The sequence below is a fragment of the Cellulosimicrobium sp. NPDC055967 genome (genome assembly GCF_042269845.1).
GTDB lineage: Bacteria > Actinomycetota > Actinomycetes > Actinomycetales > Cellulomonadaceae > Cellulosimicrobium.
In genome coordinates, this window is sequence record NZ_JBHJYJ010000006.1 from 1 (window position 1) to 57,671 (window position 57,671).

42 protein-coding genes (1 of these 42 running past the window's edge) are annotated in these 57,671 nt (G+C 74.9%); 17 read left to right on the top strand and 25 right to left on the bottom strand.

Going from position 1 to position 57,671, the window contains the following annotated elements; genetic code table 11:
- Positions 1–84 precede the first annotated feature (84 nt).
- Genes ACFC2L_RS09850 through ACFC2L_RS09865 form a run of 4 tightly spaced genes read right to left on the bottom strand, consistent with a single transcriptional unit; the run spans position 85 to position 5,491 of the window.
- A complete protein-coding gene (locus ACFC2L_RS09850) occupies positions 85–492 on the bottom strand; it encodes a RidA family protein (RefSeq protein WP_375824136.1) in 408 nt (135 codons plus the stop codon).
- Positions 493–544: 52 nt separating this feature from the next.
- Positions 545–1,912 carry an alanine racemase gene (locus tag ACFC2L_RS09855; protein ID WP_375824138.1) on the bottom strand — a complete coding sequence of 456 codons (1,368 nt, stop codon included), beginning with the start codon at positions 1,910–1,912 and terminating at the stop codon, positions 545–547.
- Between the two features lie 52 nt (positions 1,913–1,964).
- Entirely contained in the window at positions 1,965–3,641 is a 1,677-nt protein-coding gene (locus tag ACFC2L_RS09860) for an amidohydrolase family protein (RefSeq protein ID WP_375824140.1), read from the bottom strand.
- Entirely contained in the window at positions 3,638–5,491 is a 1,854-nt protein-coding gene (locus tag ACFC2L_RS09865; protein WP_375824141.1) for a beta-N-acetylhexosaminidase, read from the bottom strand. The genes ACFC2L_RS09860 and ACFC2L_RS09865 overlap by 4 nt, the downstream gene beginning before the upstream one ends.
- 278 nt (positions 5,492–5,769) lie before the next feature.
- On the opposite strand from ACFC2L_RS09865, the gene ACFC2L_RS09870 reads away from it, so the two are divergent.
- The 5 genes from ACFC2L_RS09870 (at position 5,770) to ACFC2L_RS09890 (ending at position 12,731) form a co-directional block, all read left to right on the top strand.
- Entirely contained in the window at positions 5,770–6,801 is a 1,032-nt protein-coding gene (locus tag ACFC2L_RS09870) for a LacI family DNA-binding transcriptional regulator (protein WP_375824142.1), read from the top strand.
- A gap of 514 nt (positions 6,802–7,315) precedes the next feature.
- The gene (locus tag ACFC2L_RS09875) at positions 7,316–9,013 is read left to right on the top strand and encodes a glycoside hydrolase family 13 protein (RefSeq protein WP_375824317.1); all 1,698 of its coding nucleotides are present in this window, start codon (positions 7,316–7,318) and stop codon (positions 9,011–9,013) included.
- A 123-nt stretch (positions 9,014–9,136) separates the two neighbouring features.
- Entirely contained in the window at positions 9,137–10,537 is a 1,401-nt protein-coding gene (locus ACFC2L_RS09880; protein ID WP_375824143.1) for an ABC transporter substrate-binding protein, read from the top strand.
- A gap of 158 nt (positions 10,538–10,695) precedes the next feature.
- Entirely contained in the window at positions 10,696–11,661 is a 966-nt protein-coding gene (locus ACFC2L_RS09885) for a carbohydrate ABC transporter permease (RefSeq protein ID WP_375824144.1), read from the top strand.
- Complete coding sequence (locus tag ACFC2L_RS09890) at positions 11,658–12,731, top strand: carbohydrate ABC transporter permease (RefSeq protein ID WP_375824146.1); 1,074 nt, start codon at positions 11,658–11,660, stop codon at positions 12,729–12,731. The genes ACFC2L_RS09885 and ACFC2L_RS09890 overlap by 4 nt, the downstream gene beginning before the upstream one ends.
- Before the next feature lie 130 nt (positions 12,732–12,861).
- On the opposite strand, the gene ACFC2L_RS09895 is transcribed toward ACFC2L_RS09890, so the two are convergent.
- Positions 12,862–13,893: a DUF2804 domain-containing protein gene (locus tag ACFC2L_RS09895; protein ID WP_375824147.1), complete on the bottom strand. Its 1,032-nt coding sequence runs from the start codon at positions 13,891–13,893 to the stop codon at positions 12,862–12,864.
- Between the two features lie 204 nt (positions 13,894–14,097).
- On the opposite strand from ACFC2L_RS09895, the gene ACFC2L_RS09900 reads away from it, so the two are divergent.
- From ACFC2L_RS09900 to ACFC2L_RS09910, 3 genes are all read left to right on the top strand, one after another.
- On the top strand, positions 14,098–15,327 hold the full coding sequence (locus tag ACFC2L_RS09900) for a ferrochelatase (RefSeq protein ID WP_375824148.1): 1,230 nt from the start codon (positions 14,098–14,100) through the stop codon (positions 15,325–15,327).
- 53 nt (positions 15,328–15,380) lie between these two features.
- Entirely contained in the window at positions 15,381–16,115 is a 735-nt protein-coding gene (gene hemQ, locus ACFC2L_RS09905; RefSeq protein ID WP_375824149.1) for a hydrogen peroxide-dependent heme synthase, read from the top strand.
- A 165-nt stretch (positions 16,116–16,280) separates the two neighbouring features.
- Positions 16,281–17,105 carry a tryptophan-rich sensory protein gene (locus tag ACFC2L_RS09910; protein WP_375824150.1) on the top strand — a complete coding sequence of 275 codons (825 nt, stop codon included), beginning with the start codon at positions 16,281–16,283 and terminating at the stop codon, positions 17,103–17,105.
- A gap of 84 nt (positions 17,106–17,189) precedes the next feature.
- Here the strand turns inward: ACFC2L_RS09910 and ACFC2L_RS09915 are convergent, their stop codons facing one another.
- The 3 genes from ACFC2L_RS09915 to ACFC2L_RS09925 form a co-directional block, all read right to left on the bottom strand.
- On the bottom strand, positions 17,190–18,515 hold the full coding sequence (locus ACFC2L_RS09915; protein ID WP_375824151.1) for a Glu/Leu/Phe/Val dehydrogenase: 1,326 nt from the start codon (positions 18,513–18,515) through the stop codon (positions 17,190–17,192).
- 86 nt (positions 18,516–18,601) lie between these two features.
- Positions 18,602–19,408: an aldo/keto reductase gene (locus ACFC2L_RS09920; RefSeq protein ID WP_375824152.1), complete on the bottom strand. Its 807-nt coding sequence runs from the start codon at positions 19,406–19,408 to the stop codon at positions 18,602–18,604.
- 136 nt (positions 19,409–19,544) lie between these two features.
- The gene (locus ACFC2L_RS09925; RefSeq protein WP_375824153.1) at positions 19,545–20,294 is read right to left on the bottom strand and encodes a helix-turn-helix domain-containing protein; all 750 of its coding nucleotides are present in this window, start codon (positions 20,292–20,294) and stop codon (positions 19,545–19,547) included.
- Between the two features lie 53 nt (positions 20,295–20,347).
- Between ACFC2L_RS09925 and ACFC2L_RS09930 the strand changes: the two genes are divergently transcribed.
- Positions 20,348–23,956, top strand: coding sequence for a proline dehydrogenase family protein (locus ACFC2L_RS09930; protein ID WP_375824154.1), 3,609 nt, complete (start codon positions 20,348–20,350; stop codon positions 23,954–23,956).
- Between the two features lie 132 nt (positions 23,957–24,088).
- Here the strand turns inward: ACFC2L_RS09930 and ACFC2L_RS09935 are convergent, their stop codons facing one another.
- From ACFC2L_RS09935 to ACFC2L_RS09965, 7 genes are all read right to left on the bottom strand, one after another.
- Entirely contained in the window at positions 24,089–25,279 is a 1,191-nt protein-coding gene (locus ACFC2L_RS09935) for a DNA glycosylase AlkZ-like family protein (RefSeq protein WP_375824155.1), read from the bottom strand.
- 80 nt (positions 25,280–25,359) lie between these two features.
- On the bottom strand, positions 25,360–26,376 hold the full coding sequence (locus tag ACFC2L_RS09940; RefSeq protein ID WP_375824156.1) for a LacI family DNA-binding transcriptional regulator: 1,017 nt from the start codon (positions 26,374–26,376) through the stop codon (positions 25,360–25,362).
- A gap of 55 nt (positions 26,377–26,431) precedes the next feature.
- A complete protein-coding gene (locus ACFC2L_RS09945) occupies positions 26,432–27,967 on the bottom strand; it encodes a glycoside hydrolase family 1 protein (RefSeq protein ID WP_375824157.1) in 1,536 nt (511 codons plus the stop codon).
- Between the two features lie 139 nt (positions 27,968–28,106).
- Positions 28,107–29,027 carry a carbohydrate ABC transporter permease gene (locus ACFC2L_RS09950; protein WP_375824158.1) on the bottom strand — a complete coding sequence of 307 codons (921 nt, stop codon included), beginning with the start codon at positions 29,025–29,027 and terminating at the stop codon, positions 28,107–28,109.
- The gene (locus ACFC2L_RS09955) at positions 29,024–30,148 is read right to left on the bottom strand and encodes a carbohydrate ABC transporter permease (protein WP_375824159.1); all 1,125 of its coding nucleotides are present in this window, start codon (positions 30,146–30,148) and stop codon (positions 29,024–29,026) included. The genes ACFC2L_RS09950 and ACFC2L_RS09955 overlap by 4 nt, the downstream gene beginning before the upstream one ends.
- A 122-nt stretch (positions 30,149–30,270) precedes the next feature.
- On the bottom strand, positions 30,271–31,605 hold the full coding sequence (locus ACFC2L_RS09960; protein WP_375824160.1) for an ABC transporter substrate-binding protein: 1,335 nt from the start codon (positions 31,603–31,605) through the stop codon (positions 30,271–30,273).
- A 262-nt stretch (positions 31,606–31,867) separates the two neighbouring features.
- On the bottom strand, positions 31,868–32,368 hold the full coding sequence (locus ACFC2L_RS09965; RefSeq protein ID WP_375824161.1) for a DUF2505 domain-containing protein: 501 nt from the start codon (positions 32,366–32,368) through the stop codon (positions 31,868–31,870).
- Positions 32,369–32,523: 155 nt separating this feature from the next.
- Between ACFC2L_RS09965 and ACFC2L_RS09970 the strand changes: the two genes are divergently transcribed.
- Positions 32,524–34,005: a sensor histidine kinase gene (locus tag ACFC2L_RS09970; RefSeq protein ID WP_375824318.1), complete on the top strand. Its 1,482-nt coding sequence runs from the start codon at positions 32,524–32,526 to the stop codon at positions 34,003–34,005.
- A gap of 192 nt (positions 34,006–34,197) precedes the next feature.
- Here the strand turns inward: ACFC2L_RS09970 and ACFC2L_RS09975 are convergent, their stop codons facing one another.
- A complete protein-coding gene (locus ACFC2L_RS09975; RefSeq protein ID WP_021481972.1) occupies positions 34,198–34,446 on the bottom strand; it encodes a WhiB family transcriptional regulator in 249 nt (82 codons plus the stop codon).
- 236 nt (positions 34,447–34,682) lie between these two features.
- On the opposite strand from ACFC2L_RS09975, the gene ACFC2L_RS09980 reads away from it, so the two are divergent.
- Positions 34,683–35,144 carry a hypothetical protein gene (locus ACFC2L_RS09980; RefSeq protein WP_375824162.1) on the top strand — a complete coding sequence of 154 codons (462 nt, stop codon included), beginning with the start codon at positions 34,683–34,685 and terminating at the stop codon, positions 35,142–35,144.
- Between the two features lie 19 nt (positions 35,145–35,163).
- Here the strand turns inward: ACFC2L_RS09980 and ACFC2L_RS09985 are convergent, their stop codons facing one another.
- From ACFC2L_RS09985 to ACFC2L_RS10005, 5 genes are all read right to left on the bottom strand, one after another.
- The gene (locus ACFC2L_RS09985; protein WP_375824163.1) at positions 35,164–39,519 is read right to left on the bottom strand and encodes an FtsK/SpoIIIE domain-containing protein; all 4,356 of its coding nucleotides are present in this window, start codon (positions 39,517–39,519) and stop codon (positions 35,164–35,166) included.
- 112 nt (positions 39,520–39,631) lie between these two features.
- Positions 39,632–42,166 (bottom strand): ABC transporter permease, encoded by a 2,535-nt coding sequence (locus tag ACFC2L_RS09990; protein ID WP_375824164.1) that lies wholly within the window; start codon positions 42,164–42,166, stop codon positions 39,632–39,634.
- Positions 42,167–42,189: 23 nt separating this feature from the next.
- Entirely contained in the window at positions 42,190–43,014 is an 825-nt protein-coding gene (locus ACFC2L_RS09995; RefSeq protein WP_375824165.1) for an ABC transporter ATP-binding protein, read from the bottom strand.
- 251 nt (positions 43,015–43,265) lie between these two features.
- The gene (locus ACFC2L_RS10000; RefSeq protein ID WP_375824166.1) at positions 43,266–44,009 is read right to left on the bottom strand and encodes a response regulator; all 744 of its coding nucleotides are present in this window, start codon (positions 44,007–44,009) and stop codon (positions 43,266–43,268) included.
- On the bottom strand, positions 44,006–45,571 hold the full coding sequence (locus ACFC2L_RS10005; RefSeq protein ID WP_375824167.1) for a sensor histidine kinase: 1,566 nt from the start codon (positions 45,569–45,571) through the stop codon (positions 44,006–44,008). Before ACFC2L_RS10005 ends, ACFC2L_RS10000 begins: the two co-directional genes overlap by 4 nt.
- Before the next feature lie 105 nt (positions 45,572–45,676).
- Between ACFC2L_RS10005 and ACFC2L_RS10010 the strand changes: the two genes are divergently transcribed.
- Both ACFC2L_RS10010 and ACFC2L_RS10015 read left to right on the top strand, forming a co-directional pair.
- Positions 45,677–46,360: a response regulator transcription factor gene (locus ACFC2L_RS10010; protein ID WP_031316534.1), complete on the top strand. Its 684-nt coding sequence runs from the start codon at positions 45,677–45,679 to the stop codon at positions 46,358–46,360.
- Between the two features lie 38 nt (positions 46,361–46,398).
- Positions 46,399–47,730 (top strand): ATP-binding protein, encoded by a 1,332-nt coding sequence (locus ACFC2L_RS10015; RefSeq protein WP_375824168.1) that lies wholly within the window; start codon positions 46,399–46,401, stop codon positions 47,728–47,730.
- Between the two features lie 30 nt (positions 47,731–47,760).
- Here ACFC2L_RS10015 and ACFC2L_RS10020 read toward each other — a convergent pair whose 3' ends face one another.
- Positions 47,761–48,285, bottom strand: a complete 525-nt coding sequence (locus ACFC2L_RS10020) for a GtrA family protein (protein ID WP_375824169.1) — start codon at positions 48,283–48,285, stop codon at positions 47,761–47,763.
- A gap of 158 nt (positions 48,286–48,443) precedes the next feature.
- Here ACFC2L_RS10020 and ACFC2L_RS10025 point away from each other — a divergent pair, with 158 nt between their 5' ends.
- The 4 genes from ACFC2L_RS10025 (at position 48,444) to ACFC2L_RS10040 (ending at position 54,603) form a co-directional block, all read left to right on the top strand.
- Positions 48,444–49,697, top strand: coding sequence for a 5-(carboxyamino)imidazole ribonucleotide synthase (locus ACFC2L_RS10025; RefSeq protein WP_375824170.1), 1,254 nt, complete (start codon positions 48,444–48,446; stop codon positions 49,695–49,697).
- On the top strand, positions 49,694–50,233 hold the full coding sequence (gene purE, locus ACFC2L_RS10030; protein WP_375824171.1) for a 5-(carboxyamino)imidazole ribonucleotide mutase: 540 nt from the start codon (positions 49,694–49,696) through the stop codon (positions 50,231–50,233). The genes ACFC2L_RS10025 and purE overlap by 4 nt, the downstream gene beginning before the upstream one ends.
- Before the next feature lie 129 nt (positions 50,234–50,362).
- Positions 50,363–52,465 (top strand): acyltransferase family protein, encoded by a 2,103-nt coding sequence (locus ACFC2L_RS10035; RefSeq protein ID WP_375824172.1) that lies wholly within the window; start codon positions 50,363–50,365, stop codon positions 52,463–52,465.
- The gene (locus ACFC2L_RS10040) at positions 52,462–54,603 is read left to right on the top strand and encodes an acyltransferase family protein (protein ID WP_375824173.1); all 2,142 of its coding nucleotides are present in this window, start codon (positions 52,462–52,464) and stop codon (positions 54,601–54,603) included. Before ACFC2L_RS10035 ends, ACFC2L_RS10040 begins: the two co-directional genes overlap by 4 nt.
- Positions 54,604–54,606: 3 nt before the next feature.
- Here the strand turns inward: ACFC2L_RS10040 and ACFC2L_RS10045 are convergent, their stop codons facing one another.
- The 3 genes from ACFC2L_RS10045 to ACFC2L_RS10055 form a co-directional block, all read right to left on the bottom strand.
- Positions 54,607–56,055 carry an LCP family protein gene (locus tag ACFC2L_RS10045; protein ID WP_375824174.1) on the bottom strand — a complete coding sequence of 483 codons (1,449 nt, stop codon included), beginning with the start codon at positions 56,053–56,055 and terminating at the stop codon, positions 54,607–54,609.
- Between the two features lie 4 nt (positions 56,056–56,059).
- A complete protein-coding gene (locus tag ACFC2L_RS10050; RefSeq protein WP_375824175.1) occupies positions 56,060–57,277 on the bottom strand; it encodes an LCP family protein in 1,218 nt (405 codons plus the stop codon).
- 179 nt (positions 57,278–57,456) lie between these two features.
- A protein-coding gene (locus ACFC2L_RS10055) for a DUF2304 domain-containing protein (RefSeq protein WP_253053131.1) crosses the window boundary here: on the bottom strand, positions 57,457–57,671 show its 3' portion. 190 nt of this gene lie beyond the right edge of the window; 215 of the gene's 405 nt are visible here — the last part of the coding sequence; its start codon lies off the right edge, out of view — the gene reads right to left on this strand; the stop codon is at positions 57,457–57,459.

Consider the following 57,671-nt stretch of genomic DNA (forward strand, 5'->3'; position numbering starts at 1 on the left):
CCACCGCCCCGCGGGGGGCGTGAACGGGGCCCGGTTCTCGGTCGAGAACCGGGCCCATTTCACGCCCACAGCGCGGGGTGGGGATCAGTCCGTGATCGCGAAGGCGTCGATCTCGACGAGCATCTCCTCGCGGGGCAGGCCGGTGAACACCGTCGTGCGGCTGGGGAGCACGCCCTTCGTGGTGTGCTGGGCGACGAACGCGCCGTAGGCATCGTTCATGATCGGGAAGTCCTCGCGCTTGGTGAGGTAGACGCGCAGCATGACGACGTCGTCGAAGGTCGCGCCGGACGCCTCGACGATCGCGCGCACGTTCTCGAGCGTGCGCGTGGTCTGCGCGGCGACGTCGCCGGGGTAGAGGTACTCGCTCGTCGCGGGGTCGACGGGGCCCTGGCCGGAGACCTGGACGAACGGGCCCTTGCGCACGCCCTGGTGGAACGTGTGCGCGGGCGCCGGGGCGTCGGGGGTCGAGATCGCGGTCTTCTCGCTGGTCATGGTGTCCTCTCGGTCGTTCGGGGTCGCGGGGTGAACGTGGCGGTGGCGGTGGTCAGAGGTCGACGGTCGCGAGGTCGACGACCTCGTCGCCGCGCACGACGGCGGCCACGCGCCAGCGGTCGAACGTCGTGCACGGGTGGGAGATGCCGAACCCGACGACGTCGCCCGGGCGGACCTGGGCGGTCGCGGGGCCGGTCACGTGGCTGGCCCCTGCCTCGTCGGCGTCGAGCGCGAGGTAGAGGTGCTGGTCGTTGAGCGCGGTGACGCGCGTCCCGGCGAGCTCGCGCGCGGGCAGCCAGCCGTCGTCGGACTGCGAGCGCAGCCAGAGCGCGACGGGCAGGTCGATGTCGAACGACACGTCGCGGCGCCCGATGCCGCAGATCGCGAGGCCCGGCTCCGGGACCGAGAGCACCTGCCCCCAGACGGTCGCGGCCCCGCGCAGCGGCTCGGCGCCGGGGAGCCGGCTCCACGGGTCGGTGCGCGAGTAGAAGCCGTGGTCGTGCGTGACGTACGCGCCCGAGCGCACGACGACGCGGACCTCCACCTCGCGCCCGTCGGCGCCCGCGACCGGCCCGGGCAGCTCGGCGAGCACGACGTCGAGGAACGAGCTGCCGCCCGCCGACAGCACGAGCGGCTCGTCGGCACCGGCGAGGCCCTCGCGGACGAACGTGGCGCCGAGGTCGCGCAGGCCGTCGCACCACGCGGCGACGGCGGCGAGCTCGTCGGCGCTCGTGCCGCCCGCGACCGAGCCCTCGTACCCGGTGACGCCCAGCAGCCTCAGGTCCGACGCCCGCACCGCGCGCGCGAGGTCGAGCGCGGCCGCGGTGCTGCGCACGCCCGTGCGCCCGCCCGGGACGCCGAGCTCGACGAGCACGCCGACGCGCGCCCGCACGGCGGCGGGCGCGTCCGCGAGGCCGCGCGCGAGCAGGTCGACGCCGTGCGGCGAGTCCACGCACAGCCACACCTCGTCGAGGGCGCCGTCGACGACGCCGGTCAGGTCGTCGCGCAGCCACGCGATCTCGCGCGGGTCGAGCAGCTCGTTCGCGAGCAGCACGCGCGGCACGCCCCAGTCGCGCACGGTGCGCAGCTGCGACGGCGTCGCGACCGTCGCCCCCCACGCGCCCGCCGCGGCCTGGCGCGCGTAGAGCGCGCGCGACATCGTCGTCTTCACGTGCGGCGCGTGCTCGACGCCGCGCTCTGCGCACACGCGCGCGACGACGCCGACGTTGTGGTCGAGCGTCGTGTCGTCGAGCGTGAGCAGCGGCCAGGAGAAGGCGTCGTCCGTGACGCGCGGGCTGCCCGCGAGCACGTCCGCGACGGTCGCCGGGGCGGCGAGCCGCAGGCCCTTGGTCCGGGGCCCGACGCCGTCGCACGCCCAGGGGCGATCGGGGTCCGTCGCGCGGTGCGTGGTGCCGGTCATGGGGTCCTCCTCGGGAGTAGGGCTCTCGTGCTGGACGGGGCGGTCGCGCGGGTCACACCGACCGCACGCCGGTGCCCGGGCGCAGCGGCCGGCCCGGCAGGGCGTCGGTGAGCCGGCCGTCGCGCAGGACGGGCACGCCCGCCACGAGCACGTCGTCCACGCCCGACGCCGGGCGGCGCGGGTCCTCGTACGTCGCCTCGTCGCGCACCCGGTCGGGGTCGACGAGCGCGAGGTCCGCGACCGCGCCGGGCTCCACCGCGCCGCGCCCGGCGAGCGCGAACCGCTCGGCGGGCCGCGTGGACAGGTGCGTGACGGCGTCGTGCCACGTCCAGTCCCCGAGCGTACGCACGTGCTCGGCGAGGAAGCGCGCGAAGGCGCCCCACCCGCGCGGGTGGGGTCGGCCGCCACCTCCGACGGGCGCGTAGATCGCGTCGGACCCGCCGACGTGCGCCCGGTGGCGCAGCAGTGCCCGCACTGACTCCGGCGAGTTGGTCGGGGGCTGGGCGAACACGCACGAGGCGCGCAGGCGCGTCGCGACGAGCAGGTGCACCGCGGCCTGGGCGGGCGTCAGGGTCAGGCGGGCGGCGACGTCGGGCAGGGTCATGCCCTCCGCCCAGGAGAGGTCGTCGGCGGGCTCGCCGGCCGGTGCGCCTGCCGATGCCCCGGTGGGGACCGCGGCCATCGTCACCCGGGGCCACAGGTCGGCCAGGGTGGGGAAGTGCTCGCGGTGCAGGCGGTCGAGGACGGCCGGGTCGGTCAGCGCGGCCACGGTCGCGTCGACGTCCGCGATGGGCAGCCAGGTCGGAAGGGACACCATCGACAGGATCGAGCAGCCGCGCAGGTACGGGTAGGAGTCGAACGTGACGTCCAGGCCCTGGGCGTGGGCGTCGTCGACGTAGCCCAGCAGCTCCGCGGCCGGGCCGTGGTAGTGCGAGACGTGGGTCGCGACGCCGGAGGTGCGCGCGACGCGCACGAGCTCGGCGAACGCCGGGCCGGCCTTGTCCTCGTACCCGCGCATGTGCGACACGTGCGGGAGCCCGCGCGCCGCGAGCACGCTCGTGAGGGCGACGAGCTCGGCCTCGTCGGCGTACGCCGCCGGGACGTACTCCAGGCCGGTCGACATCCCGAGGGCGCCGTCGTCGAGCGCCGCGGTGAGCAGGGCGCGCATGCGGTCGGTCTCGGCGGGCGTCGCGGGTCGGGCGGCGGCGCCCAGCACCGCGTACCGGAGGGTGCCGTGCGGGGCGAGGTAACCGACGTTCACGCGGGTCGTGCGGTCGTACGTCGCGAGGAGGTCGGCGACCGACCCGCCGCGGAACGTGGGGTGGGTGCCGTTGATCGCGGCGAAGTACCCGCTCGCCCAGGCCGCGGCGTCGTGCAGGCCCGACGCCGTCTCGTCGCCCGGCGCGCGCTGCTCGCCCGGGGCGGGCGACGGCGCGTAGGACACCCCGTCCTGCCCGACGACGACGTTCGTCACGCCCTGGCGCAGCATCGCGAGCTGCACGTCCTCGTCGAGCACCGCGGCCTCGCCGTGCACGTGCGCGTCCACGAACCCGGGCAGCAGCAGCCGACCGTCCGCCTCGACGACCGCGACGTCGTCGGGCAGCGCCCCGGCCCCTGCCGCGGGGTCGACGCTCTCGACCCGGCCCTCGCGGACCGTCACGTCCACGGGCGAGGAGGCACCGCCGTCGGGCCCGACCAGCCGAGCACCGCGGACCACGAGCGCGCTCACGCGGGGCCGCCCTCGTCCTCGTCGCGGCCCTCGACCCAGCCGCCGACGCCGCGCAGGCCGCCCGCGGCGAGCTCGGCCGCACGGTCGCGCGGCCAGCCCGCGACGCCGGGCCGCGTCTGCCAGGGGTGCGGGCCGTCGAGCGGGCGGTACTCCACGCCCGCCGCGTCCAGGCGCGGGAGGTGGTGCGCCACGAGGCGCTCGCGGAACGCGACCGACGCCGGCGACCCCGGGGCCCGGTCCTCCTCCGGCGACCACATGACCTCGGCGAACGCCGCGAGGCGCGGGAACGCGGCGTAGTCGACGCGGCGGGCGGAGTCGAGGTGCTCGGACCAGAGCTCGGCCTGGCCGCCGAGCAGGACGCCCGGCCGGTCGACGCTCGTGCCCGGCTCCGAGCCCGCCTGTGGGCCCGCGAGCCCCGCCGGCAGAGGCTCGAACGCGTAGACGTCGTCGAGCGTGGTGAGGAACCCGACGGGCACCGGCTCGTCGGGGGTGTCGCCGCCGCGATGGTCGAGGTAGACGACCTGCTCCGGGGCCATGACGACGTCGTGCCCGGCGGCGAGCGCGTCCGTCCCCACGGCCCAGCCGCGCCACGACGTCACGACGACGTCGCGGGGGAGCGCGGGGCCGAACGCCTCGTCCCACACGACCGCGCGGCGCCCGCGGGACGCGACGTGCTCCGCGAGCCGGGCGAGGAACCAGCCGTGCAGCCCGCCGACGTCGTCGAGCCCGAGCGCCTCCGCGCGCGCCACGATCTCCGGGTTCTCGCGCCACAGCGTCGTCGGGACCTCGTCGCCGCCGAGCGCCACGAACGGTGCGTCGAACACGTCCAGCACCTCGTCGAGCACGTGCCGGAAGAACGTCAGCGACTCCTCGGACGGGTCGAGCACCTCGGTGCTCACGCCCCACGTGGTGCGGACCTCGTGCGGCTGCTTGCGCGTGCCGAGCTCGGGGTAGGCGGCCACGGCGGCCTCCACGTGACCCGGCGCGTCGATCTCCGGCACGACCGTGACGCCGCGCTCGCGTGCGTACGCGACGATCTCGCGCAGGTCGTCCTGCGTGTAGTAGCCGCCGTGCGGGCGACCGTCGAAGACGCCGGCGCGCCACGTGCCGACGCCCGACTCGCGCCGCCACGCCCCGACCTGCGTGAGCCGCGGGTAGCGCGCGACCTCCATGCGCCAGCCCTGGTCGTCGGTGAGGTGGAGCTGCAGGACGTTGAGCCGGTGCGCGGCGGCGAGGTCGACGAACCGCAGCACGTCGGCCTTGGGCAGGAAGTGGCGCGCGACGTCGAGCAGCACGCCGCGCCACGCGAACCGGGGGTGGTCGACGATCGTGACGTGGGGGAGCGCGAGCCGCCCGTGGTGGTCGTCCGCTGCCACGCTCGTGGCGGCCAGGACCCGCGCCCGGCGGAACGTGGCGGGCCCGGCGAGCTGGCGGAGCGTCTGCGCGGCGGCGTGCGCGCCGTCGAGGTCGGCGGCGTCGACGCGGACACCCGTGGCATCGACGGTGAGGCGGTAGCCCGACGGCGGGAGGCCGCGGCCGAGCGCGAACGTCACCGTGGCCGGGCGGACGCCGGACCCCCGCGTGGGCATCTCCGGAGCGGCGTCACCGGGGTGAGGCGCCGGGGTGTCTGCAGCGGGGTCGACGGGCACGAGGTCGATGCCGAAGGCGTCCTCCGTCGCGCGGCGCCACCAGCGCGCGGCGGGGCGCAGCGCCGGGTCCGCGACGACCCGCGTCCCGTCGGCGACGACGGTCGTCCCGTCCCCGGGTGTCAGCGCCACCGGAGCGGGGAGGATCCCGGAGGGGTCCGTCGTGGACTCGGAGCGTGACGTGGGCACCTTTTGGAAGGACACCGAACGAGCCTAGCCGCAACCGCCGTCGACTCCCCACTCGCCCCGGACGAGACCGGCCCCGCCCCGCGCCGCGCGCCCCGGCCCGCGTCCGCCGGCGCCGAGAACGACACCACCCCGCGCCGAGAACGACCTGAGGGCCGGTATGAACGTCATATCGACCCTCATGTCGTGTTCGGCGGGGAGAGGGAGGGGGGAGAGGGAGAGGGGGCGACGCAAGTGTGCGTTCGGCGTTCCCCGAATTACGCAAGCGGCTTGCAGCGGCGCGTATAGTCGACGGCATGTCGAGACGTCTGGCGGAGGTCGCCACCAAGGTCGGTGTCAGCGAGGCCACGGTGAGCCGCGTGCTCAACGGGAAGCCCGGCGTGTCGCAGGCGACGCGCGACGCGGTGCTCACCGCGCTCGACGTGCTCGGCTACGAGCGGCCGACCAAGCTGCGCGGCGAGCGCGGGCGCCTCGTCGGGCTCGTGCTCCCCGAGCTCGTCAACCCGATCTTCCCGGCGTTCGCCGAGGTCATCGGCGGCGCGCTCGCGCAGCAGGGCTTCACCCCGGTGCTGTGCACGCGGACCGCGGGCGGCGTGACGGAGGCCGAGTACATCGACCTGCTCCTGGGCCAGCACGTCTCGGGCGTGATCTTCGCGGGCGGCTTCTACGCCGAGCGCCTGGCCGACCACGCGCACTTCCGCCGGCTCGAGAAGCTCGGGCTGCCGGTCGTGCTCATGAACGCCTCGATCGAGGACCTCGACTTCCCGCGCGTCTCGTGCGACGACCTCGTCGCGATGAACCAGGCGCTCGGCCACGTGCTCTCGCTCGGTCACGAGAAGGTCGGCCTGCTGCTCGGCCCGGCGGACCACGTGCCGTCCGAGCGCAAGCTCGCCGCGGCGCAGGCGTTCGCCGAGCGGCAGGGGCACGTGCTCGACCCGACCCTGGTCGTGCACAGCCAGTACTCGCTCGAGAGCGGCCAGGCCGCGGCGAACCGCCTGCTCGAGGCCGGCGCGACGGCGATCGTGTGCGCGAGCGACCCGCTCGCCCTCGGCGCGGTGCGCGCGGTCCGGCGTGCGGGCCTCGACGTCCCGACGGACGTGTCGGTCGTGGGCTACGACGACTCCAACCTCATGAACTCCACGGACCCGGCGCTGACGACGGTCCGCCAGCCCATCGAGCCGATGGGCCGGGCCGCCGTCGACCTGCTCGCGAGCATGATCGCGGGCGCCGACGTCTCGCGCGACGAGCTCCTGTTCGAGCCGGAGCTCGTCGTGCGCGGCTCGACCGCGGCGGCGCACGCCGCGGGCCGGGAGACGACGGCTTCCTAGCCGCCCGCTCCTCACCAGGGCCCCGGCCCGGCCGCCTCGAACGCGCCGGGCCGGGGCCCTCGTCGTCGTGCCCGTGGGCGCCCGAACCCGGGGTTCTCCGGCCACGCCCGCCGCCGAACCCGGGGTCTCGCGCGGCCCGGGGCTCCCCATCGCCCGCAACCCCGGGTTCGCGCCCGGGTCTCGGGGTCGTGCGCGACGCGCCGTGTCCGAGCGCCGGCCGCAATAGAACGTAGGTCTCTCGACGTCGAGAGATAGCGTTTCGATAACGACACTGTCGGGTTCTTGCGCGCTTCCTGTCGCCTAGTTACAGTCGTCCACGACGGCGCGGTCGGCACCCGGTGCACGACGGCCGTCCCGGGAGCCCCCGGTCGGAACGGACGCAGTGCGCAGCAGCAGGCGAGGCACGGCCCCGGCACGTGCAGCCCACGAACTCACGGAAGAGGACGCGGTGAGCAACGATCACCCCCGAGTCGCCGACGGCGAACCCACCCCCGACGCGACCCGCGCGCAGGCGGTGCGGGAGCCGGGGGCGTCGTCGCCCGACTGGTGGCGCAGCGCCGTGATCTACCAGGTGTACGTGCGCAGCTTCGCGGACGGGAACGGCGACGGCACGGGCGACCTCGCGGGCGTGCGCCAGCGCCTCACCTACCTGCGCGACCTCGGCGTCGACGCGATCTGGTTCACCCCCTGGTACGTGTCCCCGCTCGCGGACGGGGGCTACGACGTCGCGGACTACCGCGCGATCGATCCCCAGTTCGGCACGCTGGCCGAGGCGGAGCGGCTCATCGCGGAGGCCCGCGAGCTCGGGATCCGCACGATCATCGACGTCGTCCCCAACCACGTCTCGTCCGAGCACGAGTGGTTCCGGGCGGCCCTCGCCGCCGGCCCCGGGTCGCCCGAGCGCGAGCGCTTCTGGTTCCACCCGGGCAAGGGCGAGGACGGGTCCGAGATCCCGACGCGCTGGGTCTCGGAGTTCCAGGGCAGCACGTGGACGCGCACGACGAACCCCGACGGCACGCCCGGCGAGTGGTACCTGCACGTGTTCGCGCCCGAGCAGCCGGACCTCAACTGGAACCACCCGGACGTGCGCCGCGAGCACGAGGACATCCTGCGGTTCTGGTTCGACCGCGGCGCCGCGGGGATCCGCATCGACTCCGCGGCACAGCTCGTCAAGGACCCGGCGCTGCCCGAGGTCCCGGCCCACCCCGGCCCGGGGGAGCACCCGCACGTCGACCGCGACGAGCTGCACGACATCTACCGGGGCTGGCGCGCCGTCGCCGACTCGTACGAGGAGCCGCGCGTGCTCGTGGGCGAGGTGTGGCTCGCGGACCGCGCGCGGTTCGCCCAGTACCTGCGCCCCGACGAGATGCACACCGCGTTCAACTTCGACTTCATGGCCCGCCCGTGGGACGCGAAGGCGCTGCGCGAGTCGGTCCAGACGACGCTCGACGCGCACGCTCCCGTCGCCGCGCCCGCGACGTGGGTGCTGTCGAACCACGACGTGACGCGCCCCGTGACGCGCTACGGCCGCGAGGACAGCTCGTTCGCGTTCGCGACCAAGCGCTTCGGCACGCCGACGGACCTGGAGACCGGGCGTCGTCGGGCCCGAGCCGCGGCCCTGCTCTCCGCGGCGCTGCCGGGGTCGCTCTACCTCTACCAGGGCGACGAGCTCGGGCTGCCCGAGGTCGAGGACCTGCCGCTCGACGCGATCCAGGACCCCATGCACTTCCGCTCCGACGGAGTCGACCCCGGCCGCGACGGCTGCCGCGTCCCCCTGCCGTGGACGCGCGGCGGCACGAGCCACGGGTTCGGGCCCGACGGCGGTGCGCGGCCCTGGCTGCCCCAGCCCGCGGGCTGGGGGGAGATGTCCGTCGAGGCGCAGGCCGACGACGAGACGTCGATGCTCGCGCTCTACCGCCGCGTCCTCGCGACGCGACGGGCGGAGCCCGCGCTGCACGGCGAGGCGTTCCGCTGGCTCGACTCCCTGGGCGGGGTCGCGCTCGGCGACGACGTGCTCGCCTTCGTCCGCGAGGACACCCGCGGCGACGACCGTGACGGCGCGGTCACGTGCGTCGTCAACCTCGGGGCCGAGGACGTGCCGCTGCCCGCGGACGCCGAGGTCCTCCTCCACAGCGACACCCCGCACGGGGCGGACGTGTCGGAGCCACCGACGCGACTCGCCCCCGACACCGCGGTCTGGCTGCGCGCATGACGTCGCGCACGGGCCGGCACGAGGCCTGACCGCCCCCAGTCCCCGGGCCGCGAGCCGGTCGGCCCGGACACCCAGCACCCACCCAGCACACCCACCCAGCACCACCGGAACACAGGAGTGACGATGAAGTCCACACGTCAGGCGATCGCCTTCACCCTCGCGGGGGCGCTCGCGATCAGCACGCTCGCCGCGTGCTCGAGCGGCGGCTCGGGCAGCGACGACGAGAGCAGCGGCACCGACGGCGACGGGAAGGTCACCCTCAAGGTGGTCTCCCTCCTCCCGGGCTCCGAGCAGGAGGCGATCGACGCCTTCAACGCGCAGGTCGAGGAGTTCGAGGCCGCGAACCCGGACATCGACATCGTGCCGGAGGAGTACGAGTGGAAGGCGACGACGTTCGCCCCCCAGCTCGCCGGCGGCACGCTGCCCGACGTCTTCGAGATCCCGTTCACCGACGCGAAGACGCTCGTCGAGAACGGCCAGCTCGCCGACCTCGACGAGCAGTTCCGCACCCTGCCCTACGCCGACAAGTTCAACCCGGCGATCATCGAGGCCGGGACGGGCGCCGACGGCCACGTCTACGCGATCCCCGCGAAGAACGTGTACGGCGTGGGCCTGCACTACAACCGCGCGCTCTTCGAGTCCGCCGGGCTCGACCCCGACCAGCCGCCGACCACGTGGGACGAGGTCCGCGAGGACGCGAAGAAGATCGCCGACGCCAACCCCGGCGTCGCGGGCTACATGCAGATGTCGCAGAACAACACGGGCGGCTGGCAGCTCACCGTCAACACGTTCGCGCGCGGCGGCCGCACGCAGGAGGTCGCGGAGGACGGCACCGCCACCTCCACGCTCACCAACGACGGCACCAAGGAAGCGCTCGAGTGGCTCAAGGCCATGCGCTGGGAGGACAACTCCCTCGGGAGCAACTTCCTCCTCGACTGGGGCACCATGAACCAGGCGTTCGCCGCCGGCCAGGTCGCGATGTACACCTCGGGCTCGGACGTCTTCACCTCTCTCGTCCAGACGAACGCGATCGACCCCGCCACCTACGGTCTTGCGGCGCTCCCGCTCGAGGGCGACGACGCGGGCGTCCTCACCGGCGGCACGCTCGCCGCGATGCCCGCGAACGTCGACGAGTCGAAGAAGGAGGCCGCGATCAAGTGGATCGACTTCTTCTACCTCGGGAAGCTCGTCGACGAGAAGCGCGCCGTCGCCGACGCCGAGACGCTCGTCGCGAACGACCAGCCCGTGGGCACCCCGGTCCTGCCGATGTTCTCCCAGGAGCAGTACGAGCAGAACCAGGAGTGGATCAAGGACTTCATCAACGTCCCGCTCGACCAGATGACGAGCTACACGGACACGATGTTCGACCTGCCGCTCGTCGGTGAGCCGTCGCAGAAGACGCAGGAGATCTACGCCCTGCTCGACCCGGTCGTCCAGGCCGTCCTGACGGACGAGAACGCCGACGTGGACGCGCTGCTGGAGCAGGCGAACACCGAGGCGCAGGCCCTGCTCGACCAGGGCTGACGACCCGAGGGCGCGCGGTCCGTACGGGCCGCGCGACCCGCAGACCCGGGTCGGCCGGCAGCGCCCCCTGCCGGCCGACCCGTACCCCGCCGGTGCCCGACGGCGCGACGCACCTCGCGTCGTCGGGCACCTCCCACCGCACCGAAGGACGTTCGCCCGTGACCGCCACCACCGCCCCGCCGCGACGGGGACCCGCCTCGCACGCGCGGGCCGACCGCGACGGCCGACGCCGCAGCCCCGTGACGTGGTTCCGCGGCGGCGGCCTGAGCAACCTCGTCTTCCTGCTGCCGCTCATCCTGATCTTCGGCGTCTTCTCGTGGTTCCCCATCGTGCGCGCGGTGATCATGAGCTTCCAGGAGACGAACCTCGTCAGCGACCCGACGTTCGTCGGGCTCGACAACTTCCGTCAGGTGCTGGACGACCCGCTCCTGTGGAAGGCCGTGAAGAACACGCTGTACTTCGCGTTCCTCGCGCTGCTGTTCGGGTACCCGATCCCGCTGGTCGCCGCGGTGCTCATGCGCGAGGTCCGCCGGGCGCGCGGGCTGTACTCCGCGCTCGCGTACCTGCCGGTCGTCGTGCCGCCGGTCGTCGCCGTGCTGCTGTGGAAGTTCTTCTACAACGGCAGCCCGACGGGCGTGTTCAACACGATCCTCGGCTGGGTCGGCCTCGGCCCGTACCCGTGGCTGCAGGACGCGTCGACGGCGATGCCCTCGCTGGTCCTCGCCGCCACGTGGGCCGGTGCGGGCGGGACGATCATCATCTACCTCGCCGCCCTGACGAGCGTGCCGCCCGAGCTCTACGACGCGTCCGAGGTGGACGGCGCAGGGCTGTGGCGCAAGATCTGGCACGTGACGCTCCCGGCGCTGCGCGGCGTCCTGTTCATCACGCTCATCCTCCAGGTCATCGGGACCGCGCAGGTCTTCCTCGAGCCCTACCTGTTCACCGGCGGCGGGCCGAACAACGCGACCCTCACGATCCTGCTGCTCATCTACCGCTACGCCTTCCAGAACAGCCTCGGCGGCGACTACGGGGCCGCGACCGCGCTGTCGATCATGCTCGCGGCCGTCCTCGCCGTCTTCTCGATCCTCTACTTCCGGCTCACCCGGTCCTGGAGCACGTCATGACTCTCTCGCCCACCGACAACCCGAGCGAGATCGGCGTCGTCTCGCAGGACTCCGCGGCGACGGCCGACAGCACGCCGACGGGCCCGACAGACGGCACGGGCACGTCCCGCCGCGCCGCCGAGGCCAGCCGCAACCGGCGCGAGTCCGAGCGTCGCAAGGTGAGCTCGCGGCGTCGCAAGGCGCTCGACGGCGTCGAGGACCGCGGGGCGCTCTCCGAGGCGGACTGGCGCCGCCCGTCCATCCGATGGGGGATGGGGAGCACGCACGTGCTGCTGCTCGTGATCCTCGTCGTCGCGGGCCTCGGGCCGATGCTCCTGCTCGCCAAGTACGCCGTCACCCCGACGCAGGACATCCTGCGCACGCCGATGGCGATCTTCCCGAACGGCATCGCGTGGGACAACCTCGACAAGGCGTGGAACGACGTCCAGGTCAGCCGGTACTTCCTCAACACGATCTGGCTCGCGGTCGGGTCGTGGGCGTCGCAGATCCTCGTCGCGACGACGGGCGGCTACGCGCTGTCCGTCCTGCGGCCCCGGTACGGGAAGGTCGTGCAGGCGCTCGTCCTGTCCACGATGTTCGTCCCGTCGATCGTGCTGCTCGTCCCGCTGTACCTGACGATCCTCGACCCTCCGCTGCTGGGCCGGTCGCTCATCAACAGCTTCTGGGCCGTGTGGCTGCCGGCGGGCGCGAGCGCGTTCAACGTCCTGCTGGTCCAGCGGTTCTTCGACAGCCTCCCGCGCGAGGTGTTCGAGGCTGCGCGCATGGACGGCGCAGGGCCGTACCGGCTGTTCTGGTCGATCGTGCTGCCGATGTCCAAGCCGATCATCGGCGTCGTCTCGGTGTTCGCGGTCATCGCGGCCTGGAAGGACTTCCTCTGGCCGCTGCTGGTCCTCAAGGACCCGGCGATCCAGCCGTTGTCCGTGCGCCTGCCGTCCATCGAGGCGTCGACCGACCTCGGCGTGTTCCTCGCGGCGCTCGCGATCTCGACGCTCATCCCGGTGGGCCTGTTCCTCGTCTTCCAGCGCATGTTCCTCCAGGGCGCCGGCCTGGGCGGCGCGGTCAAGGGCTGACCTCCGGTCCGCCGCCGAACACGACGTCGGTGTCGTTATCCCGCGGACAACGACACCAACGTCGTTCTCGACCGCGAGCAGGGTCGGGTTCGATCGGGGGGAGGGGGGAGCGGGGGCCGGCGGCGGGTGGTCACCAGCGGTTGTGGACCTCCTCGGCCCAGCCGACGAGGCCGTCGAACCGCACCGGCTCCGGTGCGGCGTCGCCGACGGCCCCCGCGGCGGGTGGCGTGAACGTGCCGGACCAGTGACCGAAGCACTGGTCGGTCGACGACGAGACGACGCCGAGGTGCGTCCGCGTGACCTTGGTGTGGAAGGGCTCGAACGTCGCGTCGAGACCGCCGCCGGTGACGCGCCACGGCCGGTGCGGGTCGGCGAGGTCGTAGTCCCACACGAGCTCGTCGGGGAGGTGGTGGAGCCGCCCGTCGACGAGGACCGCGTTCTCGGTCGACCCCGTGCCGACGGTCCACCGTCCGCCCACCTGGATCCCGACGACCCGCCCGTGGCTCTCGCCCGAGCCCGCGCCCCAGTTCCACCGGACGTCGTACGGCCAGCGTCCCCGGCCGTGGTCGAGCACCGCCCACGACGACCCGGCCGGGACGTCGACGGTCCGGCCGTCGACCCACAGCGTGCCGTGCGCCGGGCGCGCGACGTCCTTGACCGTGTACTGGAAGCGCGAGTCGCTCCACGGCACGACGACGGCGAGCCGCTCGTGCCCGGGCGGCAGCTCGGCGACGACGTCGAACGAGACGTCGCGGGTCCGCGCGCGCAGGCGCGTCCCGCCGTCGACCTCGTCGAGGTCGATCGCGAGGTTCTTCGCCCGCGCCCGGGCGGGACCGTCACCGAGCGAGCCGGGCAGCTCGACACCGCGCGCGGGCACGACGGTCGCGTCCGCGCCCCACGTGCGACCCGACTCCCGGTCGAGCGCCCACACCTCGTGCACGGCCGCGTAGTCGAGCGACGAGACGGTCAGCGCGAGGACGTGCGTCGGGGTGACGACGCCCCAGTACTCCCAGCGCTTGTTCCGGCCCGCATGGCGGCGGCCGTCCCGCGCGACGCCGGACGTGTCGACGAGCGGCTGGCGCGCCCAGCCGATCGAGCGGCGGTCGAGCAGGCCGTCGGGCAGGGTGAGCGGCACGCGCTCGGTGATCTCCGGGAGCGGCACCGCTCCACCTCCACGTGGTACGGCTCGGGCGGTCCTGCGCGGCGGGCAACGGTGCCCGGTGCCCGGCCCGAGGAGCGAGCGAGGCCGATTCTAGGGCCCGCGGCGAGGGGCCCTGACGAGGTGACACTCTGTCCCGTCAATGTCACGTCCCTCCGGTCGACTTCCGGGCGGGCGGGGGTCGGAGCAGGTGCCATGATCGGGAGCATGCCCCCGTTCTCCCCCCAGGACGTCGCTGCCGACGCGGGCCGGGCCGCCCAGCCCGCTGAGCCTGCCGGTGCCCCCGCGAGCGCCGTCGACGCCGGTCCCACCCCTGACCTGAGCCCCTACGACGCGCTCCTGCTCTACTCGTTCGGCGGCCCGAACAAGCCCGAGGACGTCGTGCCGTTCCTGCGCAACGTCACCGCGGGCAAGGGCATCCCCGACGCGCGCCTCGAGGAGGTCGGCGAGCATTACTACGGCTTCGGCGGCAAGAGCCCCATCAACGAGCAGAACCTCGCGCTCAAGGCGGCCCTCGAGGCCGAGCTCGCGCGCCGCGGCGTCGAGCTGCCGGTCGTCTGGGGCAACCGCAACTGGGAGCCGTACACGACCGACGCGATCGACGAGCTCGAGGCGCTGGGCGCGAAGAACGCCGTCGCGCTCGTGACGTCGGCGTACTCGTCGTACTCTGGGTGCCGCCAGTACCGCGAGGACCTCGCCGTCGTGCTCGACGGGCGCGGCCAGCTCGGCCCCGACGGCTCGACCGGCGTGCAGTTCGACAAGGTGCGCTCCTACTTCAACCACCCGGGCTTCGCGCAGGCGAACGTCGACGCCGTGCTCGACGCGTACGCGGCGCTCGCGGAGAAGGGCGGCGACGGCGCGGCCGCGCGCCTCGTGTTCGTCACGCACTCCATCCCGGACACGATGGAGGCCGCGTCGCGCGTCTCGCACGCGACGTACTCGGAGCAGCACCTCGACCTCGCGCGCGTGATCGCCGCCGAGGTGTCGGCGCGCCTCGGGCACGACGTCGCGTGGGACCTCGCGTACTGCTCGCGCTCCGGCCCGCCGAGCCAGCCGTGGCTCGAGCCCGACGTCAACGACCACCTGGAGGCGCTCGCGCAGGACGGCGTCCGCGACGTCGTGCTCTCGCCGATCGGCTTCGTGTCGGACCACATGGAGGTCGCCTACGACCTCGACACCGAGGCGATGGAGACCGCGACGGGGCTCGGGATGACCGCGGTCCGCGCCGGGACCGTCGGCACGCGCGAGCCGTTCGTGCGCGGCCTGATCGACCTGCTCGTCGAGCGCGCGGCCCTCGCACGGGGGGAGGACGTCGAGGAGGCCACCGTCGGCGACCTCCCGGCGTTCCGGTCGGTGTGCGCGCCCGGCTGCTGCCTGCGCCGCGACGGCGAGCCGAGCGGCGTCCCCGCGCTGTGCAGCACGGACCTCCACAGCTGAGCCCCGCTGAGCTCGACGCCGAAGAACCCGCACCGACCAGGGAGGAACCCCCGATGAACGACGCCGCGCGCGTCCCTGCGGACCACGAGCAGATCAACACCACCCTCCGCTACGCGATGTGGTCCGTCTTCGCGACGGCGGCGCCGCTGCCCGCCGACGCGGACGAGCGCGCGGGCCTCGTGGCCGATGCGCTGACCGCCGTCGGGGGCGGTGACGACCCGGCCGCGACGGACGGCGACCTCGTCGTGCGCGGGTGGTACGACGTCGCCGGGCTGCGCTCGGACGCCGACCTCATGGTGTGGTGGCACGGCCCGACGGTCGAGTCGGTGCAGCGCGCCTACCAGCACCTGCGCGCGAGCGGCCTCGGGGCGCACCTCGAGCCCGTGTGGTCGAACGTGGCGCTGCACCGCCCCGCCGAGTTCAACCGCGGCCACGTGCCGGCCTTTCTCGCGGGCGAGGCGCCGCGCGACTACCTGAGCGTCTACCCGTTCGTGCGGTCGTACGACTGGTACCTGCTGCCCGACGCGGAGCGCCGCACCATGCTGCGCGACCACGGCCTCGCGGCGAAGGACTACCCGGATGTGCGGGCCAACACGGTCGCGTCGTTCGCGCTCGGCGACTACGAGTGGATCCTCGCGTTCGAGGCCGACGAGCTGCACCGCATCGTCGACCTCATGCGCGAGCTGCGCGCCACGGAGGCCCGCCGCCACGTGCGCGAGGAGGTCCCGTTCTTCACGGGCCCGCGCACCACGCTGACGGCCTGGGCGGACCGCCAGCCCTTGTCCTGACCCCACGGCGCCGAACACGACTCTGGTGTCGTTATCCCTCGGATAACGACACCAGAGTCGTGTTCGGCGGCGCGCAGGGTCGTTCTCGGCGGGGCGGGGCAGCGGGTTCGTCCGTTGCGGGGCTCCCCCAGATGCTCAGCATGCTGATCGATGCGACGGTGGAGCATGACCACCGCAGCCGTCCCGGCGGGCGCCGTCCCCGCGCCCTCCGACCGCGTCCGTCAGGTCGTCGTCCTCGTCGGCTCGCTCGTCGCCGCCGGTGCTGCGGCCTACGGCGCGGGCGCGTTCGGCGGCACGGCCGTCGAGCAGACCGCCGGAGGCGCGCTGTCCTCGACCGCGACGCCCGTGGCGCCCGACAACCCGGCGTTCCGCATCTGGTCCGTGATCTACCTCGGTCTCTTCGCGTTCGCGGTCTACCAGGTGCTGCCGCGGCACGCGACGAGCCCGCGGCTGCGCGCGACGGCGTGGTGGGTCCTCGTCTCCATGGTCCTCAACGCCGCGTGGATCGGCGTCGTGCAGGCCGGGTGGGTCCCGTTCAGCGTGGTCGTCATCGCGGCGCTGCTCGCGGTCGACGCCGTGGTCGTGGTGCGGCTCGTGCGCCGGCAACCCGAGTCGACGGCGCAGGCCGTCGTGCTCGACGGGACCATGGGCCTCTACACCGGCTGGGTCAGCGTCGCGACGCTCGCGAACGTCGCGGCGGCGCTCGCGGACGCGGGCGTCGGCGAGCTCGGCCTCGGCGCGAGGGGCTGGTCGCTCGTGCTCGTCGTGCTCGCGGCGGCGCTGTCCGTCGCGTGGGCGGCGTTCGCCGCCGGTCGCCGCGCGGTCGCCCTCGGCGTCGGCCTCGCCATGTCCTGGGGTCTCGCGTGGATCGCCGCCGGGCGCTTCCAGGGCGAGCTCGTGGACACCACCGTGGCCTGGGCGGCCGTCGGTGCGTCCGCGGTCGCGCTCGTCGCCGCGGTCGTCGCCGCGACCCGCCCGGCGCGCGCCTGATCACCCGCCGAGCACGGGAGTCACGACCGGATCGAGCCCAGGACGGTCGCGGAGCCCGTGCTCGGCGGGGCCGAGCCTCGCGGGTCAGGGGTAGAGACCGCGGATCTGGTGCGCCTCGGCGACGCGCTGCACGCCGATGACGAGCGCGGCGTCGCGCAGGCTCAGCTCCTCGCGGCGCGCGAGGGTCGCGACCTCCTCGTACGCGTGCAGCATGCGGTGCTCGAGCTTCTCGCCGATCTCCTCCGCGGTCCACCAGTACGCCTGGTTCGCCTGCACCCACTCGAAGTAGGACACGACGACGCCGCCCGCGTTCGCGAGCACGTCCGGCACGACGGTCACGCCGTTCTTGGTGAGGACGCGGTCGCCCTCGGCGGTCGTCGGACCGTTCGCGCCCTCGACGACCCAGCGGGCGCGCACGGTGCGCGCGGTGTCGCCGTCGAGCACGCCCTCCACCGCGGCCGGGACGAGCACGTCGACGTCGAGCGCGAGCAGCGCGTCGTTGTCGACCGGGTCGGCGCGGTCGAACCCCACCACGCTGCCGGTCGCGGCGACGTGCTCGAGCAGCGAACGGACGTCCAGCCCGTCCGGGTCGTGCACGCCCCCGTACTGGTCGGACACCGCGACGACGCGCGCCCCGCGCGCCGCGAAGATCGCGGCGGCGTGCGACCCGACCTTGCCGAAGCCCTGGATCGCGACGCTCACGTCGGACAGCGGCACGCCCGCCTCGTCGAGCGCCGCGGCGGTGACGTGCACGACGCCCGCGCTGGTCGCCGTCGTGCGGCCGAGCGACCCGCCCACGGTGATCGGCTTGCCCGTCACGACGGCCGGGATCGTGTAGCCCTGGTTCACCGAGTAGGTGTCCATGACCCACGCCATGGTCTGCTCGCTCGTGCCCATGTCGGGCGCCATGATGTCCCGCTCCGGGCCGATGACCGGCATGATCTCCGACGTGTAGCGGCGCGTGACGCGCTCGAGCTCGGCCTCGGAGTAGCAGCGCGGGTCGATCGCGACGCCGCCCTTCGCCCCGCCGTACGGCAGGTCGACGAGCGCGCACTTCCACGTCATCCACATGGCGAGCGCGCGGACCTCGTCGATGTCGACGCTCGGGGAGTAGCGCAGCCCGCCCTTGCCGGGACCGCGCGAGACGTTGTGCTGCACGCGGTAGCCGTGGAAGAGGACGGTGCGGCCGTCATCGCGCCGCAGCGGGACGGCGACGTTCACCTCGCGCCGCGGCGTCGCGAGCATCTCGTGCAGGCCGTCGTCGTAGCCGAGGAAGCCGACCGCGCCGGCGAGCTGCGCGTGCGCGGTGTCGAGGGCAGAGGCGGGGGTCGTCTGCGGGGTCGGGGCGGGGTGGTGCGGGGTGGTGGTATCGCCGCTCGTGAGGGTGGGCGGCACGGACGTCGTCGTCACGGTTCCTCCGGTTCGAGGTTCTCCTCGGTGCCGCGGGGGTGTGCGGCACCGAGGGTCACGCTACCCCCGGCGCGAGCGCTCGCCGCTCACACGCCCCGGCGGTGCCCCAGCGCGTCGATCGCCGCGAGCTCGTCCGCGGAGAGGGTGAACCCGGTCACCTGGAAGTTCGCCTCGATGCGCTCCGGCGTCACGGACTTGGGGATGACGACGAACCCGTGGTCGAGGTGCCAGCGCAGCACGACCTGCGTGGGCGTGACGCCGTGCGCGGCCGCGACCTCGGCGAGCACCGGCGCGTCGAGGTCGGTGCGCTTGAACGGGCTGTACCCCTCGAGCACGACGCCGCGCTGCGCGAGCTCGTGCGCGAGGTGGTGGTCGTAGTCCGCGGGGCTCCACGGGATCTGGTCGACGGCGGGCGTCTCGCCGACCTGGTCGGACAGGACGTCGACCTGCTCGACCGAGTAGTTGCTCACCCCGATCGACCGCACCTTGCCCTCGTTCCGCAGCTCGACGAACCGCTCCCAGACCCACGGCGACGCCTCGCCCGCCGGCGGCCAGTGGATGAGCCACAGGTCCACGTGGTCCGTGCCGAGGTCGCGCAGCGACGCCTCGAGCGTCTCGCGCTCGCGCCCCGCGGCGTCCGGCGGAAGCTTGGTCGTGACGAACACGTCGGCGCGGTCCACCGACGAGTCGGCGAGCGCGCGCCCGACCTGCGCCTCGTTGCCGTAGCCCGTCGCGGTGTCGACGTGCCGGTATCCCACGTCGAGCGCGTGGCGCACGGCGCGGTACGCGTCGTCGCCCTCGGACTGCCACGTGCCGAGCCCGAGCAGCGGCATCGCCCCGCCGGGCAGGTCGACGGTCGGGACAGGGCCGGGGGAGGAGCCGGAGGAGGTCATGCCGCCAGTCTCCGCGCCCGACGCCGCCTCTCGCCACCGCGCGGCCCCCACCAGGTCCTCGCCGAACCCTGGATCTCTCCCCAGAACCGGCAGACGGTGAGGAGCGAACCAGGGTTCGGCGGCAGGGCGCGGGCGGTCAGCGGCGCGTGCGGCGGCGGTACTGGGACGGGGTCTCGCCGGCGAGGCGGGCGAACGTGCGCGTGAACGACGGCTGGTCGTAGAAGCCGCTCTCCGCCGCGATCTCGCCGATCGAGACGGTGCTCCCGGCGAGCAGGCGCGTCGCGTGGTCGACCCGGGTGCGCAGCACGAGCTGGCGCGGCGTCACGCCGTACACGCGCCGCACGCGCCGGTCGAGCACCGCGGGCGTGGACCCGGCCGCCTCGGCGAGCCGCGCCGTCGTCCAGCGCGCCCCGAGGTCGGCCTCGACAGCGGCGACGAGCGCGGCGAGGGAGTCCATCGTCGCGTCGTCGGCCGCGCCCGCGCGCAGGTCGTGCGAGACCGAGACGATCCCCACGAGGTGTCCGACGTCGTCGTGCACGGGGAGCTTGGACGTGAGGAACCAGCCCGACGTGCCGCCGAGCCGACGGATGCGCTCGAGCTCGCCGCGCAGCGCGCGCCCGCGCAGCACCTCGGCGTCCTGCTGCTCGTAGCGCTCGGCGAGCTGCGGCACGAACAGGTCCCGGGCCCGCCGCCCCAGCACCGCGCGGCGCGACCGCTCGTTGGTCCGCGCGACGAACACCGGGTTGACCGCGACGTACCGGCCCGTGACGTCCTTGGCGCAGAACATCGTGTCCGGCAGCTCGTCCATGAGCGCGACCATGGCGGGGCTGAGCGCGGCGAGCAGCGCCGCGCCCTCGGGCCACAGGTTGTCGCGGACGGGTGCCATGTCGCCCCGGATCGTACAAGACGAGCCACCACGACCCGAGGCACCCTGGAGGGATGAGCAACGACGCGCCCGCCCGGCCGCTCCCCACCCCCGGAGCCGTCGGCGACACGACCCTCACCTCCCCGGAAGACCTCGTCGAGGAGGCCGTCGCCCTGGCCGATCGCTGGCTCGCCGCCAGCGAGGGCGCCGGTGACGCCCGCGCCCGGAAGACCGCCGAACGGCTCGGCGCGCTCGTCTCCGACCCCACGGGCCTCGAGCTCGCCGTCCGGTTCGTCGACGACGTCGCGCGCCCTCAGGACGTGCACGTCGCCGCGCGGGCGCTCGGCCGCCTCGGCGAGCTCGCCGGGAGCGCGGGATCGTTCCTCGGGCCGGTCGACCGGACGCTCCTGCGCGTCGGGGCGGGCGTCGCGCCGGTGCTGCCGCGCGTCGTCGTGCCGGCGGCGCGCGTCCGGCTGCGCCAGCTCGTGGGCCACCTCGTGGCCGACGCCGGGAGCGGCCTCGGCCCGCACCTCGCCCGGACCCGCGCGGAGGGCTACGCGCTCAACGTCAACCTCCTCGGCGAGGCGGTGCTCGGCGAGGCCGAAGCTGACGCGCGGCTCGAGCGCACGCTCGCGCTCGTGCGTCGCCCGGACGTGGACTACGTGTCGGTCAAGGTGTCGTCCGTCGCGTCGCAGCTCGTCACGTGGGACCTCGACGGGTCGTGCGCGCGCGTCGTCGCGCGGCTCCTGCCGCTGTACCGGGCGGCGCGCGACCACGGCGTCTTCCTCAACCTCGACATGGAGGAGTACAAGGACCTCGCGCTGACGACCGCGGTGTTCCGCGAGATCCTCGCGCACGACGACCTGCACGACCTCGAGGCCGGGATCGTGCTCCAGGCGTACCTGCCCGACGCGCTCGGCGCGCTCGACGGGCTCACCCGGTTCGCGACCGAGCGCGTCGCCGCCGGCGGCGCGCCGATCAAGGTCCGCCTCGTCAAGGGCGCGAACCTCGCGATGGAGGCCGTCGAGGCCGAGCTGCACGGCTGGCCGCAGGCGCCGTACCCGACCAAGCCCGACGTCGACGCGAACTACGTCCGCCTGCTCGACCACGCACTGCGCGCGCCCCGCACCGACGCCGTGCGCATCGGCGTCGCGAGCCACAACCTGTTCCACGTCGCGCTCGCCGTGCTGCTCGGCCGGGCCCGCGGCGTGAGCCACGCGCTCGACGTCGAGATGCTGCAGGGCATGGCCCCCGGCGAGGCGCGCGCCGTGCGCGACGAGGTCGCGGCCGACCGCGTCGAGACCGGTCCGCACGCGGGGCGCGGCGGGCGCGTCGTGCTGTACACGCCCGTCGTGCGCGACGAGGACTTCGACGTCGCGATCTCCTACCTCGTGCGCCGCCTGGAGGAGAACGCGGCCGAGCAGAACTTCCTGCACGCCATGTTCGCGGACGGCGGCGCCCCCGCGGGCAGCCCGATGGAGCGCCAGGAGGCCGCGTTCCGCGCATCCGTGCGCCACGGCGTGCACTACGAGGATGCCGACGTGACACCGCGCCGCCGCCCGCGCGCGGCCACCCCGACCGCCGCCGGACCGCACCCACCCGCCGAACCCGGGGTTGTCGGCCATCACGGCGACGAACCCACCCGTAACCCCGGGTTCGGCGGGTTCGTGAACGCGGCCGACACCGACCCCGCCGTCGTCGCCGCGCGTGAGTGGGCGCGGCACGTGACCGGGCCCGAGTCCGGGTACGTGCCCGTCCGCACGTCCCCGCTCACCTCCGTCGCGCAGGTGGACGACGCCGTCGCGACCGCCGTGCGCGCGACCGCGGCGTGGTCGAGGGTCGCCCCGACCGCCCGCGCGGCTGCGCTGCGCGCCGTCGCCCGGCGGCTCGAGGAGGCGCGCACCGACCTCGTCACCGCGATGGTGCACGAGCCGGGCAAGACCGTCGCCGAGGCCGACCCCGAGGTGAGCGAGGCCGTCGACTTCGCGAACTACTACGCGCGGTCGGCCGAGGACCTGGAGCACGTCCCGGGCGCGCGGTTCACGCCCGACGGCGTCACGCTCGTCACCCCACCCTGGAACTTCCCCGTCGCGATCCCCGTCGGCGGCGTCCTCGCGGCGCTCGCGGCCGGGTCCGCCGTGCTCGCCAAGCCCGCGCCGCCGACGCCGCGCTGCCTCGAGGTGGCGGCCGAGGCGATCCACGCGGGCCTGCGCGACGCCGTCGCGGCGGCGCCGGGGGACTTCGCGGGCCTGGACGCCGGCTCGGTGACCGACGTCGTGCAGTACGTCCGCGTCCCCGACGACGAGCTCGGCACGCGCCTCGTCACGCACGACGACGTCGCGCGCGTCGTGCTCACGGGCTCGATCGAGACCGCGCAGCTCTTCGCGCGGTGGAAGCCGTCGCGCCCCGTGCTCGCCGAGACGTCGGGCAAGAACGCGCTCGTCATCACACCGTCGGCGGACCTCGACCTCGCCGTCGCGGACCTCGTGCGCTCGGCGTTCGGGCACGCGGGGCAGAAGTGCTCGGCCGCGTCGCTCGCGATCCTCGTGGGGTCGGCCGGCGACCCGCGGACCGAGACCGGGCGCCGAGTGCGCCGCCAGCTCGTGGACGCGGTGCGTTCCCTCGCGGTCGGGCCTGCGACGGACGTCTCGACGACCATGGGGCCGCTCACCGAGCCCGCGTCCGGCAAGCTCCTGCACGCCCTGACGACGCTCGAGCCCGGAGAGTCGTGGCTCGTGCGGCCCCGACAGCTGGACGGCGGGCCGGACCTGGAGGGCCGCCTCTGGACGCCCGGCCTCAAGGAGGGCGTCGCGCCCGGGTCGCCGTTCCACCTCACCGAGTACTTCGGCCCCGTCCTCGGGATCATGACCGCCGCGACGCTCGACGAGGCGATCGCGCTGCAGAACGCCGTCCCGTTCGGTCTCACCGGCGGGATCCACAGCCTCGACGACGCCGAGGTCGCGCGGTGGCTCGACGCCGTCCAGGTCGGCAACGCCTACGTCAACCGGCACATCACCGGCGCGATCGTGCAGCGGCAGTCGTTCGGCGGCTGGAAGCAGTCGGCCGTCGGGCCGGGCGCCAAGGCGGGCGGGCCGAGCTACGTCGCACAGCTCGGGCGCTGGAGCGACGCGCCGGGCGAGGAGACCTCGGTCACGGACGGGGCGGCGTCGGGCCCGGTGGGGGAGACCGCGCCGCCCGCGCGCGACACCGCGCCCGAGGCGTGGCTCGCGTGGGCGCGGGACGACGACGCGCGCTGGTGGGAGCAGGAGTTCTCCGTCGAGCACGACCCGTCGGGCCTGCGCGCCGAGTCGAACGTCCTCCGCTACCGGCCGGTCGACGTGCTCACCGTGCGCGCCGGCGCGGACGCCCTGCCGGTCGAGGTCGAGCGCGTGCTGCACGCCGCGCGGACGGCGGGCGTGCCGGCGGTGGTCGTGCCGTCGTCCGGGGACGCCGCGGTGAGCCACGAGGAGTTCGCGCACCGCGTCGCGTCGGGCGCGGTCCGGGGTCGCGTCCGCGTCGTCGGGTCGGCGCCCGGGCTGCACGAGGCCGCCGCCGAGCGCGTCGGCGAGGTGACGGTCCTGGACCACCCCGTCGTCGCGAGCGGACGCCGCGAGCTGCTCACGGTCGTCCACGAGCAGGCCGTCAGCCGCACCACGCACCGGTACGGCCACGTCAAGGGCTGAGCCTGTGTCGACGCCGAGCGAGGGGGCCCGGTACGACGGGCCTCTCGCCCGACGGACCAGCCCTCTACCTGAGCGGGCCGGGCCTCACCCTCGGCGGACCGGGCCTCTCCGTCGCGTGACCAGGGTGCTCGGTCAGCCGGGCGGGGCGACGGTGACCGAGGCCGCGTCGCGGAAGGCGCGCAGGCGCTCGGCCTGCTCGCCGACGGCGTCCGCGAGCCCGGCGTCCCACGAGACCCACGGGTCCGTGAGCACCGTGAGCCGCCGCCCCGACGCGCGCGGCCGCCAGGTCCCGACGACCTCGCCGTCGGCGAGCACGGCTCCGGGCCGTCCGAGCACGCGCCACAGGTCCTTGGCGCGCGCCGCGTCGGGCACGAGCGTGGCGCGGTCGCGGAGCTGGAGGTAGAGGTCGTACGGGCCCACGAGCCGGACGACGGGGGTGCCGGCCCCCGCGCGGGCGTCCCGGAGCCGCGCCGCGGCCCCCGCGAGCTGCTCGACGTCGTCGGCCAGCGCCCAGCGGTCGACCGGGCGCGCGCCCGGGTCCGCGTCGGGGACGTCGACGCGCACCGCGTCGTCGGGCCAGCGGCCTCGCACGTCCTTGACCGGCGCGTCGAGGAACCCGGCGACGTCCTGGACGCTCGCGGCGGGGAAGAAGCGCAGGTAGCCGCGCACGACGTCGAGCCGCGGCTCGGCCTCGACCCCGAGCCGACCGTAGAGCGGCGGGTCGAGGCCCGGTACCCGCCGCAGCACCGGCGGCGACGTGCCGGGCTCGAGCTCGAGCCCCGCCTGGAGCGCCGCGAGGCGGAACGTCTGCTCGTAGCTGTGGGTCGCGCCGCACGACCGGCACCAGCGCAGGTGCGGCTCGGGGAGTCGCGGCGACAGCCGTGACGACAGGTCGCCCTTGACGGTCGGGTCGACGACGAGCTCGCGCTCGAGCCGCGCCTCGGTGCGCAGCGCGTCGAGCACCGCGACGCCCGCTGCGCGCAGGGGCTTGCTCGCGTCGAAGACGCGCTTCGCGGCGTCGGCCTCCGAGAGCGGGGCGGTCGCGACCGCGACGTCGCCGAGGTCCGCGCGCCGGTACACGTGCGGCGCGCCGCGCAGCGTCCACGCGAGGGCGAGGTCGGGCGGCAGGGTGCCCGGCCGCGCGGCTGGGGCGCCGCGCACGGCGAGCGCCCAGGCCGCGCCGTCGGGGCCGGTGTCCTGCACGCCCAGGTCGAGCACCGCGACGTCGGCGGGGGAGGCGGCCGTGCCGGGCGCCCGGTCGAGCTGCTGGGCGTGCCAGCGCGCGGCGAGGACGGCGGTCCGCGAGACCGTGGTCGGGTTCACGACCTCAGGCTACGGTCGCCCACCCACGCCGCCGCAGCCCGGGCACGGGCACGCCTCGCCGCGTCCCCGCCCAGCGGAGGTCAGACCGAGTCGCGCTCGACGAGCTCGGGGGAGAGGACCTGCGACGCGATCTCGTCCCCGCGCCCCCCCACGAGCTCGAGCAGGAGGTCGGTCGCACCGCGCACCATCTCGACCATCGGGTTCTGGACCGTGGTGAGGGGCGGGACCGTCGAGGCCGCGGTCGCGAGGTTGTCGAACCCGACGACGGACACGTCGCGCGGCACGTCGCGCCCGTGCGCCGCGAGGACGCGCAGCGCGCCCTCGGCCATGAGGTCCGAGGCGACGAACAGCCCGTCGACGTCCGGGTGCGCCGCGAGGATGCGCTCCATCGCGGCGGCCCCGCCCGCGACGGCGAAGTCGCCGATCTCGACCGCGTCGTCGGGCAGGCCGGCACCCTGCAGCACCTCGCGCCAGCCCGTGAGCCGGTCGACGCCGGCGGTCATGTCCTGCGGTCCGGCGATCGTCGCGATGCGACGCCGGCCCGCCTCGACGAGCCGGCGCGCCGCGAGACGGCCCCCCTCGACGTTGTCGACGTCGACGTAGAGGAGGTCGGGCGTCGGGCGGAACGGCCGCCCGACGAACACGGCGGGCAGCCGGGCCGCGAGCAGCGCCTCCTCGAGCTCGTCGTCGCGGTGGTGCGACGCGACGATCGCGCCGTCCACGTGCCCGCTGCTCAGGTACCGCACGATGCGGCCCGGCTGCTCATCGGGACGCGCGAACAGCAGGACGAGCTGCAGGTCCGTGCCACCGAGCGCCGCGCTGACGCCGCGCATCGTGCCCGCGAGGAACGGGTCGGTGAGGATGCGCTCGTCCGGCTCGGGGACCACGAGGGCGATCGAGTCGGTGCGGCGCGTCACGAGGGAGCGGGCGGCCCGGTTGGGCGTGTAGCCGAGCTGGGCGACGGCGGCGTCGACCGCCGCCTGGGCCTCGGGCGACACGCGCAGGCCGCCGTTGATCGCGCGCGACGCTGTCGAGCGCGAGACGCCCGCCGTCTGGGCCACCTCGTCCAGGGTCGGCGCGGAGCGCAGGCTGTTCATCAGGACAGTATCCCGCGCGCGCCCGGCCGACCGCACCGCCCCGCTCACCGTGTCGTCACTCCCCGGCGGTGGCGTCCGCGGCGGACGCCGCGCGCGCGGGCAGGGCGTTGTCGCGCGCGACCTGCGCGTACCAGGCGCCGCTCGCCTTCACCGTGCGCTCCTGCGTCTCGTAGTCGACGCGGACGATGCCGAACCGCTTGGTGTAGCCGAGCGCCCACTCGAAGTTGTCGAGGAGCGACCACGCGAAGTACCCGCGCACGTCCGCGCCGGCGTCGATCGCGTCGCGCGTCGCCCGCAGGTGCGCGTCGATGAACTCGAGCCGGTCCTGGTCGTCCACGGAGCCGTCCTCGCCCACCTGGTCGGGGTAGGCCGCGCCGTTCTCCGTGATGTACATCGCCACGCCGCGCGGGCCGGTGAAGTCCTGCTGCAGACGCGTGAGCAGGCGCGTCAGCCCCTCGGGCTGCACCTCCCAGCCCATGTCCGTGCGGGGCAGCCCGCGCGAGCGGTCGTGCGCGTCGTCGGCGGCCGGGAACGGGGACGACGTCGCGCGGACCGGCGCGTCGTCCGCGGGCTCGTCGCGCACGCCCTCGGGGCGCGTCCCGCCGCCGGACTCGGTCACGGGCAGCGGGTGCCCCGAGACCGCCCCGCCGTTGTAGTAGTTGACCCCGAGCGTGTCGATCGGGGTGGAGATGATCTCGAGGTCGCCGTCCTTGACGTGGTCGAGCAGCCCGTAGGGCGCGACGTCCTCCAGGACGTCCGCGGGGTACTCGCCGTGGAAGACGGGGTCGAGGAAGATCCGGTTGAACTGCCCGTCGATGCGGCGTGCCGCGTCGACGTCGGCCGGGTCCTGCGGGTCGACCGGGTCGGAGACCGTGAAGTTCAGGGTCAGGCCGAGGTTCGCCTCGGGCGCGCGCTCGCGCAGCGCCTGGACGGCGAGGCCGTGGCCCAGCAGGAGGTGGTGCGCCGCGGCGAGGCCGTCCTCGCGCGACTGGCGCCCGGGGGCGTGCACGCCGGCCGTGTACCCGAGGAAGGCGGAGCACCACGGCTCGTTGAGCGTCGTCCACACGCCGACGCGGTCGCCCAGCGCCTCGTGCATCGTCACCGCGTACTCCGCGAAGAGGTAGGCCGTGTCGCGCGACGTCCAGCCGCCCTTCTCCTCGAGCGCCTGCGGCAGGTCCCAGTGGTAGAGCGTGAGCCACGGGAGGATGTCCGCGCCGAGCAGCTCGTCGACGAGGCGGTCGTAGAACGCGAGCCCGGCCGGGTTCACGGCACCGCCGTCGGGACGCACGCGGGCCCACGACGTCGAGAACCGGTAGGTCCCGAGGTGGAGGTCGCGCATGAGCGCGACGTCCTCGCGGTAGCGGTGGTAGTGGTCGCACGCGACCATGCCGTCGTCACCGTTCACGACGGCGCCCGGGACGCGGGCGAACGCGTCCCACACCGAGTCCGTCCGACCGTCCGTGTGCCCGGCCCCCTCGATCTGGAACGCGGCGGTCGCGGCGCCCCAGAGGAAGCCCGGGGGCATCTCGACGCGCCCGGTCGCGGTCGCCGGGTTCGGGAGGAGGGGCACGGACGGGACGAAGCTGGTCATGGGTCGATTGTCCTTCGAGAGGTCGAGGAGTGGCACGCGGGCGGGCCGGTGGGCCGCCCGCGCGACGGTCGGCCGCACGGCCGGTCGCGCGCCACGTCGAGGTGGCACGCGACCGGGTGCCGCGCGGTGGCGCCGGGCGTCAGCCCTTGACGGCGCCCTGCATGATGCCCGCCACGAGCTGGCGGCCGGTGAAGATGAAGATGACGATCAGCGGCAGGGTCACGAGGAAGATCCCCGCCATGACGAGCGAGTAGTCGACGAAGAAGTTCGACTGGAGCGACCGCACCACGAGAGGCAGCGTCGGGTTGTTCTGGTTGAGCACGATCGACGGCCAGAAGAAGTTCGTCCACTGCTGCACGAACGTGAACAGACCGAGCATCGCGGCGGCGGGACGCGCCGCGGGGAGCGCGATCGACCAGAACGTGCGGAACATCGACGCGCCGTCGACGCGGGCCGCCTCGATGAGCTCGTAGGGCAGCGCCTCCCCGAGGTACTGCGTCATCCAGAAGACGCCGAACGCGGTGACGAGCGCCGGCACGATGACGGCCTGGAGCTTGCCGATCCACCCGAGGTCCGACATGAGGATGTACATCGGGATGACGCCGAGCTGCGTGGGGACCGCCATCGTCGCGATGACGAACACGAGCAGCGGCCCGCGCCCGCGGAACCGGAGCTTGGCGAACGAGAAGCCCGCGAGCGTCGAGAAGAGGACGACGGACAGCGACGTGAGCACCGCGACGACCACCGAGTTCCAGGCGGCCTTCCAGAAGTTGATCGCGTCCGAGCTGATGACCTCGGCGAACCGGTCGAACAGGCTCGCGTCCGGCAGGAGCTGCGGCAGCGCGCTGCGCGAGATCTCCTCCGGCGTGGAGGAGCCCAGGATCAGCGTGAAGTACAGCGGGAAGATCGACACCAGCAGGACGACCCCGAGGATCGTGTACGTGACCCACCGGGGGCGGCGCTGGGTGCCGCCGACGTTCTTCCCGGCGCCGCGGCGTCGGGCGGCGGCGCGGGCCGCGCCCGGCCCGGCGGTCTGGGCGATGACGGGGACGGAGCTCATCGCTTCCTCCGGTCGGTCGTGCGGGTGGCGGTCGGTGCGGGCGCCCGGTCCCCCGGGGCCGAGCGCTGGGCGGACATGGCACCCTCGGCGCGCAGGCGCTTCTGGGTCTCACGACGCCGTCGGACCCACCGCGGCGGGCGCGGCTGGGCGTTGGACGTGGCGATCCGCCGGGTGACGAGGAAGTTGACGATCCCGACGAGGATGATGAGGAGGAACAGCAGCCAGGCGACCGCGGCCGCGCGACCGAAGTTCTTCTGGTTGCCCCACGCGACGTCGTAGAGGTAGAGCACGGTCGTCATCCACTGGCGGTCGGCGCCGCCGAGGCCCTGCGCGTCGAACATGCGGGGCTCGTCGAAGATCTGGAGGCCGCCGATCGTCGAGGTGATGACGACGAAGATGATCGTCGCGCGGATCTGCGGGACGGTCACCGAGAAGAACTGGCGCACGCGGCCGGCGCCGTCGATGATCGCGGCCTCGTACAGCTCGCGCGGCACGGCCTGCATCGCGGCGAGGAAGATCAGCGCGTTGTACCCGGTCCAGCGGAAGTTCACCATCGACGCGATGGCGACGTGGCTCGCGAGCGCGTCCGCGTGCCAGCGGATCGGCTCGATGCCGACCAAGCCCAGGAGCTCGTTGATGAGGCCGTACTGGTCGGCGAAGAGGCGGCCGAAGATCATCGAGACCGCGACGGGCGCGACGACGTACGGGAGCAGGACGCCCATGCGCCAGAAGGTCGCGGCACGGAGGTTCTGGTCGAGCAGCGCGGCGATCGCGATGGCGGCGATCACCTGCGGCACGGACGACAGGACGAAGATCGAGACGGTGTTGCGCAGCGACTTCCAGAACGTCGGCTGCGCGAGGACGTCCGTGTAGTTCTGGAGGCCGACGAAGTCGCCCTGGCCGCCGAGCAGGTTCCAGTCGTAGACCGACACCACGGCCGTGTACACGAGCGGGAAGAGACCCGTGATCGCGAACAGGATGAAGAAGGGCGAGATGTAGAGGTAGGGCGAGACCTTGACGTCCCAGCGGCTCAGGCGCTGGGAGAAGCCGACGCGTCGCGGCGTGCGCGGCGTCGGCCCGCTGAGCCCCGGGGAGGGCTGGGTGGGCGAGAGGACGGCCATGTGGGATTCCTGGGCTGCTGGTGACTGCGGGTGGCGGTCGGGTGGCCGCCGGGCGGCGGCGCCCGGCGGTGGACGCGAGCGGGGCCGGGGCGGCACCGTGGTGCCGCCCCGGCCCCGTCAGGTCACAGGCCCAGGTCCTGGAAGGACTGGAGCGTCTTCTGCCACGAGGACGCGGCGTCGTCGGTCTTCTCGACGTCCACGCGCTTGATGCCGTCCTGGACGGTCGTGTGGATCGAGAAGTAGTTGGCGCCCTTGAACGGCGCGCTGTCGATCGCGAGCGCACGGTTCACGAAGATCGTGCCGACCGGGGCGTCGTTGAAGAAGTCGTTCGTGAACGACTGCACGGCGTCGGACTCCTGCGCCTCGATCTGCGACGGGAACGTGCCCGCGTTCTCGAAGGCCGTCGTCTGCTGCGCCGGGTCGGTCAGCCAGGCAGCGAGCTCCTTGGCAGCCTCGGCGTTCGGGCCGGAGGCCGGGACCGTGAGGAACGAGCCGCCCCAGTTGAGGCCGCCGCCGGGGAAGACGTCGGCGACGTTCCAGCCGGTGACGCCACCCGAGCGCTCCTCGACCGGGCCGGTCATCCACGCGGGGCAGATCATCGTCGCGAAGCCGTCGTTCTGGAACGCGGCGTCCCAGTCGCCCGACCACTGCTCGAGGCCCGCGGAGAGCTCGTTCGTCGTCGACTGCTCGAGCACCGTGTCGTAGATGTCGATGATCGGCTGGTTCGTGGCGAGGTCCTTGGGCGTGCCGTCGGACTCCTCGTACGCGTTGTCGATCTGGTTGACCATCGCCTGCGAGATGGACATCGCGGAGTCGTACCAGGCCGAGTCGCTCGCGGCGACGAAGGTCGCGCCCGCGGCGAAGTAGTCGTCCCACGTCGCGTCCTCGCCACCGAGGAGCTCCGCCACCTCGGCGGGGTCGGTCGGCAGGCCGGCGGCCTCGAAGAGGTCCTGGCGGTAGCAGATCGCGCTCGGGCCGATGTCGGTGCCGTAGCCGATGAGCTTGCCGTCCTGCGTCGTCGCCTGCTGGACCTTCCAGTCCACCCAGCGGCCGTCGAGCGACGAGTCGGTGAGGTCGGTGAAGAGGTCGGGGTACTGCATGAGCTCGGGGAGCCAGTCGACCTCGATGGCCTCGATGTCCGCCAGGCCCTCGCCGCCGGCGGCGAGCTTGGTGGTGAGGTTGGTGCGCGCGTCCTCGGACTTGGCGGCCTTGGTCTGCTTCACGGTGACGTTCGGGTGCGCCTCCGTGTACGCCGCGAGGAGCTCGTCGGTGTAGCCGAAGTCGTTGAACGTGGCGACGGTGAGGGTGATCTTCTCGCCGTCGCCGGAGCCCGTCTCGTCGTCGTTCGAGCCGGAGCCGCTCGAGCACGCGGTCAGGGTGAGGGTGATGGCCGCGAGGCCTGCGACGGCGGCGATCGCCTTGCGGGGCCGGCGGGTCGTACGGGTGCTGCTCAGCACGGTGACTCCCTTGTCGGTGGGGCGGGGTCGTGGCAGCGCTCCCACCTCCAAGTGGTAGCGCTTCCACACAACGGGGTGATCGTGCTTTCCCCGCCGAACCCGTGTCAAGCGCCGGAAGGTGGTGACTGGGTGTGGTCGCGCTCCCACACAAGCATCTGCGCAGGTCAGGACGTTTTCGTGACCTACCGGGTGGTCGGCTTTGCGGGAAATCGTTACCGGTTCGAGACCGGCTCCGCGGGCGGGGACGAGCCCCCGCGCGTGCTCAGCGGGCGAGCCACTCCCGGCCCGCGGCCTCCTCCGCCGCCAGGGCGGCGCGGACGGCCCCCGCGGCGGCCTGCTCGATCGCGCCCCCGAACAGGGGCACCGACGCCTTCACCTCGCCCGCGTAGCGCTCGACGGCGCCGTCGCCGTCCGGGGAGAGGGTGACCGTGCCGGTGAGCCGCACCGGGGCGCCGGTGATCTCGAGCGACACGGTCCCCGACCGCTCGCCGTCGCGCTCCGGCTCCCACGCCTCGGCCTGCCGGATCTCGAGCTGGCCGCCGACGAAGGACCGGACGTGGGCCGGGATCTGGTCGGTGGGCAGGGTGCGGCGGACCGTCACCGTGAACCCCTCGACGGCGTCGCCGGTGACGTCGACCTGCTCGACGCGGGCACCGTCGCCCCCCGAGCGCGCGGCGCGCCAGCGGACGAACTCCTCGTCGGCGAGCATGGCGCCGACCACGGGGACGGCGGCGGGGTAGCGGAGCTCGACGCTCAGGTGCACGGGACCTCCTCGGGCCCTGGGTCGACCTGCCGCCGGCCCGGGCGGGTCGGCCACAGGTCGGTCGCAGGTCGGTCGACGGGTTCGGGCGACCGCGCGCGCGGGCGCTGAGGGGACTCTACCCGTCCGACCCCTCTACGCTGGGGTCCGTGTCTGCCATGAGTGACCTCATCTCCCGCCACGCCGACCTCAGCCCGGCGGACAACGAGTGGTTGCACCTGCTCGTGGGCGACTGGCAGGTGATCTCCGACCTCGCGTTCGCCGACCTCGTGCTGTGGCTCCCCACGACCGACGGGAACTTCGTCGCGGTCTCGCAGTGCCGCCCGTCGACCGGGGCGACCGTCCACTACGACGACATCGTCGGCTCGTTCGCGCCGGAGGGGCAGCGCCCCCAGCTCGAGCGTGCCCTCACCGAGGCCCGCTCGCAGCGCTCGCGCGAGCCGCGCTGGTTCGGCGCGTACGCCGTGCGCGAGGAGGCCATCCCGGTCGTGCACTCCGGGAGCGCGATCGCGGTCGTGGCGCGGCAGACGAACCTCGGCAGCGGGCGCACGCCCAGCCGCCTCGAGCTCAACTACGTCGAGGCCGCGGACGACCTCGTCGCGATGATCTCGCGCGGCGAGTTCCCCTTCCCCAACGCCGCGACCGGCCCGCGCCGCGGTGCGCCGCGCGTCGGCGACGGCCTCATCCGGCTGAACTCCGAGGGCGAGGTCCTCTACGCGAGCCCCAACGCGCTGAGCTGCTTCCACCGCCTCGGCGTCATCGGCCCGCTCGTCGGGCGGTCGCTCGCCGAGGTGACGGCAGACCTCATCGAGCACCAGAACCCCGTCGACGAGTCGCTCCCGCTCGTGGTCATGGGCCGGGCGCCGTGGCGCACGGAGATCGAGGCGCAGCGCGTCGCCCTGTCGCTGCGCGCGCTGCCGCTCACCGAGTCGGGCCAGCGCATCGGCGCCGTCCTGCTGTGCCGCGACGTGTCCGAGCTGCGGCGGCGCGAGCGCGAGCTCATCACCAAGGACGCGACGATCCGCGAGATCCACCACCGCGTGAAGAACAACCTCCAGACCGTCGCCGCGCTCCTGCGCCTGCAGGCCCGGCGCATGGACGTGCCCGAGGCCCGCGCGGCGCTCGAGGAGGCCATGCGCCGCGTCGCGACGATCGCGCTCGTGCACGAGAGCCTGTCGCAGACCCTCGACGAGGAGGTCGAGTTCGACGACATGGTGGGCCGGGCCCTGCGCCTCGCCGCCGACGTCGCGTCGGCGGACACGAGCGTGCGCACCGTCCGGACCGGGAGCTTCGGCCTCGTGCCCGCGGAGGACGCGACCCCGCTCGCGCTCATCCTCACCGAGCTCGTCACCAACGCCGTCGAGCACGGCCTCGCGAAGCAGGACACGGGGACCGTCGAGGTCGCGGTCGAGCGCGAGGGCTCCGCCCTGCGCATCGTGGTCGCGGACGACGGCGTCGGCATGCCCGACGGCGACGTCGCCCGGGCGGGCAAGGCCGCGAAGAGCGGGCTGGGTACGCAGATCGTGCGCACGCTCGTGACGAACGAGCTCGGCGGCACCATCGAGTGGTCGCCGCGGCCGGGCGGGGGCACGCAGGTCGTGCTCGCCCTCGTCCTGCGCGACGGCAACCGGCAGGCCTGAGCCTGCGGGCCGGCGCGACCGCCAGGTTCGACCATCTGGCGCGGCCGTCTGGCGCGACCGCCCGGTTCGACCGCATGGCGCGACCGCACGGCTCGAACGCCTGAGACGACGACGGGCCGCCACCCCGGAGGGTGACGGCCTGTCGTCGACTGCTGCTCGACGCCCGTGGCGGGCGGAACGCGGTGGAGCGTGTCAGCCGGCGCGACGCGCGCGGGCGGTGCGGCGCTTGAGGGCGCGGCGCTCGTCCTCGGAGAGGCCGCCCCAGACGCCCGCGTCCTGCCCGGACTCGATGGCCCACTTGAGGCACGTGTCGACGACGTCGCAGCGGCGGCAGACGGCCTTCGCCTCCTCGATCTGGAGGAGCGCGGGGCCCGTGTTGCCGATCGGGAAGAAGAGCTCGGGGTCTTCGTCGAGGCAGGCTGCGCGGTGGCGCCAGTCCATGGTCGTCGTCTCCTTGGCAGAGGGGAGCCTGGTCGCGAGGTGATGACTCGTCGCGGTGATGCCCGGCAGGGGGCTGCCTGGACCAGGGCTCGAGGCGGGGGTGATTGATGCTTGAACCAGGTTCACACCTCGTGAAGCGCAGCACAAGGGGTTACGAGAGAGTTTCCGTCGCATGAATCGTGAGGTCTTCGTCACACGGGTGTGAAGCCGCAGGTCGGCGCGTACGCTGGGTGATCGTGCCTCCCCGCAAGCCCTCCGGACACCCGCCCGAGCAGCCCCCGACGACGCCTGGCGCGGTGCCCGACGGCGCGCCGCGACCCCTGGCGCTGACCGCGCTCCTCGTCGGGGTCGGGATCGAGGTCGCCGTCCTCGTGGTCGGTGCCGTCCTCCTCCTCGTCGAGCTCGTGCGCGGCGGGTCGCAGTCGTTCGGGGTGAGCGCGTTCCTCGTCGTCTTCGCGCTGGGCGTCGCCGCGGTGCTCGCCGCGAGCCTGCGCGGCCTGCTGCGCGGGCAGCGCTGGGCGCGGTCGCCCGTCGCGACGTGGCAGATCCTGCAGGGCGTCGTCGCGATCAGCTCGCTCCAGGTCGGCGTGACGCCGTGGGTCGTCGCGGCGCTCGTGCTCGCGGTCGTGGTCCTGGTCCTGCTCATGCTGCGCCCGGTCGTCGAGGCGACGACCCGCGACTCCCGGGCCGCCGCCTGACGTCTCGGCACCCGGCGCGTCACGGCCGACGCCCCGACGGCTCGTCCCCGGACGCCCCTGACGGCCAATCGCCTGCCAGCGGCAGCGCGAGCTGCACCGGGGTGAGCCGGGCGCCCTGGACGAGCACCCCGCGCCCGGGCCGCGGCCGCCCCGGCTCGGCGAGCCACTCCAGGCCGCGACCGAACACCTCGGCGCTGCCGCGCTCACCCGGCGCCAGGACGACGCCGGCGCGCACGCCGCGCAGGTCGGCGAGCGGACCGCGCAGCGCCGACGCCGCCCCGCCGGTCGTCGCGGACGCGACGAGCACGAGGCCGTCCCGGCACGCTGCCGCGAGACGCTCGCCCTCGACCACGCAGAGCTGGACGAGGACGTCCAGGTCGTCGACGACGACCACCCCGGGCGGTCCCGGCGTCCCGCCGTCGGGCGCGTCCTCCCGCGGCGTCCCGCGCGCGCTCTCGCGCGTGCCGGCGACGGCGTCGAGGAGGGCGCCGACGTCGGCCGGCGCGTAGCGCCGCACGACGGCCGTCGGAGGACCGGCCGCCGCGGCGAGCGTGTCGTCGCGGGCGACGACAGCGCGCAGGACGCCCGCGCGCGCGAGGTGCCGCGCGAGGAGGGCCAGCGCGCTCGTGCGTCCCGAGCCGGGCGGCCCGACCACGAGCGCTCCTCGCGACACGTCCAGCGTGACGGTCCCGACGGCGTCGCCGCCCCGGCCCACCGGGACCCGGAGCGCGTCGTCCCGAGCCGGGCGCGGCCCGGACACCGGCGGGCGTGGGACGGGGGAGGCGAGGTCGGCAGGCACGACCCGCTCGGGCAGCGGCAGGAGCCGGAACGCTCCCGGGCGCGCGTCTCCGCGTCGAGGACCCGTCCCGGTGTCGGCGGCCGGGGGCGTCGTCCCCCCGGGAACGGGCCCCGACAGCGGCTGCGCGGGCAGGGCGACCTGGCACAGGACCGGCTCGTCGGTCCCGAGCCACACGGCGCGCCCCGCCGGACCTCCCCGCCCCGCGAGCGCCGACGGCACGCCCAGCGAGACGTCGTCGTGGCGGTCGCGCGACACCATGACCGCACGCACCCCGACCAGCGACGACAGCCCCGCGACCGTCGGGCCGGCGCACGACACGGCGACGGCGGCGGGGCCGGCGAGCGCGTCCGCCAGCGCGTCCGCACCGGCCCCGCCGGCCACCCCCGCGAGCACCGACCGGACGGCGTCGACGTCGTCCACGAGCAGGAGCGCCCGGTCGGCGGCGTCGATCCCCGCGGGGCGCTCCTGCCCGTCGTCGTGACCGGCGAGCAGCCGCAGGAGGCGCACGAGGCGGCGCGGGTCGCCGCGGTCGACGACCGTCCCGGTGCCCGGGTGGGCCGCGAGGTCGGCGAGCCCCGGCCCGACCGCGTGGACCGTCCACCCGCGCTCCAGAGCGGCCCACCCCACGGCACGCAGGGCCGTCGTCCGGCCCGAGCGCGCGCGGCCCAGCACCGCGAGGTGCCCGTCGTGCGGGTCCCACCGGACGACCGTCCGGCGCTGGAGGTCGGGCGCGTCGCCGAGCGCGAGGGGGAGCGTCGCGGTCGCGGTGAGCGCGGTGCCGTCCACGAGGTCGGACGGACCGTCGCCGCGGTGCGCGGGGTCGTCGGGGCGCGGGCCGGACCCGAGGGGGCCGTGGTGGGTCACGGCGGGGGCCGCGCGCACGACGTCGGCGAGGTCGTCCTGCCCGACCCGGTCGGGCAGGGCGGGCAGCCACGGCGGCGGCGCCGGGCGCAGACCGGTGCGCTCCGCGACGTCGCGGGCCGCGGCCACGATCCGGGGGAGCTGGTCGTCCCCGGGTAGGGGCGCTCCCGTGCCGGGAGCGTCGTCGGCCGGGGAGCTTCCGCGGAGGAGCCCGCGTGCGGCGCCCCACGGGGGAGCGGCGCGCGCACCCGACGGCCGGACGCGCGCCGGCGCGCCGGCGCGGGCGCACTGCACCGCGAGCGGCGGTTCGGCGCCCCGGCGCAGGACGAGCCGCCCCGGCGCCGAGGCCGGGACGACCGCCGCGAGCGGCGACTCGACGACGTCGCGCGAGTCGGCGACGTCGACCACCCGCAGGGCGAGCCGCAGGGTGATGTTGGCCCGTACGTCCGCGCTCACCGCACCGGCGGGACGCTGCGTCGCGAGCACGAGGTGCACGCCGAGCGAGCGGCCCTGGGCGGCGACGCGCAGCAGGCCGGGCAGGAGGTCGGGCAGGTCGTCGGCGAGCGCGCGGAACTCGTCCACGACGACGACGAGCCGCGGCAGACGCCCCCGGGGCAGCTCGTCGACGCTCGTCGCCCCCGCCGCGGCGAGCACGCGCTCGCGCCGGTGCAGCTCCGCGCGCAGCCCGGCGAGCGCGCGGCCCGCGAGGCCCGGGTCGAGGTCGGTCACCGTGCCCACGACGTGCGGCAGGCGCCCGCACGCGCCGAAGCTCGCGCCGCCCTTGAAGTCGACGAGCGCGAGCGACAGCTCCTCCGGCGAGCGGCCGAGCGCGAGCCCCGCGACGAGGGTCTGCAGGAGCTCCGACTTGCCCGCGCCGGTGGTCCCGGCGACGAGCACGTGCGGGCCGTCACGGACGAGGTCCACCGCCACCGGGTCGCCCCCGGGGCCGACGCCGAGCACGGCGCGCAGACCGGTGCGGTCGCGGCGGTCCGCGTCCTGCCAGCGGGCGCGGACCCACCCGGTGAGGTCGTCCGGCGACGTCGGCAGGCCGAGGAGGTCGCCGAGCGCGACGTCCGCCGGGAGCGACGGGGAGGTCGGGTCGCCGGGGTCGTGCTCGGCGGGCGCGGTGCCGACCAGCCGGCCGAGGTGGTCCGCCGCGGCGAGCCGGCGCGCGAGCGCGACCGCCCAGTCCTCGCCCGCCCCGACGTGCTCGCGCACGGTGCGCGCTCCGTCCGGGCCGGTGACCACGGCGGTCGGCCCGGTCACGTCCACGACCGTCCGGCACCACGCCGGGACGCGGGCCGCGTCGTCGAGCACGAGGAGCAGGTCGGTCCCCGCCGGCCCGAGCCGCTCCCAGGCCCGCGCCAGCTCGCCGGCGGGCGGGGCGCCGTCGACGACGAGCACGGTCGCCGCACCGGTCGGAGGCCGTGCGGACTCCAGCGTCTCGACGGCGCTCGCGCGCGGGAGCCAGCGGCACCAGGCCCAGTCGGTCGCGGCGTGCGGCGGGTGCCGGACGATCGGCACCGCGCCCGTCGACAGGAGCTCGCCGAGCACGGCCCGTGCGGCGGCGAGCGCGGCGGGGCGCGGACCGACGACGGCGGCGCAGCCGTCGGGGAGCCGAACCGGCCGGGCCGGGGCGACCGGGGGGCCGTCGGGACCGACGCCGGGGCTCGGCGGAGCCGTCCCGGGGAGAGGCGTGGCCGGTGCGAGCCGGGCGACCACCGCCCAGGTGAGCGCGTCGGCGGGCCGCGGCCGCAGGGGGTCCACGGGCGTCGTCGCGCGGGCGACGTCGGCGCCGGGAGGACCCGCGCCGTCGGGGCCCGGCCGGTGGGGCTGCGCGGTCCGGCGCGCGGCGCGGCGTCGGCGGGCCTCGACGAGCGCGGGGACGAGGAGCGCCAGCGGCCCGGCGAGCGCGAGCAGCGCGTAGAGCGGCTGGCGGAAGGTCACGGCGAGGGCGAGCGAGGCGACCGCGGGGGCGGCCGCGGTCGCGAGGAGGCCGGCGCTCGGCCGGCCCCGTTCCGCATCGACGGACGAGGGGTCGGCGGGGCCGGTGCGAGGCCCGTGCACCAGGACGGGGCGGGGCCGCAGGGCGTAGACGCCCCGCGGGGTGGCGAGGGCGTCGCCCGCACGCCAGCGGACTGCGCGCCACGACGCGACCCGGCGACCGGCCCGGGCGGGCCGCGCGACGAGGACCGCCGCGTCGTCGGGCACGCGCCGGGAGCCGCGCGGCGCGCGGACCCGGACCCGCACGCCGCGGCGCGTGACGCGCCGGTGGACGTCGAGCCCGTCGACCCGCGTCCGGCCCTGGCCCTCCGGGACCGCGACGAGCCGCCCCGCGTCCCTCCCGGCGAGGACGGCGACGTGGAGCGGGGCGGCGAGCGCGTCGTCGGGGCGGGACGCCCCCGTGACCGTGCTCCCGCCGTGGGGCGCGACCGCGAGCGTCGCCCCGGGGAGCAGGGGGCGGGTCCCGCAGCGCTGGTCGTCGTCGACCGGGACGCCGTCCACGAGCAGGGCGGCCGTGCGCAGCTCCGGGCGGCACACGAGATTGGCGACACCGGCGCGCACGTCGCCGAGACGCGCCCCGGGAGGGAGCAGGACGTCCGTGCCCGGGTGCACCGTGACCCGCAACCACGCCTCGCCCGCGTGCACGGCGTGCTCCGGGCCGGACGACGCGGGACCGGTGGTGGGGGAGGGGAGGGCTGAAGCAGGCGGCACGCGCCGATGGTGCCCGACTGCGCGGCCTCCCTGCCGGGGAACGAGCGCGCCCCTGTGGACGGAGGTCCGTCCACAGGGGCGCGCGTCGACCGTGGGGCCCGGCGAGCCGGGCTCAGTCCACGGCGAGCGCCGCGACGGGCGACGTGCGGGCGGCCGTCCGGCCGGGCACGACGGACGCGACGAGCCCTGCCACGAGTGCCACGACGAGCACGAGCGCGACGTCCCGCCACGGCACCGCGAGCGACACGTCGCCCATGACGCTCAGCGCCGTCGCGGCACCGGCCCAGCCGTACAGGACGCCCAGCACGATGCCGAGGACCGCGCCCACGCCGGCGATGAGCATGCCCTCGATCGCGAGCATCCACCGCAGCTGTGCCCGGCTGAGGCCGATCGCCCGCAGCGTCGCCGACTCGCGGCGCCGCTCGATCACGGAGAGCGACAGCGTGTTCGCCACCCCGATGAGCGCGATGACGACGGCGACCGCGAGGAGGCCCACGATGACCCCGAGGATCGTGTCGATGACGCTCTGCATGGCCGCACGCTCGACGGCGATGCCGGCCACCTCCACCGGCGTGTCCGACTCGACGATCGCGTCCTGGATCGCGGGCACGACCTGCGTCGCGTCGCCCGTGTCGTCGAGCCCGACCCACAGCCGGGACACGAGGGCGTCCGGGGCCAGGGTCCTCGCGTCGTCCGCGTCGAGGAGCCAGCCGTCCCCGATGGCCCCGACGTGGGCCGTCACGTCGAGGGTCGCCCCGTCCGGCCCGGTGAGCTCCAGGGTGTCGCCCTCGGCGACGTCCCAGGCCTCGGCGTCGGCCTCGGGGACCATGACCGTGCCCGGGGCGAACGCCGCGAGCACCTCGGGCGACCGCACGACGGCGCGCGCCTGGTCCGGGTCCACCCCGTGCATCGTCATCTCGGCGCCGTCGAGCAGCGTGACCGTCGCCGCGGAGAGCTCGACGACGCGCGAGACGCCCTCGGTCCCCGAGACGGCGCGCACCACGTCGCTCGGCACCGCGTCCTCGGTCGACCCGTAGGCGTCGGTCGCGACGAGGACGTCGACCGGGTACTGGTCGTCGAGCGCCGCGTCGAGCGACGTGCGGGCGCTCGCGGCGCCCGTCGACATCATCGCGACGAGCGTGACGCCGATGAGCAGCGCGGTGCTGGTCGCGGTGGTGCGGCGCGGGTTGCGCAGCGTGTTCGCGGTGGCGAGCCGCGCCGTCGACCCCGTGCCGGCGAGCAGCCGGCCCACGAACGACACGACGCCCGGCAGCCAGTACACGGCGCCGACGAGGACGCCGACGAACGACAGGGCGCCGCCCGCGACCCCGGCGAGGAGGCCGATCTCGGGGCTGCCGGTGCTGCCGAGCCAGATCCCTCCGCCGAGGACGGCGAGGCCCCCGAGGGTGAGCAGGGTCGCGATCACGAGGCGCACGCGGCCCCCGCCGCGCGTCAGGCTCGGCGCGTCGGCGGGGCGCAGCGCCTCGAGCGGCGCGACGCGCGTGGCGGCCCGGGCCGGGGCGAACGACGCGACGACCGTCACGAGGGTTCCCACGAGCAGAGGCACGAGCACGACCGCGGGCGTCACCGTGATGGTCGCCGGGATCGGCACGCCCAGGTCGGCACCGCGGGCCACGAGGAGCGCGACCTGGGTGAGCAGGCAGCCGAGCAGGATGCCGCCCACGGACGCCAGGACGCCCAGGATCGTCGCCTCGGACAGGACCGACCGGGCGAGCTGCGAGCGGTTCGCGCCGACGGCGCGCAGGAGGGCCAGGGTGCGCGTGCGCTGCGCGACGAGCACCTGGAACGTGTTCGCGATGACGAGTGCCGCGACGAGCAGCGCGACGGCGGCGAAGCCGAGGATGACGTACGTGAAGACGTCCTGGCCGCCCGTCATCTTCTTGGCCTGCGCCTGGGCGTGCTCGGCGGGGGTGACGGCCTCGGCCTCGTCCGGCGACGCGGCGACGATGTCGGCGCGCGCGGTCTCGAGGTCGGTGCCCGGCGCGAGGCCGACCATCGCCGCGGAGTACAGGCGCTCCGCGTCGTCGGGGCTCGCCTGGGCGGCCTCCCACGCGGCCACGTCCTCCGCCGTCACGACGACGGCCCCGCCCATCTGGGCGTACGCCCCGTAGGGGTCGTCGGTCGTCCCGACGACGGTCAGCTCGTCGCGGACCTCCTCGTACGCGCCGCCGTCGGGCGCGGAGGCGTCCCACACGTTGCGCGAGCTCGTGACGGTGTCGCCGATGCCGACGCCCAGGCGCTCGGCGACGGCGGTCGGCAGCGAGAGCTGGCCGGGCGCCGTCGGCATCGAGCCCTCGACGACCTCGAGCGCCTCGAAGCGCGGGTCGGAGGGTGCGGGGACGCCGAGCTGGAACACGCGCTTCGCGCCGTGCGACAGGTCGAGGTAGGTGAACTGGACCGCGTCCACCGCGTCGACGCCCGCGACGGAGCGCAGGGCGTCCACGTCGGACGCCGTGAGGTCGCTCGGCGCGGAGACGACGAGGTCCGCGTCCGCGAACTGCGCGGCGATCGAGTCGTTCGTGGTCTGGGTGATGACGTTGCCCGCGATGAGGGTCGCCGTGACGAACGCCGTCCCGATGACGATCGCGACGCCGGCCGCGACGAGGCGGCCGATGCTGCGGCGCATCTGCGCCAGGGTGAGGCGGAGCATCAGGCGCGCACCGCCTGCGACGCGGTCGGGGCGGAGCCGTCGGCGCCGGGCGCCTCGAGCGTGCGCAGCGCGTCGAGCCCCGCGAGCACCGACTCGGGCGTCGGGTCGCTGATGTCGCCCGCGATCCGCCCGTCGGCGATGAGCACGACGCGGTCCGCGTACGCGGCGGCCGTCGGGTCGTGCGTCACCATGATGATCGTGCGGCCGAGCTCGCGGACGGACCGGCGCAGGAAGCTCAGGACCTCGGCGCCCGAGCGCGAGTCGAGGTTGCCCGTCGGCTCGTCGGCGAAGACGACCTCCGGCCCGGCGATGAGAGCGCGCGCGATGGCGACGCGCTGCTGCTGCCCGCCCGACAGCTCGCTCGGCCGGTGGCTGAGGCGCGCCTCCAGGCCGAGCGTGCGCACCAGGGTGTCGAACCACGCGCGGTCGACCTTGCCGCTCGCGAGCTCGACGGGCAGCGTGATGTTCTGCTCCGCGGTGAACATGGGCAGCAGGTTGAACGACTGGAACACGAACCCCACCCGGTCGCGGCGCAGCTGCGTGAGCGCGTTGTCGTTCAGGCCCGTGACCTCGGTGTCGCCGATGAAGGCGTGGCCGCTCGTCGCGGTGTCCAGCCCGGCGAGCAGGTGCATGAGCGTCGACTTGCCCGAGCCCGACGGCCCCATGATGGCCGTGAAGTGGCCGCGCTCGAAGTCCACGTCCACGCCGTCGAGCGCGTGCACCGCCGCCTCGCCCGCGCCGTAGGTCTTGCGCAGCGAGCGGGCCCGCACCGCGGGCGGGCCGGCGGGTGCGGGGTCGGTGGGTCGGTACACGGTCGTGTCCACGTCATCTCCTGGGTTCGTCGTCGAGGACGGTCGTCGGGTCCGTCGCGCGCTCACGCCGACCAGGGTCGGAGGCGCGCGCCGGGGATCGTGGACGACGCTACGGACCGGCCCGGCCCGCCGCGTCCGGCGAGGGTCGGGTCCTGCACGGGAGGCAGGTCATCCCGTGGTCGTAGAGGGCCCCGCGTCGAGGGCTGACACGACGACGCCCCACGGGTCCGGGGACCGGTGGGGCGCCGTCGGGTCGCGGCGGGTCAGGCGCCCGGGCGGACCAGGCCCGTCTCGTAGGCCGTGACGACGGCCTGCACGCGGTCGCGCGCGCCGAGCTTGGCGAGGATGCGCCCGACGTGCGTCTTGACCGTCGCCTCGGCGACGAACAGGTCGCTCGCGATCTCGGTGTTGGACCGGCCGCGCGCCATGAGCACGAGCACCTCGCGCTCGCGCTCGGTGAGGCCCTCGACGGCGGCGTGCGCGGGGGAGTCGTCGGCCTGTTCCGCGGGCAGGGCGGTCACCAGGTGCTCGAGCAGGCGCCGGGTGGAGGACGGCGCGATCACGGCGTCGCCGCGGTGCACCGTGCGGATGGCGGCGAGCATCTCCTCGGGCGGCGCGTCCTTGAGCAGGAACCCGCTCGCGCCGGAGCGGATGGCCTCGAGCACGTACTCGTCGAGGTCGAACGTGGTGAGGACGATCACCTTGGGCGCGTGCCCGCCGTCGGCCGCCGCTGCGGTGAGCCGGGCCGTCGTCTGGAGCCCGTCGAGGTGCGGCATGCGGACGTCCATGAGCACGACGTCGACCGGGTGGTCCGCGAGGAGGCGCAGCGCCTGCAGGCCGTCGCCGGCCTCGACCGCGACCGTGAGGTCGGGCTGCGAGTCGATCACCATGCGGAAGCCCGCGCGCACGAGCTGCTGGTCGTCGACGAGCGCGATGCGCACGGGCTCGAGGGGAGCGAGCGGGTCGGCGGCGTACGCCCCGTCGAGGTCGGGGAAGGCGTCGGTCATGGTGTCCTGTCGGTCGGTCGGTGCAGGGCCGGGCGCGAGGGGTCGGCCCCGGCCGGCGGTGGCGGTGGTGGCGCGGCCGTCGGCGTGACCGGGCGGCCCGGGGCCATCCTGCCCGACGGCGCGGGGGCGGGTGCGGGGACGACCGGCCCCGGGGGCCGGGGGAGGGCCCCCGGACCGGGAGCCGCGCCCGGCAGGGCGGGCACGGGGATGCGCAGGTGCACGCGGAAGCCGCCGCCGGGACGCGGGCCCACCTGGACGGTCCCGCCGAAGAGCGCGGCCCGCTCGCGCATGCCCAGCACGCCGTAGCCCCCGGGCCGGGCGTCCTGGCGCGCCGCGGCGCTGGTCGACGCGCCCCGCCCGTCGTCCTCGACCTCGAGGTCCAGGGTCGCGACGCCCCACCGCACGACGACGGTGACCTCCGGGTCGGGACCGGCGTGCTTGAGCACGTTGGTCAGCGCCTCCTGGCACACGCGGTAGACCGTGAGCCCCGCCCCGGGCGGCAGCGGGCGCGCCTGCCCGACGCGGACGAAGGACACGCGCATGCCGCTGTCGCGCACCTGGGCCACGAGCGTCTCGAGGTCGGCGGTGTCGGGCTGAGGGGCGCGCTCGAGCGCCGCCGTCGCGCCGCTCGCGGGCGCCGGGTGGCCGGGTGCGGCCGGCCCGTACGGCGAGCCGGCGGGCGGCGCGCCCGCCGGGCCCCGTCCCGGCAGCGCGAGGGTCCCCCCGGGCCCGACGGCGGCCCCCGGCGGCGCGACGACGCGCGGCTGCTCCGTCCGGAGGACGCCGAGGAGCCGGCGCATGTCCGCCAGCGCGGTGCGCCCCGTCTCGGACACGGTCGCGAGCGCGCGCGTCGCGGCGTCGGGGTCGTGCGCGGCGGCGTACCGGCCGCCGTCGGCCTGGGCGATGATGACGGAGAGCGAGTGGGCGACGATGTCGTGCATCTCGCGCGCGATGCGGGCGCGCTCGGCGGCGGTCGCGATCTGCGCCTGCTGGTCGCGCTCGACCTCGAGGCGTTCCGCGCGGTCGACGAGCGCGGCGATCGTCTCGCGCCGGGAGCGGCGCACGAGGCCGAACGCCCACACCGCGAGGAACGTCATGCCGCCGAACGCGGACGTGAAGAAGACCATCGTCGCGAGGTCGGTGAGGCGACCGGACATGAGGCCCAGCGCCACCCCGAGGACGACCGCGCCGACGAGGGAGGACACGATGGCCGTCCGGTGCGCCCAGCGCGGCCCGTAGACCGTGACGGAGTAGAGCGCGACGAGCACCGCGAAGTCGGCGGGGAAGATCAGGAAGTAGCCGGCCAGCAGGTGCACCAGCGCGACGGAGTACACCGTGATCGCCGACGCGAGCGGTCGGGACCGGCGCCAGGGCAGCGGCGCGAGCAGGAGCGCCGCCCAGAACGCGGCCCAGCCGCCGCTCGTGCCGACGCCGCTCGCGCCGGCCGAGGAGAACGCCGCGGACGCGGGCACGAACACGACGGCGAGGACGAGCGTGACGGTGAGGTCCACACCGAACCGGTGCTCGTCGGACCACTGCCCGAGCCGCTCGTACCATCCCATGCCGTCAAGCCTAGGCAGAGGGCGGCGACGGGGCGTCCGACCAGGGTCGCAGAGTTCACGAGACACGATGGGACCGAAGTCGTACTGATGCCCTAGCATGAGCGAATGACCCACGTACTGCTAGCGGAGGACGACCCGGCGATTGCCGAACCTTTGGCGCGCGCACTGACACGTGAGGGTTACAACGTCGTCGTCCAAGGAACTGGTCAAGGAGCGATCGACTCCGCGAGCGGTGCGGACATCGTGGTGCTCGATCTGGGCCTTCCGGACATGGACGGCCTCGACGTCGCGCGCGAGATCCGGCACAAGGGTCTCACCACCCCGGTGCTCGTGCTCACCGCCCGGGCCGACGAGGTGGACCTCGTCGTGGGCCTGGACGCCGGCGCCGACGACTACGTGACGAAGCCGTTCCGGCTCGCCGAGCTGCTCGCCCGGGTCCGGGCGCTCCTGCGCCGCTCGCACGGCGAGCAGGTGGACGAGGAGGAGCTCGCGGCGCAGGACGTCCGCATCGACGTCTCCGCGCACCGCGCGTTCCAGGGCGAGCGCGAGCTGCACCTGACCACCAAGGAGTTCGAGCTGCTGCGCGTGCTCGTCGCGAGCGCTGGCTCGGTCGTCGTGCGCGACGCCCTCATGCGCGACGTGTGGGGCTCCGAGCCGGTCGGCTCGACCAAGACGCTCGACATGCACGTGTCGTGGCTGCGCCGCAAGCTCGGCGACGACGCGAACGCGCCGCGCTACATCTCGACCGTCCGCGGTCTCGGCTTCCGCTTCGAGACCGGCGAGAGCTGACCGACCGGGGACGAGGGACACGGGGAGCGAGGAGCAGCGTGCGGCGTCGGATGCTGCAGGCGACGGTGGCGGCCGTGGCCGTCGCCGTCATCCTCCTCGGGTTCCCGCTGGCGTTCTACGGCGCGCGGTTCGTGCTGCAGGGGGAGGTCGACGACGTCACGTCGCGCGTCGAGCGTCTCTCGCGCTCGATCGACGCGCGCCTCGCCGCGGGCGACGAGATCCCGGACTACGTCATCACGGACGCGGTCCAGCCCCGCGCGAGCGACCCTCCGGCGCAGGTCTACGTCACCCTGCCCGACGGGACGGTGCTCACGGCGGGCGAGGAGATCACCGGGCGGGGGATCGAGCAACCGCTGCACTCCGAGTCGGGTGCGCTCGTCACGCTCACCGTCTCCTACTGGGACGCGTACCTCCGGGCGGCGCAGGTCGTGCTGCTCGTCGTGGCCGCGGCCATCGTCGCGTTCGCCGCGGGCATCGGGATGGCGGTGTGGCAGGCGAACCGCATCTCGGCACCCTTGGTCTACCTCGCGGCGTCCGCCGAGCAGCTCGGCTCGGGACAGGTCCGCCCGCGGCTCGAGCCGTCGGGGGTCGAGGAGATCGACCTCGTGGCCGCCGAGCTCGCGCGCAGCTCCGACCGGCTGGCGGGCCGGCTCGCGGCGGAGCGCCAGTTCGCCGCGGACGCGTCGCACCAGCTCCGCACGCCGCTCACGGCGCTGAGCATGCGGCTCGAGGAGATCTCCCTGGCCTCGGACGACCCGGCCGTGCAGGAGGAGGCCCGGATCTCGCTCGAGCAGGTCGAGCGCCTGGTCGGCGTCGTCGACGACCTCCTGGCCTCGTCGCGGCGCGCGCAGGGCGGGACGACGGAGGCCGTCAGCCTGCTCGACGTCGTGCACCAGCAGGAGGAGGAGTGGGTCCCGACGTTCGCGAAGGCGGGCCGTGAGCTCGTCGTCGACGTCCCGGCGGAGTACCAGGTGCTCGCGACGCCGGGGGCGCTCGCGCAGGTCCTGGCGACGCTCATCGAGAACTCGCTCAAGCACGGCGGCGGGACGACGACGGTCCGTGCGCGCCCGTCCGGCACGAGCGGCGCGATCGTCACGGAGGTGTCGGACGAGGGCGCCGGCGTCCCCGACGACCTCGCCCCCCGCATCTTCGAGCGCGAGGTGACCTCCGGCGCCGGCACGGGCCTCGGCCTCGCGCTGGCGCGCGACCTCGCGGCGTCCGACGGCGGTCGGCTCGAGCTGGCGCAGCGTCGGCCCGCGGTGTTCGCGCTCTTCCTCGCGGGGGTGCCGCGGCGCCTCGACCCGCGCGTCGTCCTGCCGACGGGGGTCGCGGTCTCCGCGCACGGCCGGCGTCGGCGCCGCCGCGGCTGACGTCTCCCCGCGCGTGCTGCGCCGGGCGCGTCAGCGTGCCGCGGCTTCCTGGGGCGCGGTATGGGCGTCCGCCGCACGGTCGCCCGTGAACACGAGACGCCGGTAGGCGACGTAGCGGAAGGCGGTGCCGAGCGCGAGCCCGACGACGTTCGCCGAGATGTTCTTGGCGAGCGGCGACGTGAGGCCGAGCGCGTACGTGGAGATCGCGAGGCAGCCGACCGCGATGAGCATCCCGCCCACGTTGACGACGACGAACGCCGCGAGCTCGCGGCCGCGTGTCTGCGTCCGGCGCGTCGAGAACGTCCAGTAGCGGTTGCCGACCCAGGCGACGAGCGTCGCGACCGCGACGGACACGATCTTGGCGGTGAGCGGCTTGTGGCCGAGGACCTCGCCCGGTCCGAAGCTGAGCAGGTTGAACAGGCCCAGGTCGACGACGTAGGCGACCGCGCCGACGGACCCGAACTTCGCGAGCTCCCGCACCCGGGCGAGGACGCGCTCGCGCCGCGGCAGGGCCGCCGCGTTCGCCTCGGCTCGCCGGTCCAGGTCGCTCGTCACCCTCCGAGGCTACCGGGCGCTCCTGAGCGTCGCCCGGGTGCCGGGGCGGTCGCCGGGGCGGGGGACGGCCGGCGGGCCGACGGACCGACGACGGCCGCCGCGTCCGGAGTCCGGTCCCGGCGCGGTCCCGCGGCGCCCAGGCACTAGGGTGGGTCCACGTGGCAGCCCCAGTGATCGCCGTGGTCGGCGGAGGACAGCTCGCACGGATGATGGCCCCCGCGGCGGGAGAGCTCGGGGTGCACCTGCGCGTGCTCGTCGAGGCCCCGGACTCGTCCGCGGCTCAGGTCGTGGTCGACGCGCCCGTGGGCGTCGCGTCCGACGAGGCCGCGATCCGCTCCCTCATCGCCCCCGCCGTCGGCGAGCCCGCGGCCGTCCTCACCTTCGAGCACGAGCACGTCCCGAACGCGCTGCTCACCGACCTCCTCGAGCACGGCACCCCCGTTCGCCCGGGCCCCGACGCGCTCGTGCACGCGCAGGACAAGATCGTCATGCGGCGTCGGCTGACCGAGCTCGGCGTGCCCTGCCCGCGCTGGGCCGCGCTCCCCACCGCGCCCGACGCCGCCCGCACGGCTCTCGCGGACTTCCTCGCCGAGGTCGGGGGCGAGGCCGTCGTGAAGACGGCGCGCGGCGGGTACGACGGCAAGGGCGTCCGGGTCGTCTCGGTCGCCGCGGGCGGCCCCGAGCAGGTCGCCGAGTGGATCGAGGCGGCCGCCGCGGGCGGCCCCGAGCTGCTCGTCGAGGAGAAGGTGCCCTTCACGCGCGAGCTCGCGGTGCTCGTCGCACGCCGTCCGTCGGGAGGGCCCGACGGGACCGGCGAGGTCCGCACGTGGCCCGTCGTCGAGTCGATCCAGCGCGACGGCGTCTGCGCCGAGGTGATCGCGCCCGCGCCCGGTCTCACCGACGCCGAGGCGGACCGCGCCCGCGACGCGGCGGTCCGGATCGCCGAGGGTCTCGACGTCACGGGGGTGCTCGCGGTCGAGATGTTCGAGGTCGTGGGCGAGGACGGGCCGCGCGTGCTGGTCAACGAGCTCGCGATGCGCCCCCACAACTCCGGGCACTGGACCATCGACGGGGCGGTGACCAGCCAGTTCGAGCAGCACCTGCGCGCCGTGCTCGACCTGCCGCTCGGCGACACCGCCGCCACGGCCCGCTGGACCGTCATGGCGAACGTGCTCGGCTCGACGCTCGACGAGCTGACCGACGCGCTGCCCGACGTCCTCGCCGCCTTCCCCGACGCGAAGGTCAACCTGTACGGCAAGGGCGTGCGCCCCGGGCGCAAGCTGGGCCACGTGAACGTGAGCGGCGACGACCTGGACGAGGTCCGGCGTCGGGCCCTGGCGGCAGCCGCGACCCTGCGGGGCGAGCGTCCCGCGAGCACCGACGAGGACCCCGAGAACGAGGAGCGAGCATGAGCGAGAACCCTGTCGTCGGCATCGTCATGGGGTCGGACTCCGACTGGCCCGTCATGGAGGCCGCGGCCGACGCGCTCGCCGAGTTCGACGTGCCCGTCGAGGTCGACGTCGTCTCCGCGCACCGCATGCCCGTCGAGATGATCGACTACGGCCGCACCGCCGCCGAGCGCGGGCTGCGCGTGATCGTCGCGGGCGCCGGGGGAGCGGCGCACCTGCCAGGGATGCTCGCCGCCGTGACGCCGCTGCCGGTGATCGGCGTCCCCGTGCCGCTGCGCCACCTCGACGGCATGGACTCGCTCCTGTCGATCGTCCAGATGCCCGCGGGCGTCCCCGTCGCGACGGTCTCCGTCGGCGGGGCGCGCAACGCGGGCCTGCTCGCCGCGCGCATCCTCGCGGCCGGTACCGACGACGACGCCGCGCGCCTCCGGGCCAGGATGGTCGCCTTCCAGGCGGACCTGGGCGACCAGGCGCGCGCGAAGGGTGCGCGCCTGCGCGCGTCGCGGTCCGGGGAGCAGCGCACGGGCTTCGGCGCCTGACCGGCGCGCCGCGGGTTTCTGCGGCAGGCGGTTGTCGGGTTAGCCTGCGGGCGCGTCTCGCGACGCAGGGGGCTGGACCGACGACGGTCCGTGGCGGGTCGGTCCGACACCCACCCGGAGCAGTTTCACGTGGCAGCACCGCAGGCAGCTTGGGCGCCGACGGCGTCGTCCGACGCGACCCCAGGTGCTGTCCGACGGCACGCGCGCCCGAGGGCCGCGACCTCGCGCGACGGTTACCGCTACGACCTCGACGGCCTCCGGGCGGTCGCGATCTTCCTCGTGGTGGTCTACCACGTCTGGCTCGGCCGGGTGTCGGGTGGCGTGGACGTGTTCCTCATGCTCTCGGCGTTCTTCCTCACGGGTTCGTTCGCGCGCCGCCTGAGCGCCGGGCGCGGGGTCGCCGTCGGGGCGTACTGGGCGCGCACGTTCAAGCGCCTCGTCCCCGTCTCCGCGGTGGTGCTCCTCGGTGTCCTCGGGACCGCGTACCTGCTCTATCCGCCGTCGTCGTGGCCGTCGGTCTGGACCCAGACCTGGGCGTCGCTGGGCTACGTCCAGAACTGGGAGCTCGCCCGCGAGTCCGTGGACTACTACGCTCGGGACGGCGCGGTCGCGAGCCCGCTCCAGCACTACTGGTCGCTCTCGGTCCAGGGCCAGGTCTTCGTCCTCTGGCCGCTCCTCCTGCTCCTGTCCGGGCTCGTCGTCCGGCGCCTGAGGCTCTCCGTCACCCCGGTGCTCCTGACGGTGTTCGGGGCCGTGTTCGTGGCGTCGTTGGCCTTCTCCGTCGTCGAGACGGCGTCGGACCAAGAGCTCGCCTACTTCGACACCCGGACGCGACTGTGGGAGTTCGCCCTCGGTTCCCTCGTGGCGGTGGTGCTGCCGTTCGTCCGGCTTCCCGCCCGGGCCGCCGTGGTCGTCGGCTGGGTGGGGCTCGCCCTGATCGTGACCTGCGGACTCGTGCTCGACGTCCAGGGCGGGTTCCCGGGCTATTTCGCGCTGTGGCCCACGATGGCGGCCGCCGCGGTGATCGTCGCCGGCACGTCGGCGCACCCGTGGGCCGTGGGCAACGTGCTCGCGCACCCGGTGCTGCGGTCGCTCGGACGGGACGCCTACGCTCTCTACCTCGTGCACTGGCCGCTGCTCATCACCTGGCGGGTGGTCACGGGACGTCAGGTCCCGTCCTGGCACGAGGGTGCGGTGATCGTGGTCGTGTCCCTCGTCCTCGCCCGCCTCCTCACCTCGTTCGTCGAGCGCCCCGTCCGGGACCTGGAGTGGGCGCGGACTGTCCCGTGGCGCGGCGCGGTCGCGGTGCTCGTCGCGATCACGGTCGTGGCCGTCCCCCTCACCGCCTGGCAGTCGGCCGAGCGTGCCCGGGCCGCCGAGGCGCTGGTGGGTGCCTCCGCCGACAACCCAGGAGCGCGAGTGCTCCTGCCGGGGTACCACGGCGCGCCGGACCCGACGGCACCTCCCGTCCCCGCCGCGACCGCGCTCGATGCCCAGTGGGTGTCGCTCACGGAGCGCTGCTCGGGAAGGTTCGCGCCCGACGTCGTCGAGCTCGCGAAGCGGTGCGGCCAGCTCGTTCCCCTGGCTCCTGAGGGGCCGACGGTCGTGGTGGTCGGCGACTCGCACAGCGAGCAGTTCATGGGTGCGCTGATCCCCGTCGCCGAGCGCGAGGGCTGGACCCTGGTCTCGGTCCTCTTCGGGGGATGCTCGTTCGGCACGGCGGGCCACCCGTGCCGGGAGTGGAACGAGCAGGTGCTCGACTACGTCCTCGAGCTCGGTCCGGACGCGGTCTTCACCGTCACGACGGCCGCCGAGGTCGACGGCCCGGGCGAGTCCGTCGTCGTCGGGCTCCAAGAGGCGGTCGACGTGCTCTCCGACGCGGGGATCGCGCTCCTCGGGATCCGGGACAACCCACGGTTCTCGACGGACATGTTCGTCTGCGCCGAGCAGCACGGGCCCGAGGCGGACGCCTGCCGCCACGACCTCGCGTCCCGCTCCGCCGCACGGAACCCCGCCGAAGACCTCCGGGTGGGGGAGGGATCGGCGCTCGCGGACCTCTCCGCGGCGGTGTGCCCCGACGGGTGGTGCGTCCCGGTGGTGGGGAACGTGCACGTCTTCCTCGACGACAACCATCTCACGTGGGACTACGCGCGCTCGCTCGCCCCGTTCCTCGAGGACGAGCTGTTGCCGTGGACCGACCGCGCGGCGGCGCGGCAGGGAGAGCCGTCATGACCGGAGCTGTCGGCGCGGGGGCGCGTTCCCCCGGCCCGACCCGGCCGACGACGCCCCGTCATGCGCGGTCGGGTGCGGCCGGCCGGTCGACGGGCGCGGCCACGTCCTACCGGCACGACCTCGACGGCCTGCGCGCTCTCGCGGTCCTGCTCGTCGCCGTGTACCACGTGTGGGTCCACCGCGTCTCGGGCGGGGTGGACGTCTTCCTCATGCTCTCGGGGTTCTTCGTCGCTGGGGGTCTGCTCCGCTCGTTCGCCCGTGGAACGCCGGTGCGGCTACGGACGTACCTCCCGCGGCTCGCGCGTCGGCTCCTGCCCGCGCTCGTCCTGGTGCTCGCCGCGGTGCTCGTCGCGAGCGCGGTGCTCCTCCCGCGCACCCGGTGGACGGGGATCTCGGGCGACGTGCTCGGATCCCTGCTCTACGCCGAGAACTGGCGGCTGGCCGCCGCGGAGCAGGCCTACGGTGCGGCGGACGTGGGACAGAGCCCGCTCCAGCACGTCTGGTCCCTCTCCGTCCAGGGGCAGCTCTTCGTCGTGCTTCCCGTCCTTCTCGTGCTCGTCTGGTGGGCGGCAGGTCGCGCGGGGATCGCGGCGCGCCTGGCGATCGTGCACGCGACGGTGGTGACCGGCGCCGTCGCCTCGTTCGTCTACGCCGTGGTCGCGGTGCGCGCCGACCAGGCGTTCGCCTACTACGACACGTTGGCCCGCGCGTGGGAGTACCTTGCGGGTGCGTTGCTCGCGCTCCTGGTGACGCGCGTGCGGCTGGCAGGTGCGTGGGGTGTCGTCGCGGGGTGGGTCGGGCTTGCCCTCGTCGTCGCGAGCGGCGTCCTCGTGGACGGCGCGGCGCTCTTCCCCGGCCCCGCCACGCTCGTTCCTCTCGCAGGCGCCGCGCTCGTCGTCGTCGCGGGCACGCCCGACCCGCGCGGGATCGCTGTCGCTCCCGCGTGGTCGGTCTCGAGGCTCCTCGCGTGGGCTCCGGTCGCCCGCGCCGGCGGGTACGCGTACGCCTTCTACCTGTGGCACTGGCCCGTGCTCGTGTTCACGATCGTCCTCCGCGACCGGCCGGTGGGCTGGCTCGCAGGGGTGGGTGTGCTCGGCCTCTCGGCCGTGCTGGCGGTCCTGACGAAGCAGCTCGTCGAGGACGTGCTCCGTCGGGACCCTCGAGATGCGCGAGGCGCCACGCGCACACGGCCTCCGCGGTGGGTGCTGCGTCCTCTCGTCGCTGTGGTCACCGTGACCGTCGCGGTCGTGCCGCTCGCGTGGCACGCCCACGTCCTGTCGGTCCAGCGCTCGTACCAGGGCACCCTGCAGGACGTCGACGTCGCTGCGTACCCGGGGGCGCTCTCCGTCCTCGAACCGGGCGCGTACGCGGCGGCGGCTGCCGACCCGGTGCCCGCCGTGGAGGCCGTGCTCGAGGACACGTCGCGGGTCGTCCTGGACGGCTGCATGACGGGGGACGGGGAGAGCGACGTCAAGCGGTGCTCGTACGGCCCGGAGGATGCCGCGACGGTCGTCGCGCTGGTCGGTGCGTCGCACAGCGAGCACTGGTTCGCCGCGCTCGAACCGATCGCCGACCGTCGGGGCTTTCGTGTCGTCCCCGTCCTCAAGGCGGGGTGCCTCTTCCTCGACCCCGAGGACGGCGACGTCGACGGCGAGTGCGCGACCTGGCAGCGCGACGCGATGGACTACGTCCTGTCGCTCGAACCTGACGTGGTCATCACGACCTCGACGCGTCCGACGAAGTCGGACGGGCCCCGTGAGGTGGTCCCGGACGCGTACGTCCGTGTCTGGGAGCGGCTCGCGCTGGACGACGTCCCGGTCGTGGCCATCCGCGACAACCCGTGGCTGCCGTACTGGATGCCCGAGTGCGCAACCGTCCACGGCTCGGAGTCGGACGAGTGCGCCGTGGCGTGGGAGGACGTCCTGGACGACGTGGACCCTGCGCTCGACGCCGTCCAGGAGCTCTGGAACACGACGGTCCTCGACCTCAACGACGTCCTCTGCCCGGACCGTGTCTGTCGGCCCGTCCAGGGCAACCGGTTCGTCTACCGCGACGATAACCATCTGACGGCGACCTACGCCGTGACGCTCAGCCCGGTGCTCGACGAGCGGCTCGGCGTCGCGACCGGGTGGTGGTGACGACTACTGCGGCAGGCCGCCGACCTGCCCCGGGGTGAGGTTGCCGTCACGGATGTCGATCCAGAACTGCCCCACGGTCTCGGGGTTCAGCTGCACGGTGGACCCGACGTTGCCGCCCGGCCGGTAGTCGGGGTTCGAGATCGGCGGCGTGCCCGTGATGCCGTCGGGACCGTTGGCCTTGCGGAACGCGAGGGCGAGCTTGCCGAGGTCGACGATGCCCATGCTCTCGTCGACGGTGAGCGACCCGAGGCCGGAGTCCAGCAGCGAGACCTGGTCGCCGGGGCGGAACAGGATGCTCGGGTTCGCCGCCTTCGAGCTGATGGCGCCGATGACCTGGCGCTGGCGCTCGGCGCGGCCGATGTCGCCCTTCGGGTCGGAGTAGCGCATCCGCGAGAACGCGAGCGCGGTGTGGCCGTCGGCGACGTGGCACCCGGCGGTCCACACGAGTTCGCTGCGTTCGTCGTTCACGTCGTAGTCGAGGCACAGCTCGACGCCGCCGACGGCGTCGACGATGCCCTCGACCCCGCCGAACCCGACCTCGACGTAGTGGTCGACCGTGAGGCCGGTGAGCTGCTCGACCGTCTGCACGAGCAGCGGCGGGCCACCCCACGAGTACGCCGAGTTGAGCTTGCTCGCGCCGTTGCCCGGGATCTCCGCGTACGTGTCGCGCGGCAGGCTGATGAGCGCGACCGGGCCGCTCGGCGGGGCGTGCAGGACCATGATCGTGTCCGTGCGCGCGCCCTCGGTGCCGTCCTCGCTGATGCCTTCGCCGCGCGCGTCGGAGCCCGCGAGGAGATAGGTGTTCCCGGGCGTGCCGGGCGCACCGGAGAGGGCCTCGACGTGCTGGATCTTGCCGTTCGCCCAGATGAGCAGGCCGACCGGCCAGGCGAGGAGCGCGACGATCACGACGCACGCGACGAGCCCGACGACGCGGCCCTTGCGGACGCGGAACCCGCCCCCGCCGGCTCGAGGGGTCCCCGTGCCCGACGGCGGTCGCCCACCCCCGCCACCGGGTCGGCCGGTGCTCGGCCGCGGCGCCGCGCCCGGACGGCTCCGCGTCGTCGTGGGCACGGCCTGCGCACCCGCGTGGGGCGACGACGAGACGCGCGGAGGTGCCGCCGTCGCCTGGCGGGGCTGGCGCGACGGCGCGACCGACGGCGGGAGCGCGGACGCCGCGGAGCTCGTCCGCGGGCGTGCGCCGCGCGCGGGCGGCGCCGGCGGCGGCGTGCCCTTGCGTGCGGGGGTCACGGGGATCTCGCGCGACGACTGGCGCTTGATGCGGGGCTCGAGGCGCACGGCGTCGTCGGGCACGGCGGGGCGGGGGCGCGCCGGGGCGCGCCCGCTGTTGCCCACGGCGATCGCGTCGTCGACGGACGACGGACGCGGGGCGCGGCCGCCCTGGGGCGTGAAGCTCGGGGGGAGCGACCGGGGGTCGCGCGAGGGGTCGGTCATGGCGTCACCCGCACTGCGCGGTCTCGTCGGCGGCGGAGAACGCCTCCTTGCCGGCTTCCTTCGTCTGCACCGGGGCGGGCTCGGCGGCCGCGTCGCCCGTCGGGTCGGCTGCGCCCTCCCCGGTCTGCGACGGCGGCTCGGTGGCCTCGGCGGCGTCGGTGGACCCGCCTGCGGCCTCGTCGGTCGCGGGTGCGGGCGCGGCGATCGGCTCGTCGGCGCGCACCGTGGCCCAGAGCTCGTCGGCCTCCGACGTCCAGACGACCTTCGCGTCGGGGTCCTGCGGGTCCGGCGCGTTGGGAACGGTCATGAAGGTGATGTTGCCACTGGTCGCGCCCTCGAGGCTGAAGGCGAGCCCGGCGAGGCTCGGGATCGACGACAGGTTCGCGCTCATGGTCAGAGACTTGGTGCCCGCGTCGACGAACCCGTAGATCTGGCCGAGGTCCGAGAGCACGTTCTTCGAGAGCACCTGGTTCACCGTCGCGGCGAGGAGCTGCTGCTGGCGGCCGATACGGCTGAGGTCCGACCCGTCGCCCACGCCGTAGCGCGCCCGCGCGAACCCGAGCGCCTGGGCGCCGTCGAGCGTCTGCATCCCTGCGTCCAGCCGAAGGTCCGCCTTGGGCGAGTCGATCGGCTCGGGGATGCAGATGGGGACGCCGCCGATCGCCGTGACCATGTTCTGGAAACCCGCGAAGTCGACGACGACGAAGCCGTCGACGAACACGTCGGTCAGGCTCTCGACGGTCTGGGTCGCGCACGCGGCGGCCGAGTCGACGTCGCCACCGACGGTCGCGCCGTTCGCGAACGCGGCGTTGAAGCGGGTGGTGGCCGGCGCGGTCGTCTTGCCGTTCGTCGTGTGGCACGCCGGGACGTCCACCCGTGAGTCGCGGGGGATCGAGATCATCTCCACGCGCGTCCGGTCTGCCGAGACGTGCACGAGGATCGTCGTGTCCGAGCGCATGCCCGCGACGCCCGCGACCTCGTGGCCGTTCTCGCCGCCGCGCTCGTCGGAGCCCATCACGAGGATGTTGAGGGGCTTCCCGGCGTTGGGGTCGCTCGGGTCCGGGGTGGGCTGCTCAGGTCGGTCCGTAAGGAGCTCGAGCCCGTCCGACGGCGCGATGTTCCCCTGGATTCTCGACACCGCGGCGGCGCCGCCGACCGCGCCGAACGCGAGCACCGCCGTGGCGACGAGCCCGACGGCGCGGGCTGTCCCATGGGACCTCATGGCCCGCGCGTGCGCCGGACCGCGCGACGGCTCGGCAGCCGCCGCGTCTCTGGTCTGGGCACGGGAACGGGAGGTCACGGGAGTCGAGCATAGGCGTGCGGTGCGATCTGGCCGCGCGGGCCGCGGGCTCGCGGGGTGGAGGAGTTGTGCAGGCGCGTGCGGTGCGAGGACCGGTCGGGTCAGCCCGCGGCGTCAGCGTCCGGGCGGCCGCCCTGGCCGTCGCGCTGCTCGAGCTCGTCGACCGACGCGTCGACCCGGCTGAGCCTCGCCTCCGCGAGGCTCAGCTCGCGCGTGAGCAGCGTGATCTTGCGGGCGAGAGCGTTCGCACGCCGATGGCTCGTGGCGATGTAGCTCACGAACGCGATGACGAGGGCGTAGAGGAGGAGGTCGGTCC

Excerpts from the sequence above, each read along its gene's own strand:
- ACFC2L_RS09850 (WP_375824136.1), bottom strand. The coding sequence starts at position 492 with ATGACCAGCGAGAAGACCGCGATCTCGACCCCCGACGCCCCGGCGCCC.
- ACFC2L_RS09855 (WP_375824138.1), bottom strand. The coding sequence starts at position 1,912 with ATGACCGGCACCACGCACCGCGCGACGGACCCCGATCGCCCCTGGGCG.
- ACFC2L_RS09870 (WP_375824142.1), top strand. The coding sequence starts at position 5,770 with ATGTCGAGACGTCTGGCGGAGGTCGCCACCAAGGTCGGTGTCAGCGAG.
- ACFC2L_RS09880 (WP_375824143.1), top strand. The coding sequence starts at position 9,137 with ATGAAGTCCACACGTCAGGCGATCGCCTTCACCCTCGCGGGGGCGCTC.
- ACFC2L_RS09890 (WP_375824146.1), top strand. The coding sequence starts at position 11,658 with ATGACTCTCTCGCCCACCGACAACCCGAGCGAGATCGGCGTCGTCTCG.
- ACFC2L_RS09900 (WP_375824148.1), top strand. The coding sequence starts at position 14,098 with ATGCCCCCGTTCTCCCCCCAGGACGTCGCTGCCGACGCGGGCCGGGCC.
- hemQ (WP_375824149.1), top strand. The coding sequence starts at position 15,381 with ATGAACGACGCCGCGCGCGTCCCTGCGGACCACGAGCAGATCAACACC.
- ACFC2L_RS09910 (WP_375824150.1), top strand. The coding sequence starts at position 16,281 with ATGACCACCGCAGCCGTCCCGGCGGGCGCCGTCCCCGCGCCCTCCGAC.
- ACFC2L_RS09920 (WP_375824152.1), bottom strand. The coding sequence starts at position 19,408 with ATGACCTCCTCCGGCTCCTCCCCCGGCCCTGTCCCGACCGTCGACCTG.
- ACFC2L_RS09925 (WP_375824153.1), bottom strand. The coding sequence starts at position 20,294 with ATGGCACCCGTCCGCGACAACCTGTGGCCCGAGGGCGCGGCGCTGCTC.
- ACFC2L_RS09930 (WP_375824154.1), top strand. The coding sequence starts at position 20,348 with ATGAGCAACGACGCGCCCGCCCGGCCGCTCCCCACCCCCGGAGCCGTC.
- ACFC2L_RS09940 (WP_375824156.1), bottom strand. The coding sequence starts at position 26,376 with ATGAACAGCCTGCGCTCCGCGCCGACCCTGGACGAGGTGGCCCAGACG.
- ACFC2L_RS09945 (WP_375824157.1), bottom strand. The coding sequence starts at position 27,967 with ATGACCAGCTTCGTCCCGTCCGTGCCCCTCCTCCCGAACCCGGCGACC.
- ACFC2L_RS09950 (WP_375824158.1), bottom strand. The coding sequence starts at position 29,027 with ATGAGCTCCGTCCCCGTCATCGCCCAGACCGCCGGGCCGGGCGCGGCC.
- ACFC2L_RS09955 (WP_375824159.1), bottom strand. The coding sequence starts at position 30,148 with ATGGCCGTCCTCTCGCCCACCCAGCCCTCCCCGGGGCTCAGCGGGCCG.
- ACFC2L_RS09970 (WP_375824318.1), top strand. The coding sequence starts at position 32,524 with ATGAGTGACCTCATCTCCCGCCACGCCGACCTCAGCCCGGCGGACAAC.
- ACFC2L_RS09975 (WP_021481972.1), bottom strand. The coding sequence starts at position 34,446 with ATGGACTGGCGCCACCGCGCAGCCTGCCTCGACGAAGACCCCGAGCTC.
- ACFC2L_RS09990 (WP_375824164.1), bottom strand. The coding sequence starts at position 42,166 with ATGCGCCGCAGCATCGGCCGCCTCGTCGCGGCCGGCGTCGCGATCGTC.
- ACFC2L_RS10000 (WP_375824166.1), bottom strand. The coding sequence starts at position 44,009 with ATGACCGACGCCTTCCCCGACCTCGACGGGGCGTACGCCGCCGACCCG.
- ACFC2L_RS10005 (WP_375824167.1), bottom strand. The coding sequence starts at position 45,571 with ATGGGATGGTACGAGCGGCTCGGGCAGTGGTCCGACGAGCACCGGTTC.
- ACFC2L_RS10010 (WP_031316534.1), top strand. The coding sequence starts at position 45,677 with ATGACCCACGTACTGCTAGCGGAGGACGACCCGGCGATTGCCGAACCT.
- purE (WP_375824171.1), top strand. The coding sequence starts at position 49,694 with ATGAGCGAGAACCCTGTCGTCGGCATCGTCATGGGGTCGGACTCCGAC.
- ACFC2L_RS10040 (WP_375824173.1), top strand. The coding sequence starts at position 52,462 with ATGACCGGAGCTGTCGGCGCGGGGGCGCGTTCCCCCGGCCCGACCCGG.
- ACFC2L_RS10045 (WP_375824174.1), bottom strand. The coding sequence starts at position 56,055 with ATGACCGACCCCTCGCGCGACCCCCGGTCGCTCCCCCCGAGCTTCACG.
- ACFC2L_RS10050 (WP_375824175.1), bottom strand. The coding sequence starts at position 57,277 with ATGAGGTCCCATGGGACAGCCCGCGCCGTCGGGCTCGTCGCCACGGCG.